Source organism: Cryobacterium inferilacus, assembly GCF_019599185.1.
Lineage (GTDB): Bacteria > Actinomycetota > Actinomycetes > Actinomycetales > Microbacteriaceae > Cryobacterium > Cryobacterium inferilacus.
This window is the reverse complement of record NZ_JAIEUL010000004.1, coordinates 1-55,468: the sequence shown is the minus strand read 5'-3', so window position 1 is coordinate 55,468 and position 55,468 is coordinate 1. Positions and strand designations below refer to the sequence as shown.

60 protein-coding genes (1 of these 60 cut by a window edge) are annotated in these 55,468 nt (G+C 70.1%); 37 read left to right on the top strand and 23 right to left on the bottom strand.

Annotated features, from left to right (window positions below):
- Positions 1-540, bottom strand: partial view of a Fic family protein gene (locus K2F54_RS05170; RefSeq protein WP_220604793.1) — the 5' portion only. The gene continues 741 nt to the left of window position 1, outside the view; 540 of the gene's 1,281 nt are visible here — the first part of the coding sequence; it begins with the start codon at positions 538-540; its stop codon lies off the left edge, out of view.
- Positions 541-682: 142 nt separating this feature from the next.
- Between K2F54_RS05170 and hrpB the strand changes: the two genes are divergently transcribed.
- The 3 genes from hrpB to K2F54_RS05155 all read left to right on the top strand — a co-directional run bounded on the left by hrpB (position 683) and on the right by K2F54_RS05155 (position 4,695).
- Positions 683-3,241 (top strand): ATP-dependent helicase HrpB, encoded by a 2,559-nt coding sequence (gene hrpB, locus K2F54_RS05165; protein ID WP_220604792.1) that lies wholly within the window; start codon positions 683-685, stop codon positions 3,239-3,241.
- 128 nt (positions 3,242-3,369) lie between these two features.
- Complete coding sequence (locus K2F54_RS05160) at positions 3,370-3,831, top strand: SRPBCC domain-containing protein (protein ID WP_220604791.1); 462 nt, start codon at positions 3,370-3,372, stop codon at positions 3,829-3,831.
- 60 nt (positions 3,832-3,891) lie between these two features.
- The gene (locus K2F54_RS05155; RefSeq protein ID WP_220604790.1) at positions 3,892-4,695 is read left to right on the top strand and encodes a methyltransferase domain-containing protein; all 804 of its coding nucleotides are present in this window, start codon (positions 3,892-3,894) and stop codon (positions 4,693-4,695) included.
- Positions 4,696-4,697: 2 nt separating this feature from the next.
- On the opposite strand, the gene K2F54_RS05150 is transcribed toward K2F54_RS05155, so the two are convergent.
- The 3 genes from K2F54_RS05150 to K2F54_RS05140 form a co-directional block, all read right to left on the bottom strand.
- A complete protein-coding gene (locus tag K2F54_RS05150) occupies positions 4,698-5,153 on the bottom strand; it encodes a cytochrome c oxidase subunit 4 (protein WP_220604789.1) in 456 nt (151 codons plus the stop codon).
- A gap of 101 nt (positions 5,154-5,254) precedes the next feature.
- Positions 5,255-6,034 (bottom strand): SDR family oxidoreductase, encoded by a 780-nt coding sequence (locus K2F54_RS05145; RefSeq protein ID WP_220604788.1) that lies wholly within the window; start codon positions 6,032-6,034, stop codon positions 5,255-5,257.
- A 25-nt stretch (positions 6,035-6,059) separates the two neighbouring features.
- Complete coding sequence (locus K2F54_RS05140; protein WP_220604955.1) at positions 6,060-7,259, bottom strand: NAD(P)/FAD-dependent oxidoreductase; 1,200 nt, start codon at positions 7,257-7,259, stop codon at positions 6,060-6,062.
- 233 nt (positions 7,260-7,492) lie between these two features.
- On the opposite strand from K2F54_RS05140, the gene K2F54_RS05135 reads away from it, so the two are divergent.
- The 6 genes from K2F54_RS05135 (at position 7,493) to K2F54_RS05110 (ending at position 13,853) form a co-directional block, all read left to right on the top strand.
- Positions 7,493-8,905 (top strand): ferredoxin reductase family protein, encoded by a 1,413-nt coding sequence (locus tag K2F54_RS05135; RefSeq protein WP_255576725.1) that lies wholly within the window; start codon positions 7,493-7,495, stop codon positions 8,903-8,905.
- Positions 8,902-9,381, top strand: coding sequence for an FMN-binding protein (locus tag K2F54_RS05130; RefSeq protein WP_220604787.1), 480 nt, complete (start codon positions 8,902-8,904; stop codon positions 9,379-9,381). Before K2F54_RS05135 ends, K2F54_RS05130 begins: the two co-directional genes overlap by 4 nt.
- 1 nt (position 9,382) lies before the next feature.
- Positions 9,383-10,147, top strand: coding sequence for an FAD:protein FMN transferase (locus K2F54_RS05125; protein WP_255576724.1), 765 nt, complete (start codon positions 9,383-9,385; stop codon positions 10,145-10,147).
- 44 nt (positions 10,148-10,191) lie between these two features.
- Positions 10,192-10,860: a response regulator transcription factor gene (locus tag K2F54_RS05120; protein ID WP_220604786.1), complete on the top strand. Its 669-nt coding sequence runs from the start codon at positions 10,192-10,194 to the stop codon at positions 10,858-10,860.
- Positions 10,857-12,092, top strand: coding sequence for a sensor histidine kinase (locus K2F54_RS05115; protein WP_220604785.1), 1,236 nt, complete (start codon positions 10,857-10,859; stop codon positions 12,090-12,092). The genes K2F54_RS05120 and K2F54_RS05115 overlap by 4 nt, the downstream gene beginning before the upstream one ends.
- A 570-nt stretch (positions 12,093-12,662) precedes the next feature.
- Positions 12,663-13,853, top strand: a complete 1,191-nt coding sequence (locus K2F54_RS05110; RefSeq protein WP_308287539.1) for an HNH endonuclease signature motif containing protein — start codon at positions 12,663-12,665, stop codon at positions 13,851-13,853.
- Between the two features lie 205 nt (positions 13,854-14,058).
- Here K2F54_RS05110 and K2F54_RS05105 read toward each other — a convergent pair whose 3' ends face one another.
- From K2F54_RS05105 to K2F54_RS05085, 5 genes are all read right to left on the bottom strand, one after another.
- Positions 14,059-14,268 (bottom strand): RNA polymerase sigma factor, encoded by a 210-nt coding sequence (locus K2F54_RS05105; protein WP_220604783.1) that lies wholly within the window; start codon positions 14,266-14,268, stop codon positions 14,059-14,061.
- 276 nt (positions 14,269-14,544) lie between these two features.
- Positions 14,545-15,588, bottom strand: coding sequence for an NAD(P)-dependent alcohol dehydrogenase (locus tag K2F54_RS05100; protein ID WP_220604782.1), 1,044 nt, complete (start codon positions 15,586-15,588; stop codon positions 14,545-14,547).
- A gap of 148 nt (positions 15,589-15,736) precedes the next feature.
- Positions 15,737-16,051 (bottom strand): AzlD domain-containing protein, encoded by a 315-nt coding sequence (locus K2F54_RS05095; protein WP_220604781.1) that lies wholly within the window; start codon positions 16,049-16,051, stop codon positions 15,737-15,739.
- Positions 16,048-16,809 carry an AzlC family ABC transporter permease gene (locus K2F54_RS05090; RefSeq protein ID WP_220604780.1) on the bottom strand — a complete coding sequence of 254 codons (762 nt, stop codon included), beginning with the start codon at positions 16,807-16,809 and terminating at the stop codon, positions 16,048-16,050. Before K2F54_RS05090 ends, K2F54_RS05095 begins: the two co-directional genes overlap by 4 nt.
- Positions 16,806-17,246, bottom strand: a complete 441-nt coding sequence (locus K2F54_RS05085; RefSeq protein WP_220604779.1) for an Lrp/AsnC family transcriptional regulator — start codon at positions 17,244-17,246, stop codon at positions 16,806-16,808. The genes K2F54_RS05090 and K2F54_RS05085 overlap by 4 nt, the downstream gene beginning before the upstream one ends.
- 68 nt (positions 17,247-17,314) lie before the next feature.
- On the opposite strand from K2F54_RS05085, the gene K2F54_RS05080 reads away from it, so the two are divergent.
- The 4 genes from K2F54_RS05080 to K2F54_RS05065 all read left to right on the top strand — a co-directional run bounded on the left by K2F54_RS05080 (position 17,315) and on the right by K2F54_RS05065 (position 21,544).
- Positions 17,315-17,962 carry a LysE family transporter gene (locus tag K2F54_RS05080; RefSeq protein ID WP_220604778.1) on the top strand — a complete coding sequence of 216 codons (648 nt, stop codon included), beginning with the start codon at positions 17,315-17,317 and terminating at the stop codon, positions 17,960-17,962.
- A 103-nt stretch (positions 17,963-18,065) separates the two neighbouring features.
- Positions 18,066-19,265, top strand: coding sequence for an N-acetylglucosamine-6-phosphate deacetylase (nagA, locus tag K2F54_RS05075; RefSeq protein WP_308287522.1), 1,200 nt, complete (start codon positions 18,066-18,068; stop codon positions 19,263-19,265).
- 65 nt (positions 19,266-19,330) lie between these two features.
- Entirely contained in the window at positions 19,331-19,858 is a 528-nt protein-coding gene (locus tag K2F54_RS05070) for a pyridoxine/pyridoxamine 5'-phosphate oxidase (protein ID WP_220604777.1), read from the top strand.
- Between the two features lie 129 nt (positions 19,859-19,987).
- The gene (locus K2F54_RS05065) at positions 19,988-21,544 is read left to right on the top strand and encodes an HNH endonuclease signature motif containing protein (RefSeq protein WP_220604776.1); all 1,557 of its coding nucleotides are present in this window, start codon (positions 19,988-19,990) and stop codon (positions 21,542-21,544) included.
- Here the strand turns inward: K2F54_RS05065 and K2F54_RS05060 are convergent.
- On the bottom strand, positions 21,534-22,157 hold the full coding sequence (locus tag K2F54_RS05060; RefSeq protein ID WP_220604775.1) for a superoxide dismutase: 624 nt from the start codon (positions 22,155-22,157) through the stop codon (positions 21,534-21,536). The two genes, K2F54_RS05065 and K2F54_RS05060, sit on opposite strands and share 11 nt — an antisense overlap.
- 32 nt (positions 22,158-22,189) lie before the next feature.
- On the opposite strand from K2F54_RS05060, the gene soxR reads away from it, so the two are divergent.
- Together soxR and K2F54_RS05050 are read left to right on the top strand one after the other, a co-directional pair.
- Complete coding sequence (soxR, locus tag K2F54_RS05055; RefSeq protein WP_308287538.1) at positions 22,190-22,672, top strand: redox-sensitive transcriptional activator SoxR; 483 nt, start codon at positions 22,190-22,192, stop codon at positions 22,670-22,672.
- Positions 22,673-22,724: 52 nt separating this feature from the next.
- The gene (locus tag K2F54_RS05050; RefSeq protein WP_220604774.1) at positions 22,725-25,013 is read left to right on the top strand and encodes a putative bifunctional diguanylate cyclase/phosphodiesterase; all 2,289 of its coding nucleotides are present in this window, start codon (positions 22,725-22,727) and stop codon (positions 25,011-25,013) included.
- Positions 25,014-25,043: 30 nt separating this feature from the next.
- On the opposite strand, the gene K2F54_RS05045 is transcribed toward K2F54_RS05050, so the two are convergent.
- A complete protein-coding gene (locus K2F54_RS05045) occupies positions 25,044-25,457 on the bottom strand; it encodes an SHOCT domain-containing protein (protein WP_220604773.1) in 414 nt (137 codons plus the stop codon).
- 269 nt (positions 25,458-25,726) lie between these two features.
- Here K2F54_RS05045 and K2F54_RS05040 point away from each other — a divergent pair, with 269 nt between their 5' ends.
- From K2F54_RS05040 to K2F54_RS05020, 5 genes are all read left to right on the top strand, one after another.
- A complete protein-coding gene (locus tag K2F54_RS05040) occupies positions 25,727-27,295 on the top strand; it encodes a tetratricopeptide repeat-containing diguanylate cyclase (RefSeq protein ID WP_220604772.1) in 1,569 nt (522 codons plus the stop codon).
- Between the two features lie 70 nt (positions 27,296-27,365).
- The gene (locus tag K2F54_RS05035; RefSeq protein WP_220604771.1) at positions 27,366-29,120 is read left to right on the top strand and encodes a pyruvate dehydrogenase; all 1,755 of its coding nucleotides are present in this window, start codon (positions 27,366-27,368) and stop codon (positions 29,118-29,120) included.
- A gap of 134 nt (positions 29,121-29,254) precedes the next feature.
- A complete protein-coding gene (locus tag K2F54_RS05030; RefSeq protein WP_308287521.1) occupies positions 29,255-30,460 on the top strand; it encodes an AI-2E family transporter in 1,206 nt (401 codons plus the stop codon).
- Positions 30,461-30,564: 104 nt separating this feature from the next.
- On the top strand, positions 30,565-32,037 hold the full coding sequence (locus K2F54_RS05025) for a dihydrolipoyl dehydrogenase family protein (protein WP_220604769.1): 1,473 nt from the start codon (positions 30,565-30,567) through the stop codon (positions 32,035-32,037).
- A 125-nt stretch (positions 32,038-32,162) separates the two neighbouring features.
- Positions 32,163-32,390, top strand: a complete 228-nt coding sequence (locus K2F54_RS05020) for a three-helix bundle dimerization domain-containing protein (RefSeq protein ID WP_220604768.1) — start codon at positions 32,163-32,165, stop codon at positions 32,388-32,390.
- Between the two features lie 22 nt (positions 32,391-32,412).
- Here K2F54_RS05020 and ppk2 read toward each other — a convergent pair whose 3' ends face one another.
- Entirely contained in the window at positions 32,413-33,261 is an 849-nt protein-coding gene (ppk2, locus tag K2F54_RS05015) for a polyphosphate kinase 2 (protein WP_255576723.1), read from the bottom strand.
- A 141-nt stretch (positions 33,262-33,402) separates the two neighbouring features.
- On the opposite strand from ppk2, the gene K2F54_RS05010 reads away from it, so the two are divergent.
- From K2F54_RS05010 to K2F54_RS04985, 6 genes are all read left to right on the top strand, one after another.
- On the top strand, positions 33,403-33,792 hold the full coding sequence (locus tag K2F54_RS05010) for a DUF6855 family protein (protein WP_220604767.1): 390 nt from the start codon (positions 33,403-33,405) through the stop codon (positions 33,790-33,792).
- Positions 33,793-33,894: 102 nt separating this feature from the next.
- The gene (locus K2F54_RS05005) at positions 33,895-34,254 is read left to right on the top strand and encodes a DUF6412 domain-containing protein (RefSeq protein ID WP_220604766.1); all 360 of its coding nucleotides are present in this window, start codon (positions 33,895-33,897) and stop codon (positions 34,252-34,254) included.
- A gap of 91 nt (positions 34,255-34,345) precedes the next feature.
- Positions 34,346-35,164, top strand: coding sequence for a YidC/Oxa1 family membrane protein insertase (locus K2F54_RS05000; protein WP_220604765.1), 819 nt, complete (start codon positions 34,346-34,348; stop codon positions 35,162-35,164).
- Between the two features lie 102 nt (positions 35,165-35,266).
- The gene (locus tag K2F54_RS04995; protein WP_220604764.1) at positions 35,267-35,752 is read left to right on the top strand and encodes an SRPBCC family protein; all 486 of its coding nucleotides are present in this window, start codon (positions 35,267-35,269) and stop codon (positions 35,750-35,752) included.
- Between the two features lie 62 nt (positions 35,753-35,814).
- Positions 35,815-36,180, top strand: coding sequence for a PadR family transcriptional regulator (locus tag K2F54_RS04990; RefSeq protein WP_308287520.1), 366 nt, complete (start codon positions 35,815-35,817; stop codon positions 36,178-36,180).
- Positions 36,177-37,298: a hypothetical protein gene (locus K2F54_RS04985; protein WP_220604763.1), complete on the top strand. Its 1,122-nt coding sequence runs from the start codon at positions 36,177-36,179 to the stop codon at positions 37,296-37,298. Before K2F54_RS04990 ends, K2F54_RS04985 begins: the two co-directional genes overlap by 4 nt.
- Positions 37,299-37,305: 7 nt before the next feature.
- On the opposite strand, the gene K2F54_RS04980 is transcribed toward K2F54_RS04985, so the two are convergent.
- The 3 genes from K2F54_RS04980 to K2F54_RS04970 all read right to left on the bottom strand — a co-directional run bounded on the left by K2F54_RS04980 (position 37,306) and on the right by K2F54_RS04970 (position 39,642).
- Positions 37,306-38,208, bottom strand: a complete 903-nt coding sequence (locus K2F54_RS04980; RefSeq protein ID WP_220604762.1) for an endo alpha-1,4 polygalactosaminidase — start codon at positions 38,206-38,208, stop codon at positions 37,306-37,308.
- A gap of 25 nt (positions 38,209-38,233) precedes the next feature.
- A complete protein-coding gene (locus tag K2F54_RS04975; RefSeq protein ID WP_220604761.1) occupies positions 38,234-38,734 on the bottom strand; it encodes a CarD family transcriptional regulator in 501 nt (166 codons plus the stop codon).
- A 200-nt stretch (positions 38,735-38,934) separates the two neighbouring features.
- Positions 38,935-39,642: a potassium channel family protein gene (locus K2F54_RS04970; protein ID WP_220604760.1), complete on the bottom strand. Its 708-nt coding sequence runs from the start codon at positions 39,640-39,642 to the stop codon at positions 38,935-38,937.
- A 105-nt stretch (positions 39,643-39,747) separates the two neighbouring features.
- Here K2F54_RS04970 and K2F54_RS04965 point away from each other — a divergent pair, with 105 nt between their 5' ends.
- Positions 39,748-40,662, top strand: coding sequence for a hypothetical protein (locus K2F54_RS04965; protein WP_220604759.1), 915 nt, complete (start codon positions 39,748-39,750; stop codon positions 40,660-40,662).
- On the opposite strand, the gene K2F54_RS04960 is transcribed toward K2F54_RS04965, so the two are convergent.
- Positions 40,659-41,300 (bottom strand): TetR/AcrR family transcriptional regulator, encoded by a 642-nt coding sequence (locus K2F54_RS04960; RefSeq protein ID WP_220604758.1) that lies wholly within the window; start codon positions 41,298-41,300, stop codon positions 40,659-40,661. The genes K2F54_RS04965 and K2F54_RS04960 overlap by 4 nt on opposite strands.
- A gap of 86 nt (positions 41,301-41,386) precedes the next feature.
- On the opposite strand from K2F54_RS04960, the gene K2F54_RS04955 reads away from it, so the two are divergent.
- Genes K2F54_RS04955 through K2F54_RS04940 form a run of 4 tightly spaced genes read left to right on the top strand, consistent with a single transcriptional unit; the run spans position 41,387 to position 44,292 of the window.
- Positions 41,387-42,382 carry an ATP-binding cassette domain-containing protein gene (locus K2F54_RS04955; protein ID WP_220604757.1) on the top strand — a complete coding sequence of 332 codons (996 nt, stop codon included), beginning with the start codon at positions 41,387-41,389 and terminating at the stop codon, positions 42,380-42,382.
- On the top strand, positions 42,379-43,221 hold the full coding sequence (locus K2F54_RS04950) for an ABC transporter permease (protein ID WP_220604756.1): 843 nt from the start codon (positions 42,379-42,381) through the stop codon (positions 43,219-43,221). The genes K2F54_RS04955 and K2F54_RS04950 overlap by 4 nt, the downstream gene beginning before the upstream one ends.
- Before the next feature lie 49 nt (positions 43,222-43,270).
- Positions 43,271-43,657: a VOC family protein gene (locus tag K2F54_RS04945; protein WP_220604755.1), complete on the top strand. Its 387-nt coding sequence runs from the start codon at positions 43,271-43,273 to the stop codon at positions 43,655-43,657.
- A gap of 5 nt (positions 43,658-43,662) precedes the next feature.
- A complete protein-coding gene (locus tag K2F54_RS04940; protein ID WP_220604754.1) occupies positions 43,663-44,292 on the top strand; it encodes a GyrI-like domain-containing protein in 630 nt (209 codons plus the stop codon).
- Between the two features lie 27 nt (positions 44,293-44,319).
- On the opposite strand, the gene K2F54_RS04935 is transcribed toward K2F54_RS04940, so the two are convergent.
- A complete protein-coding gene (locus K2F54_RS04935; RefSeq protein WP_220604753.1) occupies positions 44,320-45,120 on the bottom strand; it encodes a LysR family substrate-binding domain-containing protein in 801 nt (266 codons plus the stop codon).
- 100 nt (positions 45,121-45,220) lie between these two features.
- Here K2F54_RS04935 and K2F54_RS04930 point away from each other — a divergent pair, with 100 nt between their 5' ends.
- Positions 45,221-45,661 (top strand): DUF5997 family protein, encoded by a 441-nt coding sequence (locus K2F54_RS04930; protein ID WP_255576721.1) that lies wholly within the window; start codon positions 45,221-45,223, stop codon positions 45,659-45,661.
- Between the two features lie 9 nt (positions 45,662-45,670).
- Here the strand turns inward: K2F54_RS04930 and K2F54_RS04925 are convergent, their stop codons facing one another.
- Positions 45,671-46,324: an alpha/beta hydrolase gene (locus tag K2F54_RS04925; protein WP_220604752.1), complete on the bottom strand. Its 654-nt coding sequence runs from the start codon at positions 46,322-46,324 to the stop codon at positions 45,671-45,673.
- Between the two features lie 196 nt (positions 46,325-46,520).
- Here K2F54_RS04925 and K2F54_RS04920 point away from each other — a divergent pair, with 196 nt between their 5' ends.
- Positions 46,521-47,108, top strand: coding sequence for an NUDIX hydrolase family protein (locus K2F54_RS04920; protein WP_220604751.1), 588 nt, complete (start codon positions 46,521-46,523; stop codon positions 47,106-47,108).
- Positions 47,109-47,118: 10 nt separating this feature from the next.
- Here the strand turns inward: K2F54_RS04920 and K2F54_RS04915 are convergent, their stop codons facing one another.
- The 5 genes from K2F54_RS04915 to K2F54_RS04895 all read right to left on the bottom strand — a co-directional run bounded on the left by K2F54_RS04915 (position 47,119) and on the right by K2F54_RS04895 (position 52,351).
- Positions 47,119-48,075, bottom strand: coding sequence for a nucleoside hydrolase (locus K2F54_RS04915; protein ID WP_220604750.1), 957 nt, complete (start codon positions 48,073-48,075; stop codon positions 47,119-47,121).
- A gap of 260 nt (positions 48,076-48,335) precedes the next feature.
- Positions 48,336-48,827, bottom strand: a complete 492-nt coding sequence (locus K2F54_RS04910; protein WP_220604749.1) for a GNAT family N-acetyltransferase — start codon at positions 48,825-48,827, stop codon at positions 48,336-48,338.
- A gap of 480 nt (positions 48,828-49,307) precedes the next feature.
- Positions 49,308-50,846 carry a DEAD/DEAH box helicase gene (locus K2F54_RS04905; protein WP_220604748.1) on the bottom strand — a complete coding sequence of 513 codons (1,539 nt, stop codon included), beginning with the start codon at positions 50,844-50,846 and terminating at the stop codon, positions 49,308-49,310.
- A gap of 314 nt (positions 50,847-51,160) precedes the next feature.
- Positions 51,161-51,796 carry a DUF1684 domain-containing protein gene (locus K2F54_RS04900; RefSeq protein WP_220604747.1) on the bottom strand — a complete coding sequence of 212 codons (636 nt, stop codon included), beginning with the start codon at positions 51,794-51,796 and terminating at the stop codon, positions 51,161-51,163.
- Positions 51,797-51,799: 3 nt separating this feature from the next.
- Positions 51,800-52,351, bottom strand: coding sequence for a hypothetical protein (locus K2F54_RS04895; protein ID WP_220604746.1), 552 nt, complete (start codon positions 52,349-52,351; stop codon positions 51,800-51,802).
- Positions 52,352-52,395: 44 nt separating this feature from the next.
- Between K2F54_RS04895 and K2F54_RS04890 the strand changes: the two genes are divergently transcribed.
- The 4 genes from K2F54_RS04890 (at position 52,396) to K2F54_RS04875 (ending at position 55,390) form a co-directional block, all read left to right on the top strand.
- Entirely contained in the window at positions 52,396-52,845 is a 450-nt protein-coding gene (locus K2F54_RS04890) for an EVE domain-containing protein (RefSeq protein WP_308287519.1), read from the top strand.
- Positions 52,846-52,935: 90 nt separating this feature from the next.
- A complete protein-coding gene (locus tag K2F54_RS04885; RefSeq protein WP_220604745.1) occupies positions 52,936-54,219 on the top strand; it encodes a coiled-coil domain-containing protein in 1,284 nt (427 codons plus the stop codon).
- 100 nt (positions 54,220-54,319) lie between these two features.
- A complete protein-coding gene (locus tag K2F54_RS04880) occupies positions 54,320-54,895 on the top strand; it encodes a hypothetical protein (protein WP_220604744.1) in 576 nt (191 codons plus the stop codon).
- Positions 54,896-55,087: 192 nt separating this feature from the next.
- Complete coding sequence (locus tag K2F54_RS04875; protein ID WP_220604743.1) at positions 55,088-55,390, top strand: DUF427 domain-containing protein; 303 nt, start codon at positions 55,088-55,090, stop codon at positions 55,388-55,390.
- Positions 55,391-55,468: the final 78 nt, after the last annotated feature.

Sequence of the window (55,468 nt, the reverse complement as noted above, 5' to 3'; positions counted from 1 at the left end):
CACCTCTGTCTCTGGCGGCGGCACGAAGTCTGCGCGCAAGGGACTCCAGCCCGGTCCGCCGACCCAGTTCTGCGCTGTCCTGATCCCGTAGTCGAGCCCTGGCTCGATGATGTGCTGTAAACGCTCGATGTCAGCTGTGCTCACCGGGCGGCTCCGGTCAGCCAGCTCGGCGATCGCTTCTTCGGTGGCCCGCACGTTGGCCACGACGTCGATCGCTGCACGCGTGCCTCGCTGCAACAGCTCGGCGATGGCCAGCTTCTTCGGGCTGATCGAATTGCCCTCGATCCAGGACGACGAGATGCTCTCAGACCGGATGAGCAGGTGGTTGAGGTAGCCACCGCGCTGCCCGATGCGCTCATCTGCGCGCGCCAACACAGCCAGCGCATCCTCGGATGCTTGCTGGGCTGCCTGGCTGATCTGGGGCAACTGGTCTCCCAGCTCGTCGGGCACGTAGGCACGGTAGCGGCCCGGCGCTCGATCCTTCCTGGTCAGCTGGCCAGCATCCTCTGGATTCCAGAGCAGGTCGACGTAGTGGGCCATGGTCGGTTCCTAACGTCGATGAACGGGCGGCTATATATACTTTATCGTGTATAAAGTATATATACCACCGGGCCGCTGTCGCTTTTCGATGTCCGCCTGTGACGACTGAGCGCGCACCGTCCGAACGCGAGAGACTGGGGAAGTGATCCCTGTGCCGTTCGACCTGTCGAGAGTGGGTCGCGGGCTCGCGTTCGCCTCGGCGATCGATGAGCTGAGTGCTGCGCTGGAGGGGAGCCCGACCGTCGTCGTCAGCGCGCCGCCGGGCACGGGAAAGACCACGCTGGTGCCGCCGGTCCTGGCGGATCGCGTTGCGGGTCGTGTGATCGTCACTCAGCCCCGCCGGGTCGCTGCCCGCGCTGCCGCCAGGCGTCTCGCACAGTTGGACGGATCCCCTCTCGGCTCCCGCGTGGGCTTCACCGTCCGCGGCGAACGCCAGGTGAGTCAATCCACCCTGATCGAGTTCGTCACCGCCGGCGTGCTTCTGCGCCGCCTGGTCAATGACCCTGGTCTGGACGGAGTCGGCGCGGTCATCATCGACGAGGTGCACGAACGTGCTCTGGAGACGGATCTGCTGATCGGGCTGCTCGGCGAGGTCCGCGAGCTGCGCGACGACCTCGTCCTCATCGCGATGTCCGCGACACTCGACGCCGAGAGGTTCGCAACGGTTCTCGGTACGGATGCGTCGCCGGCCCCGATCGTGACCCAGACCGCACCGGCACATCCGCTCGAGGTGCGTTGGGCGCCCTCTCCCACACCTCGCTTGGATGAACGAGGGGTGACCCGGGCCTTCCTCGATCATGTTGCGAGCACCGCGGTTGCCGCACACCGCACCCTCGTGCGCACGGACCCGACCGCCGATGCCCTCGTCTTCGCGCCGGGTGCGCGTGAGGTCTCCGAGATCGCCGGACGCATCCGTGGTCTCGCCGCGGAATTCGACGTGCGCGAACTGCACGGACAGATCCCCGCCGCAGAGCAGGACGCGGTGATCAGTGGCCGGAGCCCCGCTGGCGCCGCACGGATCATCGTCACGACCTCACTCGCCGAGTCCTCCCTGACTGTGCCCGGTGTACGCCTGGTCGTCGACACCTGCCTGTCTCGCGCGCCACAGCGGGATGCTGCGCGCGGGATTAGCGGTCTCGTCACCGGCCCGACGCCCAAGGCCTCCGCCATCCAGCGCTCGGGGCGTGCCACCCGACATGGGCCGGGCGTCGTGGTGCGATGCGTTGACGAGCGCACCTTCGCCACGGCACCGACGCACGCTGCCCCCGAGATTCAGGCGGCGGATCTCACCGACGCAGCCCTGCTCCTCGCCTGCTGGGGCGCCCCTGGCGGTGTGGGGCTGCGGCTGGTCGATCCGCTTCCCTCCGTCAGTCTGGGCGAGGCGCTCGCCGCGCTGCGCGGGCTCGGCGCGATCGACGCCGATGGCCGCGCCACCGACCACGGGCGACAGCTCGCCCGCATCCCCACAGCTCCTCGCCTCGCCCGCGCACTGCGCGCGGGCAGTGATCTGGCCGGCGGGCGCACTGCGGCCGAAGTCGTTGCGCTGCTCAGCGGTGATCTCCGCGTTGTCGACGGAGATGCCCAAGCCACGCTCACCGCGCTGCGCACCGGACGAAGCCCGGATGCCCGCCGATGGGAGCAGGAAGTGCGGCGTCTGGTGCGCTTCACCGAGGACACCGACACGGCGCGAGGAAGCACTGATCAGACCGGACCGCTCATCGCGCTCGCGTTCCCCGAGTGGATCGCCCGCCGCGTCGACCAATCACCGAACGGCGCAACCTTCCTCCTCGCCTCCGGCACCCGCGCCGGCATCACCGGTCCGCTCGCGAGTGCCGACTGGTTGGCGGTCGCCGACGTGACTCGCGCACAGGGGCGAGCGGCCGCGGGAACCGGAGCAATCATCCGCTCTGCCGCCATCATCTCGGAGGACCAAGCGGAGCAGGTGGCGCCCCAGCTCTGCACCGACAGGGTCGAAGCCCAGTTCGTGAACGGGCGCGTTGTCGCGCGCCGTGAACGTCGGATCGGCGCGATCGTTCGCTCGTCAGTGCCGGTGCGCGTGCAGGCGGACGATGGCGGCCGGGAGGCCGTGCGCCGCGCCGTCACAGAGCAGGGGCTCGGAGTGTTCAAATGGTCAGACGCCGCGGACGCTCTGCGGCGTCGCCTCGCGCTGCTGCATCGCGAGCTCGGATCGCCCTGGCCGGATGTCTCAGACACCGTTCTGCTTGACACGCTCGATGCCTGGCTCGGGCCGGAGCTGTCAGAACTCGCCGCCGGCACTCCGGCTGCGAGCATCGACCTCGCCCATGCGCTCCGTCGCATCCTGCCCTGGCCGGCCGCGGCCGACCTCGATGCTCTGGTTCCGGAACGCCTCCAGGTGCCCAGCGGGTCGCACGTGCGTCTCAGCTACCCGCCCGTCGATGATGACGCCGCCCGTCCCGTTGTTGCCGTGAAACTACAGGAATGCTTCGGGTGGGCAGAGACTCCGCACATCATCGGAGGACGAGTGCCGGTGTTGTTCCATTTGCTTTCCCCCGCCGGGCATCCCCTTGCCGTGACCGACGACCTCGCCTCCTTCTGGGCGGGTCCGTACGCGCAGGTACGTGCGCAGATGCGCGGCCGGTATCCGAAGCATCCCTGGCCAGAGGACCCGTGGTCTGCCGTACCTACCCGGCACACCACGCGCCGCGCCGCCCTGGGCTAGGGCCGAGGCGCGCAAGGGTTCTCTGCGCAATCATGGGTACGCTCGATGAGGCGCGTTGGTTGAACCAGCTACGTGCCGCGCGGCGGTCAGTGTTCCGTCGCTCTCAGCCCGAACCTGAAGGAAACACCGTGTCTGATCACGCAAGAATCAAGGGCCACACCGTGACCCGCACCGTGCACATCGAGGCCCCGCGCGCGAGCGTCTGGGAGGCTCTGACCGACCCCGACGTGATGGTCAAGTGGTTCGGCGACGGTGTGGGTTTTGCGGCGCTCGAACCCGGGTCGACCGGCAGCATCGACTGGGAGGGCTACGGCAGCTTCCCGATCGAGATCACCGAGGTGGTGCCCGGCGACGCGTTCGGCTTCCGTTGGTCGGGAATCCCCGCCGACAAGCTCGACGAGTACTCGACGCACGTGCGCTTCACCATCGCCGATGCCGGCACCGGCACGGATGTCACGGTGATCGAATCGGGCTTCGACAAGCTCCCCGGCGGCACCCTCTACCGTCGCGACCGTCTCGAACAGAACCGTGAAGGCTGGGACGTCGAACTCGACGAGCTCGTGATCCTGCTCGAGGACGGCGCCGAGTAGCCCACGGTTACGCACGTCCCAATGCCAACGATTGCGCTAGAACCTCGCTATTTCGAACGTATGGGCTCCTCCCTCGGTGACAAGGCACGGATGGTGCTGCCGCACCTGCGGGGACCACTGGTGCTCGATGTCGGAGCCGGCGGCGGCGAGCTCACCGCCGCGATCGCCGCGGCCGGCTTCCGGGCATCCGCTCTGGATGCCGCGCCGGACGCCATCACCCGGCTGCGGGCGCTCGGCGTGCTGCACGAGGTTCGGCAGGGCTATGCCGAGCAGGTGCCGCAGCTGTTCGGTGAGCCGTTCGACAGCATCGTGGTGAGCGCGTTGCTGCACGAGGTGTACTCCTACGGAACCTCGGCGGAATCCGCTACGCCGTTGCTCGGGTACGACGCGCTGGAACTCACGCTGACCCGGTTTCGACAGAGCCTGGGCGAGCGGGGCCGGCTGATCATTCGCGACGGCATCATGCCGGACCGACCCCTCGAGCCGGCGACCGTCGACGGGCTGTCGCCCGCAGACATCGAGGCGTTCCACGACTACCTGCGGCGCAGCCCCCACCCGCAACTGCGGGCGCTACACCTGCGGGGGAGGAGCCTGACCGGCACGAGACATGCCGTCGCCGAGTTTCTCTGCACGCTCACCTGGGGCATCGAGACGTTCCCGCGGGAGGCCCTGGAGCGGTATCAGCTCTTCACTCTGGCCGGGTACCGCGACTACGCCGGCAGCCTGGGCTTCGATCTGCTGCACAGCGAGGCCGTCACCCAACGGGGGTATGTGGACGCGTTCACTCACCTCACCATCACCAGTGCCGGTCGGCCGTGGTTCCCGGCCACGAACGGCCTGTGGGTGTTCGAGAAGCGGGCCTGAAATCAGCGGGCGAACAGCCCGCGGTAGTACTCGTAGGTCCAGCCGACCAGGGCGATGGTTGCGACTCCCACGCCGATGATGGAGATCCAGAAGCCCACGGCGAGGCCGAGGAAGATGAGCCCGAGCGAGGCGGCCAGGATGATGGGCCACCAACTGTATGGACTGAAGAAACCCATCTCGGGGTCGCCGTCGTCGATGTTGGCACCGACAGTGTCTTCGGGCAGTTCGCCGCCCTGGGCCCGGTGCACCCGGCTGAGGTAGAAGGCGATGAACGCGCTCAGCACGGCGCTCAGGCCGAGCGCGACGGTGCCGACCCACTCGATGGGTGTGCCGGGGCCGGTGACGGACTGGGATGCCAGCTGCTGGGCGTTGAAGATCAGGCTCCAGACCGTGTACGCAATGGTGACGAGTACGAAGAACCCGGTGAGGATCCAGAAGAGGATGACGTTGACGCGCATGGGCGATTCCCTTCGGCTGCGGCACACCATATGCCGTCTGCAGGAAGGAGACACACCCCTTGACACGCCGGATGGGCATCCGCTACCCGGCCGGGGGAGACTTAGCCGATGTTGAAGCCGCCGTTGCTGGAGAGCAGTTGGCCGTTGATCCACGAGCCCGGCTCGGAGAACAGGAACCGCACAAGGTTGGCGGTGTCTGCCGCGGTGCCGGGCCGGCCGGCCGGGGTCGCCCTGGTGGTCCACTCGCGCACCGCGTCGTCCATCCAGCCGGTGTCGATCGGACCAGGGTTGATGACATTCGCGCGCACGCCCCGGTCGGCCAGTTCCACGGCCGCCGCGATGACGATGCGATCCAACGCACCCTTGCTCGCGCCGTAGGGCAGGTTGTGGGCGGTGTGGTCGCTGGTCAGGGCCACGATCCGACCGCCGACCTCGCCGACCGGCACGGCCTTGGGGAGTTGCTCGGCGAAGGCCTTGACCAACAGCCAGGTCGCTCGCGCGTTCACCGCGAAGTGGCGATCCCAGGCGGCGAGCTCGGTCGTGAGGATCGAGCTGTCCACCGACTCGCAGTGCGACAGCACGAGACCGGTGACCGGCCCCAGCGCGCTCGCCGCGTGCAGCAGCTCGGCCGGTACCGCGGGGTCGCTGAGGTCACCGGGGACGAGTTCGACGCGGACACCGAGCGCGCGACACTCGTCGGCGATGGCTTCGGGATCGTCGGCGGTGCGCTCGTAGCCGAGCCGGTCGTCGTAGGGGCGCCAGTAGTTCAGCGCCAGGTCCCAGCCGTCCTCCGCCAGGCCGACCGCGAGCGCCGCCCCGATCGACCGGCGACGGCCGACGCCGGTCACGACTGCCACCTGCGTTTGAACCTGTGTGCTCATGCCCCCAGACTAGGTGCGACCCGACCTACGCCCGGCCCTTCAAGATCAGGTTCCAGTACACCCACGGCAGGATGTGCCGGTCGAACACCCAGGTCAGCCGGCGCTCGCGGGCCAGGCTTTTCCAGAACGGGATCGTCGGTTTCGGGTGATACTGGTCGTCGAATTCGGCGAAGACAACGGTGGACCGCGAGACGGTGAACGGGCAGACGGAGTAGCCGTCGTACGCCTGCGCCGGCTGTTTGCCCTTCAGTACGGCGCTGAGGTTCTTGGCCAGCACCAGGGTCTGAGTGCGGAGGGCGCCGCCGGACTTCGAGTTGGTAGTGGCGGCGGCATCGCCGAGAGCCCAGACGTTCGGGAACCGAGTGTGCCGCAGCGTCTCGGGGTCCACTTCCACGAAACCAGCCGAGTCACCGGCCGCGGGGAGCGCGGTGGCCTTGAGCCAGTCCGGTGCCGACTGCGGTGGCACGGCGTGCAGAACGTCGTACGGCACGGTTTCGCGGGTGCGGTCGTCGATCCGGCCGATGACGGCCGTGCGGTTCACGGCATCCACCTCGATCAGTTGGCTCTCGCGCATCACGTCGATCCCGTACTCGGCCACCTTGCGCTCAAGTTCCTGGTCGATCAGAGGCATCCCGAACATGGCCGCGTCTGGCAGCACCAGGATCACTCGGATGTCGGCGAGCACGCCCGTGGCCTGCCAATAGCTGCAGGCCAGGTACATCGGCTTCTGCGCGGCGCCGGCGCAACTGGCCGGGCCGGCCGGTTGGGTGAAGACGACCGTGCCCTGACGCAGGTCACGCAGGAGCGGGGAGGCCTTGCTCGCCAACTCGAACTCGTAGTTGGACGCACCCCAGGGCGAGGCCATCGCGTCCACCAGCCCCGGTACGCTCTGCCAGTCCTGCTGGATGCCCGGGCAGACCACGAGGTGGTCGTAGCCGAGCTCGCGACCGGAGCCGAGGAGCACCCGATTGGACTCGGGCAGCACATCGACGACACGATCGTGGATCCACCCCACGCCCGTGGGCATCACCGATGCCTGCGGACGGATCGCCTGCCCGGCCCGTGCGGTGCCGCCGGCGACGTGCGAGAAGAGCGGTTGGTAACGATGATGCTCGCGCGGCTCCACCACCACGATGTCGCTGACGCCCTCGCGACGGAGGCGCCCGGCTACGGACAAGCCGGCGTTGCCACCGCCGATGACCACCACCCGATGTCGGTCGGCAATCACCCCGTGACCGCTCACGTGCACTCTGCTGTCGGATTGGTTTCGCTGCGCTCTGGCATAGGGCGACCCTAGACGAGGCCGGTGACACTCGCCACTGTCGCCGCGCAGTCCGCGGTCGCCTGCGCCCCGCGCGGGCGGGCGGCCGGTGTGGCCGGCTAAGAATCCTGGAAGAAATCGGGACGATCCTGGGAATTGTCAGCAGCACCGCACCGCCCCACAGAATCGAGCCCACGATGTCGCTTCGCACGGCACTCCCCGAGGTCGTCCCTCGCCCGACACAGGACCGTGAACGGCGCATCCGCACCCGTCGTCGGATGCGTGCGGCAGACCTCCTGGTTGCACTGAGCTGGTCATCGGTGGCGATGGCCGTCTCGCTGTACCTCGCCGGCGGCGGGCTCGCGCGGGTCACCGACCTGGCCTCCGGAATCACCGCAGCGGGCATCGTGACCGGCCTGGTCGGCACCGATCTCATTCTGGTGATGCTGGTGCTGGCGGCCCGAATCCCGCTGATCGACCGGGTCGTCGGGCAGGACACCGCCATGGCCTTCCACCGTCGGCTCGGGAAGCCGGCTCTGTACCTCCTTCTCGCGCACGGCCTGCTGCTGACCATCGGCTATTCCCTGGCGGATGGTGTCAACGTGGTCGCGGAGACCGTGGCACTGTTCCAGGGTGAAGACATGGCGCTGGCCTATCTGGCGCTCGGGCTGCTCGTGACGGTGGTCGTCAGCTCGTTGGTCGCGGTGCGGCGGCGTTTCCCCTATGAGGTCTGGCACCTGATTCACCTGCTCAGCTACGTCGCTGTTCTTGTGGCGCTGCCGCACCAGCTGAGTGCGGGTGGGGTGCTCGCCGATGGAAGTGTGCAGCAGGTCTACTGGCTCGGCTTGTATGTGCTGGCCTTCGGATCGATCGCACTGTTCCGGTTTGTGTTGCCGACGGTGCGGAGCGCTCGCCACGGCATCCGGGTGGCTGCTGTGGAACCGATCGCCGCCGGCGTGGTCTCGCTGCACCTGACCGGCCGGCACCTCGACCGGCTGCAGACCCAGGGCGGACAGTATGCGATCTGGCGGTTCTGGACCGGTGCCACCTGGTGGCACGCGCACCCGATCTCCTTCTCCGCGATGCCCACGTCGACATCCGCCCGCATCACCGTGCGGGCCCTGGGGCAGGGCAGCAGCGCCCTCGGCCGGGTGCGCCCCGGCACGCGGGTCTCGATCGAGGGGCCGTACGGCATCTTCACCCACTCGCACCGCACCCAGGCACGGGTTGCCGTGGTCGCTGCCGGGATCGGCATCACCCCGGTGCGATCGCTGCTCGAACACGCCGACCTCCAGCCGGGCGAGGCGACGGTTCTGTTGCGCGCCACCGACCCGTCGCAGAGTTACCTCTGGGAGGAGATCGGGTCCCTGCCGGGCATGCGCGGCAACTCCATCTACACGGTGCTGGGGCCGCGTCCGTCCGGCCTGGCGACCTGGCTGTCGGCCGAGGCGCTCGGCCGCGGCGTCACGCTCACGTCGGCCTTCCCCGATCTGCTCGATTCCGACCTGTATGTCTGCGGTCCGCAGGCCTGGACCGACCTGGTGATCCGCGACGCGCGAGCGGCCGGGCTGCCCGAGGTGCAGATCCACGTGGAACGGTTCGACTGGTGAGGCGCCGCGCGATCGGCCTGAGCATTCTGTCGTCTGCGGCGGTACTGGCCGTCGGCTGGCAGCTGGGGTCCGGCACCCAGCCGCTGTCGTCGTCGGTGTCGCAGGCCACGGATGCCGCGGTGCCCGGCACCGTCACACCGGCGGCACCCACGACCGGTGCGGCGACGCCGCCCGCCACGAGTGCGCCGGCGGCTTCCGCATCCGGCACCTTCACCGGCGCATCCGCCCAGACCCGGTTCGGCGCCGTGCAGGTGCAGATCGTGGTCGCGGACGGCACCGTCACCGACGTTGTCGCCCTGCAACTGACCGACGAAGACCAGAAGTCGGTGTCGATCAGCAATCGCGCCGAACCCGTGCTGCGGCAGCAGGTGCTGGCGGCGCAGTCCGCGAACGTGCAGGGCGTCTCCGGTGCCACCTATACAACCGATGGGTACCTCACCTCGCTGCAATCTGCCCTGGATCAGGCCGGTCTGTGACATGACGGTGCACATCTTCGAGACCATGGGAACCACGGTGAGCCTCCGATTCGGCGGGGCACTGCCGAGCGCGGCCACCCTGGCCGCCGTCGAGGCCTGCTTCGACCGGTTCGACGCGCGCTTCAGCCTCTATCGACCGGATAGCGAGATCAGCCGGGTCGCGGCCGCTAACCTCGCGCTCTACCGAGCGAGCGCCGAGCTGCGGGAGAACTACGCCGAGGCGCTGGATTGGCGCGGCCGCACGAGCGGGGCGTTCACCCCGCACCGCCCAGACGGCGTCATCGACCTCAACGGCCTGATCAAGGCGAAGGCAATGGCGGCGTCTGCGGTTGTGCTCGTCGCCGCCGGATCGACCGACTGGTTGCTCAACGTCGGTGGGGACATCCTGAGCAGCGGCAGCGTGGACGGCTCGCCGTGGAGCGTGGGCATCGTCGACCCGCTGGACGCCGCGGGGATGCTCTGCGCTGTTCCGCTCACCCCCGGGCGGCGCGCGATCGCCACCTCGGGCACCGCCGAACGCGGTGAACACGTCTGGCGGCGGGATGTGGCGGGCCAGGGAGATGAGCCCGCCTACAGCCAGGTGTCGGTGCTCGCCGCCGACATCGTCACCGCCGATGTGCTGGCGACGGCGATCCTCGCGGGCGGCCGGGCACAGCTCACCAGCGCGCTGGCCCAGTTCGATATCGAGGTGCTGACGGTGGATGCCAGTGGCGGCCTCACCGCCACGGCCGGACTGCGCTCCGGCCGCGGGCTCGTCCGCGCATGAGCGGCCCCGGCCCGGCCACATCCGCCGCTCCCTATACTTCGACTATGGTCGACCGTCCGAGGGTGCTGCTCGTGGAGGACGACGCACGCCTGGTGGCGATGCTCGACCAACTGCTGACCACCGAGGGTTACGACACGGTGATCGCCCGAGACGGGCAGCGCGCCTTGCACGAGGGCCTCACCCAGAGGTTCGATGTGATCCTGCTCGACCGGGGCCTGCCCGTGCTGGAGGGCCTCGACGTGCTCACCCGGCTGCGGGGCAAGGGCGTGCTCACCCCGGCGCTGGTGCTTTCTGCGCTCGGTAACCCGGCGGACCGGGTGGAGGGGCTCGACCGCGGCGCGGAGGACTATCTGGCCAAGCCGTTCGACATCGACGAACTGCTCGCGCGGATTCGTGCGCTCCTGCGCCGGAACAGCTCGATCGTTCCCGTCATCGCCGTTCCGGGCGGGTCGCTCGACACCGGCAGCCGAACCGTCACGATGGCGGGTGGCGAGGTGCTCGGTCTGTCTGAACGCGAGGCCCAGCTGCTCGAACGCCTGGCCAGACGCCCACAGCAGGTCTTCGAGAGAGCCGATCTGCTCGCGAACGTGTTCCCGGATGCCGACGACCTCGGGGTGGTAGACACCTACGTGCACTACCTGCGCAAGAAGCTCGGTCGTGGCGCCGTGCTCACCGTGCGGGGCATCGGCTACCGGCTCGGCACGCTCTCATGACCGGAACGCGGGGCCGCGGCGGACCCGGTGAAGACCTGCGCGGCGCCGCGCTCCGGCTGACCGTGCAGTTCACAGCGCTGATGCTCATGGTGCTCGTGATCGTCGGCGGTATCGTGTTCGCCATCGTGAGCAGGAGCGTGGCGGAAGCGGCCGAGAACGCCCTCGTCGCCGCGGTCGGCCTGGACTCGCCACAGGATGCACCGGAGAACACCTACCTGACGATCGTGCGCGACGGGCGCGTGCTGTCCTCGCCGGATCTCCCTGATGGCCTCGTCGACACCGCTGCCATCGCGACGGTCACCGCCGGCGGTGCCGAGGTGCGCGACAGCAGGGAGGTCGATGGGCGGGTGTATCTGATGCTCACCACGGTCTCCGCGGGTGATCGCGATGGCACCCACGTGGTGCAGGTCGCCATCGACCAACATGAGGGCGCAGAGGAACTCGGGCGGCTGGCCCTGGCCCTGGTCGCGGCCGGACTCGTCGCCCTCGTGCTGTCTGCCCTGGCAGCGAATTGGATGGCTCGACGCGCGATCAGACCGCTGGCCGATGCCCTTGCGCTGCAACGCAGATTCGTGGCCGATGCGAGCCACGAGCTTCGTACGCCGCTCACCTTGCTCAGCACGCGAGCGCAGCTGCTGCGTCGGCGAGACCAGGCCGGGCTGCCGGCGGATGTCACCGCATCCGTGGATGAGATCGTGACCGATGCACGCGTGCTGACGGGCATTCTTGATGACCTGCTGATCGCGGCCGACCCGCGCAGCATGTCCGAGCCGGTGCCCGTGGACCTCGTGGCCACCGCCGACCAGGCGGTCACCCTGCTCGCAGGCGACGCCTCGGCGCGGGGGATCGCCCTCGTGCGAGGCGGTTCGGCGGAACCCGTGCTGGTGTCTGGCACGCAACCCGCACTGCTCAGGCTCGTCATCGCCCTGGCGACCAACGCGATCGACCACGCCCGAACGAAGGTGGACGTGACCATCGAGGTGGACCGCGACTGGGCCGTGGTGCGGGTCGCCGATGATGGCGCGGGCTTTGCCCCGGAGATCGTCGAGACAGCATTCGAGCGTTTCGCCAGCAGCCGAGCCGCTCCCGCAACCGGCGCCGCCCGCCATTACGGATTGGGCCTTGCAATCGTGGCGGAAATCGCCCGGCGCCATGGCGGCACCGTGGCGATCGAGTCCCCGAAAGATGCCGGCGCGACCGTACTGGTGCGGCTTCCGCAGATGTCTCGGTAGCCCGGGAATTTCGGTCTAAAAAAGTTCTCCACAACCACGATTTTCACAACACAGGACTACGATACTGAGCTATTCTCACTACATGCCCAGCATCGCAGCTGTATCCGCCCCCGACACCACGCGAAATGCCGTGCTGCCTGCGGATTCGGTGCCTGCGGATTCGGTGCTTGCGGAGTCGGCGCTTGCGGAGTCATTGGCCGCAGCGGTTGAGGCGGTCGAGCAGCTCGGGGCGTCTAGTGCCGACTACGACGCCTTGACGGATGCGGAACTCATCGCGGGCCAGAAGAAGCTGGCGACTCTGCGCGGCCTGATCGAGACCCGGGCGGTGTGGCTGGCGAAGACCCTCACCCACCGGTCCCGCCGTGAGTTCGGCCAGCAGGGTCTGGCGGCGAGACAGGGCTTCCTCTCCCCGGCGGAGTTGATCCAGGACTTCACCGGCTGCACCAAGGCTGACGCGCGCAAGCTGATGGATGTGGGCACGATGCTCGACGACACCGAGACTGCGCAGGCCGCGGCCACGGCAGCCGCCGCAGAGGAGGACGCTCGCCGGTTGTCGATGAGGAGGCCGGCCTGGGCGGCCCCGACCTGGATGGACTCGACGGTGTCGACAGTGCCGACGGTGGCGACAGACTCGACGGCCCGGACGATCCCGGCCCGGCGTGCACCGCGGTCTCGCTGCCCTGGTACAGCCCGATCTCGACCGCCGTCGCCACCGGTTCCCTCTCGGTGGCCGCCGCGCACGCGATCCGCGCCGGGCTCGGCACGATCGACACCGTCGTCACCGCGGAGGTCCTCCGCCACGCGGTGCTCGAGCTCTTGGCCGAGGCGAAGACGATGACCGTCGACGCCCTGCTCAAGCGCTCCCGGCGGATGCGCGACACCCTCGATGCCGCCGGCATCGCCACCCGGGAACAGAAAGCCTGGGACGACCGGTACCTGCGGGTGTGGACCAGTGACTCCGGCCAGGTGCACCTCAACGGCCAGTTCCCGCCCGAGCAGGGCGCGTTCCTGCTCTCCGTCTACGACAGTGCCACCGGCCCGCGCCGCGGCGGGGTGCGGTTCGTCGACCCGGAGCGGGCCGCGTGGGCCAAAGCGATCCAGGACGACCCGCGCAGCACCGACCAACTCACCGCCGACACCTTCATCGACCTGCTCAAGGCCGGCAGCACCGTCAACCCCAACCGGATGCTCGGCGGACGAACCCCCGCCGTCCGCGTCCTCACCACCGCCCCCACAACCACTCCGGCCCCGGAGGCGGCACCGGAGATCGACCCGACCGCGGTGCTCGTGGCCATTCCCGACGGCACCGGACACGGGTATATCGAAGGCCACACCGAACCCGTCTCCCAGGAGACCATCGATCGGATCTGCTGCACCGGCGGCACCCTCCAGATCGACTTCGACGACACCGGCCAACCGCTCAACCTGGGCCGGGAACAACGCCTCTACACCGAAGCCCAACGCATCGCCCTCGCCGCACGGGACGGCGGCTGCATCTGGGGCGACTGCGACCGACCACCCTCCCGCACCGAAGCGCACCACCTCGAAGAATGGGTGCGCGACCACGGCACCACCGACATCGCCCTCGGTGTTCTGCTCTGCCCACCACACCACCGATTACTGCACAATCAGGGCTGGCAGATCTTCGAAAACCAGGGCATCTACTGGCTGCGACCACCGGCATCCGTCGACCCCGGTCAGACCTTGATCCGGATGCGCAGCAAGAGCGCCGCCGCGCGTGAGCGACACGACCCGCACTGAGGCGCGCGTGAGCGTCACTCCACCGTAGTCGTCCGCTGATCGAGCGGGTTGCGGCCTGGTGAACGGACAGCATCGGGCCTGCGGCGGCGACGCTAGGTGGTGTACGCGGGCAGGCCGGACCTGCGGCACGGGTCGCCAGGCAGCGATTCGCTGGACCTACGGGCCGGGTCGCTAGGCGCCGAGGCGCGAGGCCTCGCGCGGGATGTTAGGCGGCGATGCGCAGGGCCTCGCGCAGGTGGGTGAGGCCCTCGCTGAGGCGGGTGTCGGCGACGTCGGGGGTGACCCCGAGGAGGTCGGCGACCTGGTTCTTGCTGAAGCCCGCGTAGTACGCGAGGTGGATGGCCTGGCGGTGCTCCGGCGACAGGGTGTCGATGGCTTCCGCGGCGTTGTCGAGGTTATGGGTGGCAGTGAACATGTGAAGCGTACTTTTCGTTGTGACGTGTGAAGGCGGCGCGCAGCATTGCGTGCGCCGAGTTTCGAACAGCGTGAATGATCGACCGGAGTTCCGATCGAGTGGTGCCCGATCGAGGATGAACCCGGTCGAACGGCGTGCGACTCCGGCCATGGATTGGGGCAGCGGAGTGGTCGGATCGTGATAAAGATCGACGCGCAAATACCTACACTAGCACATCCGTTCGATCACCGCTCGCGCGCCCTCGATGACTCGAGGGCGCGCCACGGGCGACGCGGCTCAGGCCAGGGTCGCGATGTCGATCACGAAGCGGTAGCGCACGTCCGATTTCAGCACGCGCTCGTAGGCCTCGTTGATGTAGTCCGCCGCGATGAGCTCGGTCTCCGGCGCGATGCCGTGCTCGGCGCAGAAATCGAGCATCTCCTGAGTTTCGCCGATGCTGCCGATGCCGGATGCCGCGTACGAGCGCCGGTTGCCCATGAGTCCGAAGACCGAGATGGGTAGCGGCTCGGCGGGGGCGCCGACGTTGACCATGGTGCCGTCCAGGCGCAGCAGCGAGAGGTAGGCCTGCAGGTCGACGGGGGCGCTGACTGTGTTGATGATGAGGTCGAACTCGTTCGCGAGGGTGTCGAAGGTCGACGCGTCGCTGGTCGCGTAGTACCGGTCGGCGCCGAAGCGGATGCCGTCGTCCTGCTTGCTCAGGGACTGGGAGAGCACCGTGACCTCGGCGCCCATGGCGTGAGCGATCTTGACGGCCATGTGACCTAGCCCGCCCATCCCGACGACGGCAACCTTCTTGCCAGGTCCCGCGTTCCAGTGTGCGAGCGGCGAGTAGGTGGTGATGCCGGCGCAGAGCAGGGGAGCGGCGGCTTCGAAGGGGATCGACTCGGGCACCTTGAGCACGAAGTCCTCGACCACCACGACGTGGGTGGAGTATCCGCCCTGGGTGATGGTGCCGTCCAGGTCCACCGCGGCATAGGTGCCGGTGTTGCCCTTCAGGCAGTAGTTCTGCATTCCGGCGAGGCAGTTGACGCACTCGCGGCAGGAGTTGACCATGCAGCCGACGCCGACACGGTCGCCCACCTGATGCAGCGACACCTCGGAGCCGACCTCGGTGACGATGCCGACGATTTCGTGGCCGACGACCTGCGGGTAGGCGATGGGCCCCCACTCGCCGCGCACGGTGTGGATGTCGGAGTGGCAGACCCCGGAGTACTTGATCTCGATCAGCACGTCACGGGCGCCGACGTCCCGTCGTTCGATGGTGGTCTTGATGAGGGGCGCGGTCGCGGAGGGCGCCGCGTAGGCGTTGACGGTGAGCATGTTTCTCCCTGAGATTAAAAGCGGAAGTCCCATCCAAGCATCCACGCCCCGGCCGCGGGGCCCTGGAACAGGTACCGTCAGGGCACCCCCAGCCGGGAATAATTCCGGGCACACCATCCACGAGCCGGCAGACCAGCCGTGAGAAGGGCTACGGCAGGCCGAGGAGGCGGAGTCCGGCCGCGGCAGCGGCACCCGCGATGACGACCACGAGGAACGGGGCGCGCAGCCAGAGGGCGACGGCCGCGGCGACGAGGGCGCCGAGCCGGGAGTCCAGGGCGATCGCCTGGCCGCTGGCCACCGCGTTGGCCACGGTGAGGGAGGCCAGCAGACCGATCGTCAGGGTGCCGGCCACGCGGGCCACCCGCGGGTTGGTCAGCCACTTCCGCGGCACCAGGTAGCCCACCAGTTTGGTGAGGAATCCGACGACACAGGCCACGACGACCCAGAACCAGAGGCCGCTCACGGGGCGGCCGTTCGGGTGGAGTCATCCGTGGGTGGATACGGGTCGATGTCGGGCTCCAGGCCCTCGCCCTCCGGGCCGGCGGCGTAACCGAACCAGCCGATCAGGGCGGCGACCACGGCCGCCACCAGGATGGGCACGCCAGGCGGCACGAACGGCACCGCGATCACGGTGGCCAGAGCGCAGGCCACGGCGATGGCGCCCGCCTCCCTGGACCGCAGTCGGGGCCAGAGCAGGGCGAGGAACGCGGCAACGGCCGCGCCGTCCAGACCCCAGCGCTTGGGGTCTCCGAGGGCGTCCCCGGCCAGGGCGCCGACCAGGGTGAACAGGTTCCAGAGCACGAAGATGCCCACGCCGGCCACCCAGAAGCCGCGGCGCTGCTCGACCGGGTCGGTCTGGCCGGTGCTGGTGGCCAGCGATTCGTCGATAGTGACGTGGGCGGCGGCCAGGCGGCGCCAGCCCCGCGGATGCAGCAGCACGTTCATCTGCATGCCGTAAACGGCATTGCGGATGCCCAGCAGCGCCGCCGCACTCGCCGCGGCCACGGGGGTGCCGCCGCCGGCGATCACCCCGATGAACGCGAACTGGGAACCGCCGGAGAACAGCAGCAGGCTCAGCAGCTGCGTCTGCCAGACATCCAGCCCGGAGGCGACGGAGAGCGCGCCGAAGGAGACCCCGTACAAGCCGGTGGCGACGGCGATGGACAACCCGACCCTGGCGCCGGGGGACTGAGCCAACGGGGTGGGCGCGGCCGGGTTCACTCCTGGGCCTCGGCCGGAGCGCGCAGGGCGAGCCGGGTCTGGGTCTGGCCGGCACCGGCCCGGGTCTTCAACCGGTTCAGCAGCGCGTTCAGCCGACCGGTGTCGGCGACCCGCACGTGCAGCAGGTAGTCGTACGGCCCGGTCACGTGCGCGGCGTCCCGCACCTCGGGTTCGGCAGTGGCGGCGCGCATGAATGTCTCGGAATCGGCGTCGGGTCGCAGCCGAACGTCGATGAACGCCTCCAGCCCGCTGGTGTCTGAGGCGAGATCGTCGGCGAGCACGGCACGGTAGCCCACGATCACGCCGGATGCCTCGAGCTTGCGCACCCGGGCCGACGCCGCGTTGGTGCTCAGGCCCACGGCCGCTCCGAGGGCACTGAACGAAATCCGGCCATCCCGGCGCAGGATGTCGAGTATTTCGCTGTCGAGATCGTCCATGCCGGGATTTTAGCCGTATCGCCGCGCGATCACCGGCCCGGGGCGCAGCGGGGGAGCAGGATCGGGCCATGGATGTCACCGTGGGCCCGCTGTTCCTCGGGGGAGTGCTGGCCGGCTGGGCTGTGGCCCTGCCCCTCGGCGCCATCGGGCTGCTCCTCGTGCGGGCGGCCCTGACCGGCGGATTCCGGGCGGGGGCGGTGGCCGCGCTCGCGGTCGCACTAGTCGACGGCCTGTACTGCCTGGCCGCCGTGGCACTCGGCGCCGTCGTGGCTCCCCTGGTCACGTCGTGGGGTGCGCTGCCGGGGGTGGCCGCCGGCCTGGTGCTGATCGGCCTGGGCGGGTTCGAGCTGATGCGCCCGGGGGCCGCGGGGGTGCGACCCGGCGACCCGGCGGGGCAACCGTCGCCCGGCCGCATCTTCGTCACGTTCGTCGGCCTCACGGCGATCAACCCGGCGACGCTGCTCTACTTCGCGGCCTTGACCGCCGCGCTGCCGCGTTCGCTCGGCCTGGACCGGGCCCCTGCGGTGTTCATCGCCGGAGTCGTCGCGGCCTCCCTGACCTGGCAGCTGATCCTGGCCGCGCTCGGCGCCGTCGGCCGTGGCCGCATCGGCGCCCGCGGCCGGGCGGTGCTGAGCGGATGCGGCTCCGGTCTGGTGGTGGCGCTCGGTGTGGCCGCGGTCGTGGCCGCGCTGGCCGCTGCGGCTGCCTCGGCGTAGTCGGCTCGGCCGTGCCGTGCCGGGGCACCTGCTGGTACGGTCCAAGTGCCCGCTGAACCCCGCTGCGACGGCCCAGACCGGGTCCCGATCCGAAAGACCGCCCGTGACCTCGCCATCACCAGACCCCGTGCCGCGCTGGGCCGACGCCGGACCGGGCACCGAGGCTCCACTACTGCTCTCCGCCGACGCCGTCCTGCTTCCGGGCGCAGAGCTCGGCCCCGGTTGGGTCGAGGTGCGCGACGGCCTGATCGTCGCCTGCGGCAGCGGTGAGCCGCCCCGGCCGGCGGATGCGCACCTGGCGGCCGGGGTGCTCGCGCCCGGCTTCATCGACGCGCACGCCCACGGCGGCGGTGGCGCGAGCTTCACCGATCCCGACCCGCGGGCCGCGGCCGAGCGGATCATCCGCACCCACCTCGCCCACGGCACCACCACGATGATGGCCAGCCTGGTCACCGCGCCGCTCGACCAGACCGAGCGGCTGGTCGGCGCGCTCGCCGGGCTGGTGCGAGACGGCCGGCTGGCCGGCATCCACCTGGAGGGCCCGTGGCTGAGCCCGGCGTACCGCGGCGCCCACGCCGAAGAGCTGCTGCGCCTGCCAGATCTCGCCGACCTGGATCTGCTGTTGCGGGCCGGTGCCGGCGCGGTGCGCATGGTCACCCTGGCGCCGGAGCTGCCGGGCGGACTGGCCGCCGTGACCCGCATCGTCGAGCACGGGGCGATCGCGGCCATCGGCCACACCGACGCCGACTACGACCAGACCGTGGCGGCCATCGCGGCCGGCGCGACCGCCGGCACGCACCTGTTCAACGCCATGAGCCCGCTGCACCACCGGCGGCCGGGAGCGACGCTGGCGTTGCTGGAGCATCCGGGTGTGTTCGTGGAAATCGTGGCGGACGGCGTGCACCTGCACCCGGCGGTCGTGCGCCTGCTCACCCAGGGCCAGGCCCGCCCGGTGCTCGTCACCGACGCCATGGCCGCGGCCGGGGCGACGGATGGTGACTACACCCTCGGCGGGCTGCCGGTGCGGGTGTCCGACGGTGCGGCACGGCTGGCCGACGGCACCATCGCCGGCAGCGTGCTCACCCTCGGCGCGGCCGTGCGCTACGCCGTGCTGACCGCGGGGGTGCCGCTGGCGCTCGCCCTGCGCTCGGCCACCGAGAACCCGGCCGATCTGCTCTCGCTCACCGACCGGGGCCGCATCCGCCCCGGCCTCCGCGCCGACCTGGTGCTCCTCGACCAGGGCCTGCACGTCACGGCCACCCTGCACCACGGCACCTGGGTCGACACCGCGTGTGAGCCGTGAGCCCGAGCGTCCCGCAATTCCGGGGCTGAGTCCCGGCTCGCAGGGCGGGTGGGTAGGCTCACGACGTGACCGACACCCTCCGGCGACGACTGCGCGCCCTGCCCGACTTCCCCGCCGACCTGCCGACGTTCGACCCGGCCACGGCCCCGACCGACCCCGCCGAGCTCTTCCTGCTCTGGCTGGACGAGGCGCTCACCGCCGGGGTGCACCAGCCGCACGCCTTCAGCCTGGCCACGGTCGGCGAAACGGGTGTGCCGTCGTCGCGCATGCTGATCCTCAAGGACCTCGACGCGGATGGGTGGCAGTTCGCGTCCGCCCGCACCTCTCGGAAGGGCCGCGAGCTGACCGAGAATCCGCGGGCGGCGATGAACTTCTACTGGCACGCACTGGGCAGGCAGGTGCGGGTGGTCGGCACCGTTGTCGAGCTCTCCGCCGACGCATCCGCCAGGGACTGGGCCGAACGGCCGGCCGCCGACCCCACGCCCAACCCGGCCTGGCAGCTCTACGCGGTGCAGCCCACCGAGGTCGAGTTCTGGCAGGCCAGCGCCGACCGCCGCCACATTCGCCACCGCTACGACAACCTGTTCGGGTAGGCGCCTCTGGCGCCTTGATCGAGACGTGCTGACCCCATCGCCGCTCCTCCATAGGTGGGTTCGTATCGGGTTCTCCACCAGTGATTCATTGGGGACGGGAGTGTCGGTGGTGCGTGGTTCTGTAGGCGTATGGCCACCTCGGATGCCACACCCCAACGCCTCCCCAACGACGCGGTTGACCCGCTCGCGCAGGCGATCAGCGCGGTCATTGACCCGCTGATCGAGAACGAGAAAGCCCTCGCCGGCTGCTACGCCGAACGGGTCCGGCTGCTGGCCGAACTGGACCGGCTCGGCCACGAACCCCGCATCCTCGCGGGGCTGCGGGGCGACCCGGTCGAGTCCGGCCATGGCGACCCGGACACGGCCGCGCACGGCCCGGCTTGGGATGATGGAGAACTCGCCCGGCGCACGATGGCGACGGAGGCGGCGATGGTGTTGCGGGTGCGCTCGAATACCGCCGGGAGCATGATCTTCGACGCCACCAGGCTGGCCGGGTCCCTGCCGGCGTTCCACGAGTCGTTGACGGCGGGCCGGATCACCTGGGGGCACGCCCTGAAGATGCTCGAACTCACGGTGAACCTGCCCGACGAGGTGCTGCCCCGGTTCGAGGCGGCGGTCTTGGGGGCGGCGGAGAAGCGCACCTCGACCCAGTTCGCCAAGGCTGCTCTCCGGATCCGGGAACGGATACACCCGGTCCCGTTGCAGGTCCGCGCCGACGCCGGCTTCGCGGCCCGAAGGGTGGTGCTCCGCCCCGACGCCGACGGGATGGCGTGGCTGAACGCCTACCTGAAGGCGGATGAGGCGCAGGCGGCGTATGACCGGCTCAGCCGTATCGCGGCCGACCTCGACCAGGACGAGAACGCTGCGAACGCCGCACCCGGCGCGGCCGAGGGCGGGGCCGCGGAGCCGGAGCAGACTCGGACGAAGGACCAGCGTCGCGCGGACGCCTACCGGGACCTTCTCCTGGACGGGGTCGGGCCGGGCGGGCTCGGCCACGGCATCCGCGGCACCGTCAACATCACAGTTCCGGCGTTAACGCTATTGGATCGCAGCGACGAACCCGCGATCCTTGAGGGGTACGGACCGATCGACCCGGAGACCGCCCGGCGGATTGCCGGAACGGCGACGAGTTGGACCCGCATCCTCACCCATCCGGAGACGGGGGCACGGCTTTCCGTGGGCAGCGAACAGTACACGCCGCCGGCGGATATGCGCCGGTACCTGCAGATCCGGGATGAGACCTGCCAGGGCGTCGGCTGCAACCGGCGGGCCACGTTGAGCGAGATCGACCACACCCAAGCCTGGAACACGGGCGGTAAGACCCACGTCGACAACCTCGTCTGCCTCTGCAAAGGCTGCCACCGACTCAAACACCAATCCAGCTTCACCACCCAGCAGGGGCCGGGCGGTGCCCTGACCTGGACCAGCCCCGGCGGCAAGAAATACAGCAACACACCCGTCACCCCCGGTGGCAAAGCATCCGAGCCACCGAGCGGCCCGATGCCCAACCCGCCCGTTCAGCTGGCCGACGAACCGCCGCCCTTCTCAGCGACGGCGGCGACGGCTACCGTGATGCGGCCCGCGTCAGCCTCGCGTTCTGTTGGCGGCGAGCCGGTCCGCAAGACGACAAAAGAGGGTGCCCGGCCAATGGCCGGGCACCCTTTCACGTCATGCTTTAGAGCGTGATGAGACCGGAGGTCGTGGTGCGCGCGGTTTCAAAGCGGGCGGACACGTTGGCCCAGTCGGTGACGGTCCAGAACGCCTTGACGTAGTCGGCGCGCACGTTCAGGTAGTCCAGGTAGTAGGCGTGCTCCCACACGTCGAGCATCAGCAGCGGCACAATGCCGGCGGGCAGGTTGCCCTGCTGGTCGTAGAGCTGCACGATGATGGGCTGCTGGCCCAGGGTGTCCCAGGCGAGGATCGACCAGCCGGAGCCCTGCACGCCCATGGCGACGGCGGTGAAGTGGGCCTGGAACTTCTCGAACGAACCGAAGGTGTCGTCGATGGCGGCCGCGAGCTCACCGGTGGGCGCGCCGCCACCGTTCGGGGACATGTTGGTCCAGAAGATGGAGTGGTTGACGTGGCCGCCGAGGTTGAAGGACAGGTCCTTCTGCAGCTTGTTGACGAAGGTGAGGTTGCCGGACTCGCGGGCCTCCGCGAGCTGGTCGAGAGCCGTGTTGGCGCCCGTCACGTAGGCCTGGTGGTGCTTGCTGTGGTGCAGCTCCATGATGCGTCCGCTGATGGCGGGCTCGAGGGCGGCGTAGTCATAGGTCAGCTGGGGAAGCGTGTATGCGGTCATTTGCATAAACTAGCGTCTCAAGTGCACTTGAGATCAAGGAGACACCACTGTCAGAGCACATCTCCAGCAAAGATCTCCTGCCCATCGGGCATATCGCCGCCCGCGCGGGCGTGGCCGTCTCCACCGTGCGGTACTACGAGACGCTGGGCCTGATCCCCGCCGTGCGCTCACACGGCAACGTGCGCCTGTTCCCACGGCACGTGTTGCGGCGCATCGCGTTGATCCAGGTGTCGGTGCGGTTCGGTATCTCCCTCGCCGAGGTGGCGGCCCTCCTGGCCGACCTGCCGGACCACCGACCGCCGAGCCGGGAGGAATGGAGCCGGATCTCCACCACCTGGGGCGAACACCTGGCCAGACAGCAGGCCGTTCTCGCACGGATGCAGGCCGAGCTCACCGGCTGCATCGGCTGCGGCTGCCTGTCGCAGACCCGCTGCGCGGTGGTGAACTCCGACGACCGCCTGCGCACCGACGGTTCGGGGCCCAGGCGGGTGCTCGAGGCGCGGGAGAACGACTGAGGTGCCTGCCGCCGATTGGTAGGCTGGCAGTCAAGACCTGAGGGAGAGTCACGTGCCGGAATCAGTGCGTGACCGAGTGCACATCGCGGGCCCGCGCCTGACGGTATCGAACGGGTTGCTCGTCGTCGTTTTCGCCCTCGTTGCCGCGTACACCGCCGGGTTGCTGCTCAACACCGGCGGGCCCAGCCTGCTGGTGGATGTCTGGCTGGGTGAACTCACCCAGTGGGTACCAGCGGTGGTCTTCTGGCTGGCCGTGGTGCGCACCCGGTTCGCCCGGGCCGACGTGCTGTTCGCCACCCTCGCGGTCACCTTCAATGCGGCCGCTGACACCTACTACGTGACGACGATGGATGCGGCCGGGGAACTGCCCTTCCCCTCCCCGGCCGACATCGGTTACCTGATGTTCTACCCGCTGATGCTCGCCGCGCTGATCGCCCTGCTGCGCCGGCAGATGCGCGGGTTGGCCTGGTCGGTTCTGCTCGACAGTGCGGTCGGCGCCCTCGGCTCCGCCGCCATCCTCGCCGCCCTGCTCGGCCCCGTGCTCGTCTCGGCGGTCAACGAGCCCGAGGTCCTGGCCACGGCCGTCGCGGTGGCCTATCCCGTTTTCGACCTGCTGCTCGTGGCCGCCATCGCCGGTATCGCCGCCTCGCCGGGGCTCACCGTCGGGCCGCGCTGGGCGTTTCTGGTCGGCGGCCTCGTCGTGTTCGCCGCCGCCGATATCGTGTACGCCCTCCTGGAGGTGAGCGGCACCTACATCGTCGGCCTGCCCCTCGACGCCGCCTGGGCGCTCGGCCTGGCGCTGATGGCGGTCTGGGTCGACGCGGCCGGTCGGCCCCGCCGCGGCCCGGTCGTCGCCAGCCGTCGACAGAGCTCGGCCGTGTCCGTGCCGGCCGTCGCGGTGGTGGCCGGACTGGGCGTGCTCATTCTCGGCACGCAGGTGGCGCAACCGCTCGCCGCCGTCATCCTGGCCAGCCTGACCGTGTCGCTGGCCGCCATCCCGCTGGTCTTTCGTCAGCGGTTGCTGCGTCGGCAGGCCCGCACCGACGACCTCACCGGCCTGCCCAATCGGCGCGCCCTGTATACGGATGCGCCGGTGCAGCTCAGCTTCAGCAGCACCACGGCTCGGCAGCAGCACGGCGCGCTGCTGCTGCTCGACCTCGACCGGTTCAAGGAGGTCAACGACAGTCTCGGCCACGACGTCGGCGACCAGCTGCTGGTGCAGGTGAGCGCCAGGTTGCGTGCCGCCCTCCCGCGGCAGGCCACCCTCGCCCGGCTGGGCGGCGACGAGTTCGCGGTGCTCGTCACCGAGTCCGGCGAAGCGGAGGCCACCGCCCTGGCGTTCGCGCTACGCGAGGCGCTGAGCCGACCGTTCCTGCTCACCGGTCTCGCCGTGGAAACCAGCGCCAGCATCGGCATCGCGCTGTTCCCCGAACAAGGCCACAACCTGAGCACGCTCATGCGTCGCGCCGACATGGCGATGTACAAGGCCAAGTCCAGCCGGGTCGGCGCCCACGTCTTCACGACCGAAGACGACAGCCACGGCGAGGCCCGGCTACGCACGCTCCAGGAGCTGCGGCTGGCCCTCAGCGACGACCAGCTCCTCGTCTACTACCAGCCCAAGGTGAGCCTGGACACCGGAGCGGTGACCGGCGTGGAGGCGCTGGTGCGCTGGCAACACCCCGACCGCGGCCTGCTGCTGCCGGAGGACTTCCTCGATCTCGTCGAGGAATCCGGCCTCATCCACGACCTGACCCGGATCGTGCTGACCAAGGCCCTCGATCAGGCCGTGCGGTGGGAGGCCGACGGGCATGCCCTCACCATCGCGGTCAACATGTCGGCGAGCTCACTGGTCAACGTCGAGCTTCCGGACAAGATCGTGCGCATGATCGCCGACCGGGGGCTGCCGGCCTCGGCGCTGATGCTCGAGATCACCGAGGACTACCTGATGAGCGACCGGGAGCGCGCCAGAGCGGTGCTCACCCGGCTGCGCGCCGCGGGCATCCAGATCGCGGTGGATGACTTCGGCACCGGGTACAGCTCGCTGTCCTACCTGCGTGACCTGCCCATCGACGAACTCAAGCTCGACCGCTCGTTCGTGCTGCCGATGAACGACGATGCCAGGGCGGCGTCGCTCGTGGCGTCCACCATCGACCTGGCCCACAGCCTGGGCCTGCGGATGGTGGCCGAGGGCGTCGAGACCGGTTCCGCCTACGACGAACTGGCCCGGTACGGCTGCGACCATGCCCAGGGTTTCTTCATGTCGCAGCCCATCCCCGCTGCCGACCTCAACCTGTGGCTGGCAGCGCGCCGCACGACCGAACCGGACGCGTCACGCCCCTAGGCGCGCGGCATCCGGCCGGCCGGTGACGGATCAGACGACGTCGGACCGCGCCTGGGTGTTGCCCAGGGCCCGGTCCTTGAGTACCGCGTATTCGCCCTCGGTGATCGCGCCGGAGTCCAGAAGTTGCTTGGCCTGCGCGATGTCCTGGGCGGGATTGGCGCCGGCGACCGACCGGATGTATTCGTCGGTGTCACGCTTCTGCGCCATGCCGGCGCTGATCTGGCGCTCCGCCATGGTGCGCCCGCGGGCGATCACGTACACGAGCACCGTCAGGATCGGGACGAAGACCAGGAAGATCAACCAGACGGCCTTGATCCAGCCGTTCATCGAGCGGTCCCGGAAGATGTCACCGATCACCGCGAAGAGGGCGAACAGATAGGACACGAAAACAAATGTCCAGAAGAAGAACCCGATGAAATCCCAAAAGCTCGACCAGAAACTCATGGCGGCACCTTTCTCACTGCATTCCGACCGGGGTCCTGCCGCCGCAGGGGCGACGTGGAACAGTCCTCGGCTGCAGATCACGCTAATCACGCCCCCAGGGTTCTGGATCACCCGGAACGGGTGAGAACGGGTGAGGCGTGCCGGGCGTGGCAGCGCGGCCGTGTACCGGGTGCCGGCCGCCGGTCGGCCCACTAGGCTGAGCCACACGGTGCGTTCGATCCATCGGAGATCCCTCTCCTGGAAGCTCGATTGTCGGTTTACAGGCTGTGATGGGGCGGATTCTGATGGTGGTGGTGGAACACACGTCGAGTGACGCGCGCCTCGCCTGGGTGGAGCGCCAGTTCTGGATCGATCAGGATGTGGCCCTCGCCGCGGCCGAGGACTGGCTGGCCGAACTGGATCCGGCGGATGACGGTGCCCTGCGTCGCCGGCTCGAGGTGCAGCGGGCGTCGATCATGACCCGCCGCGGCGACCCGCGGCAGGGCGCCGCCACCGTGCAACGCATCCTTGACTGGGCCGAGGAACACGGCGACCGCACCCTGCAGTCCCGGTGCCACGAGGTGCTCGGCTCCATCTTCGAACTCGTCGGCGATCGCGCCCTCGCGCTCGAGCACGCCGTGGCCACCAACGATCTGCTGGATGCGGACGAGAGTCCGCTGATGCGCTCCGCCGCCCGGCTCACCCTGGCCGATGCCCTGGGCTCGGCGGGGTCCTTCGACGAGTCCCGCCGGCGGTACGGCGAGGCGCTGCGGCTGGTGATCGACGACCCGGAGACGGGCATCCGCTACACAATTCTCAACAATCTGGCCTACACGGAGTATCTCGCAGACAACCAGGACGCCGCCCTGGCCGCGGTGGAGAACCTGATCGCCCTGTCGACGCTGCACGATCGGCCGATCGGCATGTACGCCCGCGACACCATCGCCAGGGTCTACCTCACCGCCGGCCGGCTCGACGAGGCCGAGGCCACCCTCCTGGCCGCGATGGAAGCCAAGCCGGTCGACTACCTGCCCGACAGCATCGCCGCCGCCCTCGTGACCCTCATCGAGACCTATCGCAGGCAGGGCTGCCTGGTCGAGGCGCAGACCGTCGTCGACCAGTGCCTGGCCCTCACCACCGAACACGGCCTGGTCCGCTGGGCCACCGAGGTGGCCAGGGAACAGGCCGAGATCTTTGCCGCGCTCGAGGACTACAAGGCCGCGTTCGAGGCCTACCGCAGCTACCACGCCCAGTCCGTCGCCCTCACCGCCGGCGAGAACGAATCCCGCGGAAGCATTCTCGAAGCGATGTTCCAGGCCGCCGAATCCCGCCGGGAAAGCGAACGCTACCGCGAGATGGCCCAGCGTGACCCGCTCACCGAGCTGCACAACCGGCGCTTCGCCGACGACCACCTCGGCACCCTGCTCACCGAGCTGCGCGAGGGCGGCCCGCCGGTGGCGATCGCGATGCTCGACGTCGACCACTTCAAGCGCATCAACGACGATCTCACCCACGCGGTGGGCGATCAGGTGCTGCAGGTGCTCGCCCGCATCCTGGCCGACCCGATGAAGCACCTCCCCGGCGGTATCGCCGCGCGTCTGGGCGGCGAGGAGTTCCTGCTGGTGATGCCGGGCGTCACGGCCGACGACGCCTTCGCCCTCTGCGAGAAGGTGCGCGCCGCCGTCGCCGGCTACGACTGGTCGGCCATCAACGCGGGCCTGCGGGTCACGGCGAGCCTCGGTGTGGCCGTCGCGCCGACGGATGCCGACACCGGTGCGGCGCTGTTGCGGGTGGCGGATGTGCGCATGTACGTGGCCAAGCGGGACGGCCGCAACCGTGTGGTCTTCCAGGGCGACTGACCCCGCCGTTCCGCTGTGAGTTCACTGACCGTACACCGATAGCCCCGCGCCGCCGCGGTTTACTGGACCGATGGCTCAGACTGTCGCAGACCAGCTCATCGCCCAACTCGTCGACGCCGGAGTGCGCCGCATCTACGGCATCGTGGGGGACAGCCTCAACCCCGTCGTCGACGCCGTGCGTCGCAGCGGCGGCTCCGCCAAGGGCGGCATCGACTGGGTGCACGTTCGCAACGAGGAGGCCGCGGCGTTCGCGGCGGGGGCCGAAGCCCAGCTCACCGGCCGGCTCGCCGTGTGCGCGGGCAGTTGCGGGCCGGGCAACCTGCACCTCATCAACGGGCTCTACGACGCTCACCGCACCGGGGCGCTCGTCCTGGCGATCGCCAGTCACATCCCCACCGGCCAGATCGGCAGCGGCTACTTCCAGGAGACCCATCCCGACCGGCTCTTCGTGGAGTGCTCGCACTACCGGGAACTGGTCTCCTCCGCCGAGCAGGCGCCGCGGGTGGTCAACGCGGCCATGCGGCACGCGGTCGCACTCGGCGGGGTCTCGGTGGTCACCCTGCCCGGTGACGTGGCCGAACTGCCTGCGGCGGGCACGGTTCCCCGGTTCGTCCTCCCCGGCCGCCCCACCGTGGTCCCCGCCGACGCCGACGTGGCCGCCCTGGCCGAGGCCATCAACGCGGCCGAGACCGTCGCGATCTTCGCCGGAGCCGGTGTCGCCGGCGCGCACGACGCCGTGGTCGACTTCGCCGACCTGGTGGCCGCCCCGGTCGGGCACAGCCTGCGCGGCAAGGAGTGGATCCAGTACGACAACCCGTTCGACGTGGGCATGACCGGCCTGCTCGGCTACGGCGCCGCGCACGCGGGCATCCACGACGCCGACCTGGTGCTGCTGCTCGGCACCGACTTCCCCTACGAACAGTTCCTGCCCGACGGCGACAAGGTCGTCATCGCCCAGGTCGACACCGACCCGTCCCACCTGGGCCGCCGGGTCAGCGTCACCCACCCGGTGCACGGCGACGTGGCGGCCACCCTGGCCGCCCTCACCGGCCTGGTGCGGAAGAAGACCGACCGGTCCTTCCTCGACGCCACCCTGAAGAAACACGAGAAACTGCTCAGCTCGGTGGTGGGCACCTACACGGATGTCGACCAGGGCCGGCCGATCCACCCGGAGTTCGCGGCGTCACTGCTGGACGAGCTCGTCGCCGACGACGCCATCGTCACCGCCGACACCGGCATGGGCAACGTCTGGCAGGCCCGGTATCTCACGCCCAACGGTCGGCGTCGGCTGATCGGCTCGTACCTGCACGGGTCGATGGCCAACGCCGTGCCGCAGGCCATCGGCGCGCAGGCCGCCTACCCCGACCGCCAGGTCGTCACGATCAGCGGCGACGGCGGCCTCGCCATGCTGCTCGGTGAGCTGATCACCATCGCCGCCCAGAACCTGCCGGTCAAGGTGGTGGTGTTCAACAACTCCACCCTGGGCCTGGTCAAGCTGGAGATGTTCGTCGACGGCATCCCGGACTTCGGTGTTGATGTGCCCGCCGTCGACTACGCCGCCGTGGCCACCGCGCTCGGCTTCCACGCCGTGCGGGTCGAGGACCCCCAGTTGTTACGGTCGGCGCTCACCGCGGCCTTCGCGCACGACGGCCCGGCCCTGGTCGACATCGTCACCGACCCGCTCGCGCTGTCGCTGCCGCCGACCGTGACGGCCAAGCAGGTGAAGGGCTTCGCGCTGGCCCTGTCGAAGACCGTGCTGAACGGCGGCGTCGGGGAGGCAGTGCAGATGGCGCGGTCCAACATCCGTCACCTGCCCGGCCTCTAACCGCACCCCGCCACCGCGGCTCACCCGAAACGGGTGACGCCGCGGTCGGGCGGGGCGGAGCACACTGTGCCTGACGCGAACTGATGCGGAGGGACCCCATGTGGCGACGCCGATCCAGGTCCACCCCGGGTGCGGTGAGCCCCTCGGCCGCCCGGGAGGCGCCGGGAGGTGAGCCGGCGATCGTCGCCCCACCCGTGATGTCCCACCGCAACACCTCCATCCTGGTCGGCCTGGGCGGCGCCACGGTCACGGTGTTCGGCCTGGCCGCCATCGCCGGCATCGCGGCGCCGATCCTGCTGGCGCTGGTGCTCACCATCTGCGCGCATCCGGTGCGCCGCGGCCTGGAACGGCGCGGCGTGCCGCGCGGACTGGCCACGGGGTCGGTGGTGGCGACGGTCTTCATCGTGCTGGCGGCATTCGTGGCCGCGTTCGGCCTGGCCCTGGGCCAGTTCGCCGCCCTGCTGCCCCAGTTCGCCAGCCAACTCAGCGACATCGGCACGACGGTCTCCGAGTGGCTCGCGACCCTCGGCTTCGGAACCGCGCAGGTGCAGGCGGTGGAGGACAGTTTCGACCCGAGCAACCTGGTGCCGGTCGTCTCCGGACTGTTCGGCAGCATCACGAACATCACCGTCGCGCTCGTCATCGTGCTCACCATGCTGATCCTGATGGCCGCGGATGCCGGCTACCTGCCCACGCTGCTCAGCCAGCTGCGGCCGACCCGGCCGACCCTGGTCGTGGCGCTCACCGACTTCGCCTCCAGTGTGCGCCGCTACATGGTGGCCACCACCCTTCTCGGCATCGCCCAGGGTGCGCTCAACGCCGTCGCGCTCATCCTGCTCGGGGTGCCAGGCGCCTTCCTCTGGGGGCTGCTGTCGTTCCTCTGCAGCTTCATCCCCAATGTCGGCTACTTCATCGCCATCATCCCGCCGACGGTGTTCGCGTTCCTCACCGGCGGTTGGGAGCTCGCCCTGCCCGTGATCGTGATCTACGCGATCATCAACGCCGTGGTGCAGTCGATCGTGCAGCCCCGGGTGGTGGGCAACGCCGTGGCGCTCAGTCAGTCGCTCACCTTCGCCTCGGTGCTGTTCTGGGCCATCGTGCTCGGCGCCATCGGGGCGATCCTGGCGATTCCGCTCACCCTGCTGATCCGCACCATCCTGGTGGATGCGGACCCTGCGGCCGCCTGGTGGCGGCCCCTGATCGGCGACCTCGACGAGACCCGCACGCTGATGAAGGTCGAGGACGCCCGGCAACGCGCCCTGCGGAAGGCCGGCCGGGCGGCCAAGGCGGATGCGGGGAAGGCCGCCAAGGCGAGCAGGACCGCAAGCCGGCGACCGTAGCCCTCACCGGGGCTCTGACGGTGCACTGACCGGCGCTCTCGTCAGGGGATTTCCCAGCACCCGGTGGCAGGATCAGTGATCCGTTCCGCTGCCAGGAGGTTTTCATGCCCGCTGATCCCGCCGCTTCCCCCGAGCCCCGTGCCCACTATGACGTGCTCGTGATCGGAGCCGGCCCGGCCGGCACCTCAGCGGCCCTCCGCGCGGCCGAGTTGGGCGCCGCGGTCGTCGTCGTCGAGTCCGATCGCACCGGCGGCACCTGCGTGAACACCGGCTGCGTGCCCACCCGGGCGCTCGCCAAGGCAGCCAGGCTGATGCGCGAGGTACGCACCGCCGAGACCTACGGCATCGAGGCCGCCATCACCCGGTTCGACTGGCGCACCACCGCCGCCAGGGTCACCGAGTCCGTCGACCGGGTACGCGCCATCAAGCGGGAGGCCGAGCGGTTCAGCGACGCCGGCATCGACCTGGTCTTGGAGGGCCGCGCCCGGTTCGTGAACCAGCACACGGTCGAACTCGAGAGCGGCCGCCGGATCAGCGCCGACAACATCCTGATCTGTGTCGGCGGCCACTCCCGTCGGCTGCCCATCCCCGGCGCCGAACTGGCCACGGTGCCGGAGCACGTGCTCACCCTGCCCGCCCTGCCCGAGCGCCTCGCGGTGATCGGCGGTGGAAACACCGGCGCCCAGCTCGTCACCATCTTCAGCTCGTTCGGCTCCCGGGTCACCCTTCTCGACGTGGCTCCGCGCATCCTGATGGCCTCGGACGCCGCGGTCTCCGAGGGCGTGACGACGGCGTTCCGTGAGCAGGGCACGACGGTGCAGACCGGCATCGACACGGTCGAATCCCTGGTGAAGCAGCCGGATGGCTCGATCACCCTCACCTGGCAGGTCGCCGGCGAGACCGTCGCCGCACCGTTCGACGCCGTGATCATGGCCACGGGCTGGCCGGCGGATGTCGACGATCTGGGTCTGGGCAACGCCGGCGTCACCACGGTGCGGTCGGCCATCCCGGTCGACCAGTACTTCCGCAGCGAGGTGTCGCACATCTTCGCCGTGGGCGACGCGAACGGCCGCGACATGCTCGTGCAGGCCGCGCAGTTCGAGGGCGAGGCCGCCGCCGAGAACGCCGTGCTGGGCACCAACCGGCGCACCCCTCACCACCTGCTGCCTGCGGGCGGGTTCACCGACCCCGACTACGCCGGGGTGGGGCTTACCGAAGAGCAGGCGCGGGCCCGCGACCCGCTCTGCGTGGTCGCCACGGTGCCGTACGCGAGCCTGGACCGGGCCGTGATCGACGACAGGGAGCGGGGCTTCCTGATGCTGATCTCCGACCGGCGCCGGGAGCTGATCCTGGGCGCGCACGCGGTGGGGGAGAACGCGATCGAGGTGGTGCAGTCGGTCACCACGGCCATCGCCGCGGGGGTGGACGTCGCCACGCTGGCGCACGTGCGGTTCGCCTACCCCACCTACAGCGCCATCATCGGCCTGGCCGCCCGCACCCTGCTCGCCGAGGCGGCCCCCGCCGCGGCCCCGGCCGCCCCGGCGTCGGCGGCATCAAGCCCGGCTGCCCCGCGGTAGCCCACCACACTGCTCAACTGTGCCGTACGGGTAACGGCTGTGGGGCTCTGCACGTGCGTGCAGGCCCCGGCCCCCGGCGGCCATTCGAGTTGACCGGATGCCCCGGGCGGTCGCAGACTGATGCCGTGGACAACGTTGAACGTCAGAACCATGAAGATCAGGCCGTCTCCCACGTCGTGGACCGTCTCGCCGAGAAGTTCCCGGCGCAGCCGCGGTCGGTGATCGAGAACGTCGTCACCGAGGAACGCCACCTGCTCGACGGCAAACCGATCCGCGAGTACGTGCCGGTTCTGATCGAACACGGGGCCAAGGCCCGGCTGCGCGAGTCCGCCGAACCCGCCCCGCTCGGCTGACCCGACTCGCTCGCCCTGCGGGTCAGCCCTTTTTCTTGCCCTTCGCCTCTGCGGCCAGCTCGGCGATACGCGCCGCGTGGTCGGGCACCGGCCGGTTCAGCTCGCGCGGCGGTCGCTCGTAGTCGGAGGCCGGCGGCCGGTGCGGGATGCGCACCAGCGGCGGTTCCATCTGCTCGTAGGGCACCATCGACAGGAAATGGCTGATCATGTTGAGGCGGGCGGCCCGTTTGTCTTCGCTCTCCACCACCCACCAGGGTGCCTCGGCGATGTCGGTGTGCACGAACATCTCGTCCTTCGCCTTCGAGTAGTCCACCCACTTGGTGATCGAGAGCACGTCGGTCTCCGAGAGCTTCCAGCGCCGCATCGGGTCTTTCAGCCGGGAGCGGAAGCGCAGCTCCTGCTCGTGATCAGACACCGAGAACCAGTACTTGAGCAGGATGATGCCGTCCTCGACGAGCATCCGTTCGAACAGGGGCGCCTGGTGCAGGAAACGCCGGTACTCGTCGGGGGTGCAGTAGCCCATCACCTTCTCGACGCCGGCCCGGTTGTACCAGGACCGGTCCATCAGCACGATCTCCCCGGCCGTGGGCAGGTGCTCGATGTAGCGCTGGAAGTACCACTGAGCGCGCTCACGGTCGGTGGGCACCGGCAGCGCCACGATCCGCGCAATGCGCGGGTTGAGGTACTCGGTGACCCGCTTGATCGCCGACCCCTTGCCGGCGGCATCGCGGCCCTCGAAGATCACCACGATCCGGGCACCGGACTCGCGCACCCACTCCTGCATGGTCACGAGGTCGGCCTGCAACCGGCGCAGCTCACCCTCATAGAGCTTCTTGTTCATGCGGGGTGTGGCGGCTGCCTTCTTGGCCATGGCGCGGTCCTTCCCGTGGTTCACGTGCGCTCAGCGTACCCGGTGCTGCTGGCGCCGACGTCGAGCCGCCCGGAGGATTTCGACCGGGCCTACACTGACCGATACCGGCCGGCATCCACTGGCCGAGGAGCGGGAGAGACCATGACCGAAGGAACCGCGGCCGAGCCGTGGCAGCTCACGACGCCGCCCGGCACCGCCAGCTACACGATGCACAGGGAGGGTGATGAGCTCGTCTGCCGGGTCGGCTCCACCACTTTGAAGTACCAGGCCAGGGCCATCGATGACCTACATGCCTGGCTCGTGGAACAGGGCGATTGGGTGCCGCTCGGCGCCAGCGACGAGAACAAGCCCGCCGTGGAGGGCAGCGTCGAGGCCTGGGGTCGGTCGGAGGACAACCCGGTTGGCGGCTGGTACGGCCTACGGAAGGGATATCGCGGCCGATTCGGCATGTACCTCCCCCCACTGTTGGAGCACCTCGGCCTGGTCGAACTGACCCACGACAAGCGCAATAACTCGGTGCGGGCCCTCTGACCCGAACCGCCACCCATCCCGTACAACTCCTGCCGCTGCACCTGGCCTGCACGCCCGGCCCCCAGCTAAACTGACGGGATTGACTGACCGAAAGGGGGTCGGATGCGCGCGCTGATGGTGACACTGCGTCTGGCGTCCCCGACCGCCCGATTGTCGGTGGCCCTGGGCCTCAGCCTCGGGGTCGGCCTCGGCGCGTTCTCCCTCGGCGCCCTCTCGCTCGACGGCCGCGGCTTCGGCGAACTTCTCGCCCTGGCCGCCATCGTCAGCCTGTGCGCCTCGGCCACGGCCGTCACCGGCGCCGCCCAGCAGGTGCTGGCGGTGCTGGTCATGGTGCTCACCGGCGCCCCGCGGCCCGGTGCCAGGCCCCACCCCGAGCTGGCCTCCCAGGTTGGCCAGAGCGTTCCGGATGCGCCGGGCAAGCCCCAGCCGCGCGCGCCGGGCCGCGCCCTCCCGGTCGCCTAGGGACCCTTCTCGCGCTGCACCCGCCGGGTGCGCGCTCCCTCTCGCGACCATACGGTTCCCCATTTTCCGTATTCCGACCGGGAGTCTTTCAATGAACATCTACGCCTTCGGCCCCATCGCGGCCGTGCTCGACCTGGCTTACGCCGTGCTGCACAACCTCACCCTGTTCCTCACCCCCGTCGCCGCCACGGATGCCGGTGCCCTCGCGATCGTGCTCGTCACCCTCGCCCTCCGGCTGCTGCTCGTCCCGGTGGGGGTGTCCCAGGCCCGCGCGCAGCGGGTGCGGCAACGTCTGGCCCCGCGCCTGGCCGAGCTGCGCCGCCGCCACGGCGCCTCACCCGAACGGCTGCAGCGCGAAACCGCCGCCCTGTACGCCGCCGAGAACGCCTCGCCCCTGGCCGGATGCCTGCCCCTGCTCGTGCAGGCCCCGATCGTCTCGATCGTCTACGGACTGTTCGTGCTGGGCGAGATCAACGGGCACGGCAACGCGCTGCTCGACGGCACGCTGCTGGGCAGCCCGCTGGGCACCAGCATCCTCACCGGGGTCACCGGCTGGGGTGCCGCCGCCGGCCCGGCGGTGCTGCTGGTCGGCGGGGGAGTGCTCGCCGTGCTGCTGGTCGCTCAGCTGCTCAGCCGCCGGGTGATGCTCGCGCAGTCCGCCACCGGTGCGCCGGCTCCGCAGGCTCCGACCTCGCAGGCTCCGGCTCCCGGCACACCGGCACTCACCCCGGGGGCGCAGGCCGCCCTGACCGGGGCGCTCAGCTGGTTGCCGCTGATCAGCGTGCTGTTCGCGGCGTTCGTGCCCCTGGCCGCGGCGCTGTACCTCACCGTGAGCGCGGTCTGGGGGGTGTGCGAACGTGCCCTGCTTTGGCGGCTGATGCGCCCGGCCGGCACCGCGTCGACACCTTGACCGCCGCCCGATCAGCGCGCATATTGACGGTGTCGAGTACCGCCGGGCAGCCCGGCCGCACTTGCCGGCCGCAGGCACCGGCTTCGAGAAAGGACCCCGAGCATGTTGGATACGACCACCGCCACCGGCAACCTGGTGCTCGAACGCGACTTCGCGGCCGGGCCAGACCGGGTGTACGCGGCCTTCACCGACCCCGACCTGCTGGCCCAGTGGTTCGGCCCGGCCGGCTTCCACGTTCCCCGCTCGACGGTGCGCATCAACCCCGTGCCCGGCGGGTCCTGGCGCCTGGTGATGGTGAACAACGACAATCCGGCCATCACCTCACCGGTCCACTCGGTGTTCACCGAGGTGCGCCCGAACGAGCGCCTGGTCGGCTACGAAGACGCGCGGGGCATGCCCGGGGTGCCGGACGGCACCCGACTCGTGCTCACGATCGATCTCGTGGCCGCCGGCAGCGGCACCCGGCTGCACCTGGAGCAGGGCCCGCTCCCGCGGGATCTGGCCGAGATGGGTGCCGTGGGCTGGCGGGAGTCCTTCGCCAAACTGGATGCGTTGCTCACGACGCTCGGTGCGTCGCGCGCGAGCTGAGCCCGGCCGGCCCCGGTCGCAACCGATTGACGCGCTATCTCTATATAGCTAGAGTTGCGCTCGTGACCCCGCTCTCGCGCCTGACCCCCGCTACCATCGACGTGCTCCGCGTCCTCCTCGACGATGGCGCCGCCGTCTGGGGGATGCTCGTGATCAAGCGCACCGGCCGCCCCGCAGGCAGCGTCTACCCCATTCTCGAGCGTCTCGAAAACGCCGGCTGGGCGACCTCGTCGTGGGAGCCGGACACCGACCGCTCCGGTCCCCGGCGCCGGCTGTACGCGCTCACCAGCGACGGCGGCGAGGCGGCGCGGAGCGCCGTGGCCCGGTTCGAGACCCGGGCAGAGCCGGCGACCCGGGCGAGCCGCGCGACGCGGCCGGGCCGGCCCGCGCGAGTGGCCCGGTTCACACCGGCGGGGGCCCGCGCATGATCGTCGACCTGCTGCTGCGCCTCCTGGCTCGGCTGCTGCCGCCGCTGGCGCGCATCCGGTATCTCGAAGAGTGGCGAGCGGATGCCGCCGGCGCGGCCGAGGCCGGCCTCTCCCGGCGCGATGTGCTGCTCGGTGCAGCCGCGCTCAGCCTCACCCTCGACCGCGACCTGCCCGCCCACTCCGGCGAAGCACGCGGCACACTGCCGCGCCGGCTGGCCCGCCGCGGTTTCGCCCTGGCCGCCGCCGCCGTGGTCATCCTGTTCGGCAGCTACTTCACCGGCGGCGGCATCGTGCCGCAGGGTGAGGCGGCCACGGCCGGTGTGGTCGCTGCGCTGCAGACCGCCGGATGGCTCGTGCTGCGTCTGGCGGTTCTGCTCGCGGTGATCGCGGCCCTCTATCTGGCCGGCGCCGCCCGGGTGGCCGCGACCCGTACCGCCAGCGTCACCCTGCTCGCGGCGATCCTGGGCCCAGCGCTCGTGCTCGCCGCGGCGCTGGTGCCCGGGCTGCCGGCCTGGCTCTCGGCCGTCGGTTTCCTCGTCATCGTCGCGGCCCTCGCCGGCGGGATCGTGGTGCTCGGCGGCTCGATGCCAATCGGGCTGAAGGACCGCACCGCGGTACGCCGGCGGCGGGTTCCCGTCGCCGTGCTCGGCGCGGCCGCGGTGATCGCGGTCGTCGTGGTCGGCGCCATCGACCTGTTGGTCTGGAACCCGGAGGCGAAGGTGCCCGGCACCGACCTGGCCACCATCTACGCCCTGATGGCGTCGCGGGACGGTTTCAGCCTCACCACCACCGCCGTGCTGATCGGTATCTGGGCCCTGTTCTGGTCGCTGGCGGCCCTCATCGTGCTGGCCGCGGCCGCCCATCCCCGCGCCGCAGCCCTCACCCCGCGCCGGCTCGCGATCGTGCTCCTCGGCCTGGTCGGCGGTGCGATCTTCTTCAGGTTCTTCGCCGGCTTCGGCATCGGCATGTCCATCGCCGACAGCTTCATGACCAGCGGGGGCGACGTATCGGTGGTCTCGGCCGTGCTGCCGTACGTGGGCCAGCTCGCCCTGGCCGGCGCGGCCGTGGCGTTCGGCTGGGCGCCGCGACTCGCTCCCCGCCAGCCGGCACCCGCCTGAGCGCCGGTCAGCAGCTCCGGTAGCGGTAGCCGGCGGTGCCGGGCGTCACGAGGTCCCGGTCGCGCAGAATCATCGAGCGCGGCCGGTCGGGCACGGCGCAGGCCGCGGCGAAGTCCTCCCGCAGGTCGTCGGCGTACTCGATCGCCAGCACGTGGTCGCCGTAGGCGGCGGTGTACAGCCCGCACTCCTGCCACCGGTCGCACTCCTCGGTGACGGCGAAGTCGAAGTCCCCGGCCAGCTCGGCCGCGAGGTCGGCGGTGTTCTTCTGGCCGATCGCCAGGCCCGCCTCGTGGGCAGTGGCCACGAACAGACGCGCCAGAGCGATGTTGTCGGCCGCGTCGAGCAGGCCGGCCGAGCGGGTGTACGAATCGAGGTTGTCGATCTCCACGGCGTCGAACCCGGCGGCGGCGCAGCCCTCGATCTGCGGTCGCAGCAGGGCCTCGATGCCCGCCCGCGAGTCGGCGCTGCCGGTGTCGAAGAGATACTCGTCCGGCCAGTTCTCGTCCTGCACCGGCTCGGTGCCGGCGGTGAGGATCAGTTCGGGGGAGTCCGCCCACAGCCGCTCGGACTCCGCCGGCTGGGTCTGGAATCCATTGAGGTAACAGATCGAGTAGAGGCCCGCGACCGCATCCGCGGTGCTGTCGCGCACGACGGTACGGATGCCGGCCGGCGGGTCGTATGCCCCGCCGAGCTGGTAGTCGAACCCGGCCCCGGCTGGTGGCAGGGTGACCGCGCCGGCGAGCGGCGCATCCGTGCTCGGCGCAGCCGTGGTCGTGCAGCCGGTCAGCGCGCCGGCCACCAGCAGAACCGGCAGCAGCGCCGCCACCAGCGCGCGCCTGTGGAACCGGTCACCGGGACGCGGCCGGCCTAACGCAGAAACGCGCCGCCGGGTGATCAACGGGGTGATCATCCGACGGCGCGCTGTAAGGCTGGGGCTAAGCGACTTCGGCGACGCTGGCGTTCAGCACGTCGTCGAGGGTGACGAAGGCTTCCTCTTCGGTGGACTTCTGCGCGAGCGCGAGCTCGGAGACGAGAACCTGACGGGCCTTGATGAGCATCCGCTTCTCGCCGGCGGAGACGCCGGAGATGCGGTCGCGGCGCCACAGGTCGCGAACGACCTCGCTGACGCGGTAGACGCTGCCGCTGCCCATCTTCTCGGTGTTGGCCTTGTACCGGCGCGACCAGTTGCTGGGCTCTTCTTCGACGTCGCTGCGGAGCACGTCGAAGACGGCCTCGACACCGGCGGCGTCGATGACGTCGCGCACACCGACGAGCTCGGCGTTATCGATGGGCAGGTTGATGGCCAGGTCGCTCTGGTGCACAGTGAGCGTGATGTAGCGCTTCTCGACACCCTTGATCGTGCGGGTGTCGACCGACGTGATCGTCGCTGCGCCGTGGTGGGGGTAGACGACGGTCTCGCCGACTTCGAAAATCATCTGATGCAGCCTCGTTATTCGTTAAGCGTGGTTGACGTATCACCCGGACGTCTGCGCGGGGCGCTGACGTGCTCCTCCACAGTGTCGACCAGCCGATTCGAGGTACCCGGGGCAGATCACCGGATACAACACGCGACTGAAAATGGCACAGCGGTTCGTTAAGGGTATTCAGAGAGTGTATCATTCCCGCCTCGTTGGCCCTATTCGGGTTTGGGGCCCTCGGTCGGCCGGTGGCGATCCGCCTCCAGGGCGCTCACCCGCTGCACGATCCACGACGACAACGTGGCCGTCAGCACACCCAGCACGGCCACCCCGCCGAGCATCAGGCCGGTGGCGATGCCCCGGCCGCGCAGGGTGACCGGCGTGAAATCGCCGTAGCCGACCGTGGTGATGGTCACCGCGGCCCACCACAGCGAATCGCCGAACGAGACGATGTTGGCGTTCGGCGCCGCCCGTTCGGCGTCGAACACCGCCAGCGCGGCGATATAGGTGACCAGGATCGCGGCCCCGGCGAGGTAGACCAGCACCCGGGCGCGAAAGGCCGTGCCGGCGGAGTGCTGGAACACCCGGCTGTGCGCCACGACCCGCAGCAGGCGCAGCGGCCGCAGTAGCGGCAGCAGTACGAAGAGCAGGTTCACCGGATGCCGCACCAGCCACTGCCACGGGCGGCGGGCCAGCACGATCTCCACCAGGTAACTCACCGGGAACAGCGCCCAACTGAGCACGATCACGACCCGCAGCACGTCGGCGGTGGCGACGTCGACATCGGCGATCACGGTGATCGAATAAGCGATCAGGAACAGGAGGGCCGCGATCGTCAGCGGCCAGTCCACGGCCCGCTGCCAGCGGGCCTGGCGTGGTCCGCCCCACGGATCCGCCCGGCTGTCGGTCGTGTCGGTCGCCGTCATGCGGGCATCCTGCCACCGGCGCCGGGGCCGGCCAATGGCGGGCGGCCGGGCGGGCGTGCCGTGCCGACGCACCGCCGGGCGGTCCGTGACGGTCCGTGGCAGGATGTGCGCATCAACGACGGGAGTGTCGTGGCCGACAGCCGGGAGAAGGAGCTGCAGGAGAGCAGCCGGGAGCAGGAGCTGCAGGAGAGACTGCGGGCCCTGCAGCGGCGGGCCTTCTCCGCCGAGGGGGATGCCGCGGGGGATGCCGCGGTGGCCGCGGCCATCCGGGCGGTGCAGGCCGAGATCGCGGCGGGCGGCCTCGCGGCGGGCAACCTCGCGGCGGGCGACCCGGCGACGGGCACGGCGGTGGGCGACCCGGCGACGGGCGGCAACCCACCCGGCCCGGTCGGAACGGATGCCGCCGGTCCCGACGGCCCCGCGCTCGTGGCCGGGCCGGCGGAGGCAGCCGCCCGGCCGCGCCGGCTCGGCTGGGGCCTGGCCGTCGCGGCGCTGCTGGGCGCGCTGGTGGGCACCGGCGCCACCCTGGCCATCCGCCCCGGCGCCGAGGGCGGTGTGCCCGGCGACTCCGCCACGGTGGCCGACGGTGTGGCCGACACCGAGGCGGCTGGCAGTAACGACCCCGTTCTGGTCGGCCAGGTTTTCGAGCGGCTGCAGACCGGCAGGGACATTCCCCGGGTGGAGATGCCGGAGGCGTTCCGGCCCGAGTCGTTCCGCTACCTGGGCTCGGCCGGCTGGACCGACGCCGACGACGACGGTGTGACGGATTCGCCGTACTACGCCGCGCGGGGGCCGTCGGATGTCGTCTGTCTCGTCGTGGTGCCGGAGGGCAGCGGCTACCTCTCCACCTGCGCCCCCGAGTCCGCCTACCCGCGTGCCGGGTTGCGTCTGGCCTGGCAGAGCACCGACCTGCACCCGGCCGTGCCGGACGGCACGAGCACGGTGCTGGACATCAGCGTGGCCTGGCTGCGCAACGCCATGGTGGAGACGCGCGGGGCCGGCCGTCCCGCCGAGCCCTAGAGCCCCTTCTCCACCATGTCGATCACCCGCACGATGAGCGTCTGCTTCACCGCATCCGGCAGGGCGCGCAGTGGCCCGTCGATGAACAGCTCGGCGAGCCCGTGCACCGACGACCAGGCCAGGAATTCCGCCGCCGGGCGACGCTCCGGTGGCAGCAGGCGTACGGTGACGAGGTCGTCGAGGGCCTGGCTGAGCAGTTGGAACGGGGTGAGCCCGCTGGCCCCCGCGCGGGCCGAGCTCGTGGCGCTCTCCATGTCGGAGGAGGCGGAGAATGCGGTTTGGAACTGGCCGGGTTGTTCGAGGGCGAAGCGCAGGTAGCCGGTGCCGACCGCCCGGAACCGCAACCGGGCCGCCTCTACCGGATCCGTCGTCGTGACCTGCGCCTGATCGGCCTCGATGGAGTACGCGACGAGCGCCTGGCAGCTCGAGCAGACGGCATCCAGCAGCGCCTGGCGGTCGGCGAAGTGCCGGTAGGCGGCGTTGGGCGTCACGCCGGCGCGGCGGGTCGCCTCCCGGAGCACTACGGCGGCCGGACCGCCCTCGCGCGCGAGGTCGACCCCGGCCTCGATCAGGGCCCGGCGCAGGTCACCGTGCCGGTACGAAGTTCGTACCGTCGAATTCGCGTTACCCGTTGCCACGCTGCCTCCGGTTGGTTACGATAAAAGCTCACATGTGGACATCGTCTACATATCAGCATACCCACCCGATTCGGCAGGGGCATGACATGGCGATAATCGAAGCCTCCGGGCTCACCAAGACCTACAAATCCAAGACCGGACCGGTGCACGCACTGTCCGGGCTCGACCTCTCCGTTCCGGCCGGCACGGTCAAGGCCATCCTCGGCCCGAACGGAGCCGGCAAGACCACGGTGGTCAAGATCCTGACCACCCTCATCCGCCCGGATGCCGGCACCGCGATCGTCGACGGCATCAACGTGCTCGACGACCCGAAGGCCGTGCGCAGCATCATCGGCGTGTCCGGGCAATACGCGGCGGTCGACGAGAACCTCACCGGCTTCGAGAACCTCGAGATGGTCGGGCGGCTCTACCACCTGGGCGGAGCGGCGTCGAGGCGGCGGGCACAGGAACTCATCGACCTGTTCGAACTCACCGCGGCGGGCAACCGGCCGGTGAAGGGGTTCTCCGGCGGCATGCGCCGCCGAATCGACCTGGCCGGCGCCCTGGTGTTCAACCCCAAGATCCTCTTTCTCGACGAACCGACCACCGGGCTCGACCCGCGCAGCCGGATGGCGCTGTGGGGCGTGATCAACAGGCTCGTCGACAACGGCACCACGGTGCTGCTCACCACCCAGTACCTCGAGGAGGCCGACCAGCTCGCCGACAGCATCGCGGTGATCGACGATGGCAAGGTCATCGCCGAGGGCACCTCGGACGAACTGAAGGCCCAGATCGGTGGTCACCGGGTGGTCATCGCCCTGGTCGACGCGGCCGACGGCGCTGCCGCCAGGGAGGTCCTGGCCCGGTACGGAGCGGGGGAGCCGCAGGTTTCCAGCGACGGGCGCGGCCTCGACGTGGCCGTCACCGACGGACCGCCCGCCCTGCAGCACGTGCTCGCCGACCTGCGAAGCGCCGGCATCGAGTTGCACGACGCTGGAATGCGCCGACCCACCCTCGACGACGTCTTCCTCAAGCTCACCGGGCACAAGGCCGATCTGGCGGCGGACGAGAACGAAGACGAGAAGCAGGAGCTGGTGAAATGACCACGACAGTCGAACGCCCCGTCCTCGCCCCGCCCAACTGGAACCCACTGTCGCTCTGGTTCTCGGACGGCTGGACGACGACCAAGCGCAACCTCATCAAGATCAAGCGCACCCCGGACATGCTGGTGTTCGCAGTCATCCAGCCGATCATGTTCGTGTTGCTGTTCAGCCAGGTCTACGCCGGCGCCATCGCGGTGCAGGGCACCGATTACGTGCAGTTCCTGATGGCCGGCATCTTCGCCCAGACCGTGGTGTTCGGCTCCACCTTCTCCGGCTCGGCCATGGCGCAAGACCTCAAGGACGGCATCATCGACAGGTTCCGCAGCCTGCCGATGAGTTCATCCGCCGTGCTGGTCGGCCGCACCAACGGCGACCTGGTGCTCAACACCATCTCGATGATCATCATGATGGCCACCGGGTTCCTGGTGGGCTGGCGGGTGAACTCGTCGATGGGTGAGTTCTTCGCCGGCCTCGCCCTGCTGCTGCTGTTCAGCTACGCGTTCAGCTGGGTGATGGCCCTGCTCGGCATGAGCGTGCGCTCGCCGGAGGTGATCAACAACGCGTCGTTCATCATCCTGTTCCCGATCACCTTCATCTCCAACGCGTTCGTGCCGATCGAGACGCTGCCGGAGCCGCTGAAGACCTTCGCCGAATACAACCCGGTGTCCGCACTCGTGCAGGCCGCCCGCGAACTGTTCGGCAACGAGGGCAGCGCGCCGGTACCGGATGTCTGGACGCTGCAGAACCCGGTCGCGACGGTGCTCATCGGAGTGGTGGTGCTGCTCGTGGTGTTCGTGCCACTATGCATCCGTAAGTTCGCCCAGATCAGCTCGCGCTGACCGGGGCAGCCCGGGACAAGCCCGGTCTCACCGAAGAGGGGAGTGGATCATGGTTACAACCGAACTGACCTATCTGCGTGGCTTCAGCGGATTCGCCGTGCCCGACCTGGACGCCGCCCGCGACTTCTATCGGGAGGTGGTCGGCCTGGATGTGGCGGACAACCCGATGGGTATGCTGGAGATCACCCTCCCCGGTGGCGGCATGGTGATCGTCTACCCCAAGGAGGACCACGAACCGGCGGTGTTCACCATCCTCAATCTGGCCGTCGCCGACATCGAGCAGGCCGTGGATGTGCTCACCGAGCGGGGCGTGGAATTTCTGCGCTACGACGGCTTCGAGCAGGACGAGCGGGGAATCGTTCGCGGTGGTGGCATGCCGACCGGAGGCTGGTTCGCCGATCCGGCCGGTAACGTCATCGCGGTGATGGAACTCTGAGCGTCGTGACCGAGGTTCACGCCGCGCCGTACGACGTGAAGCGGGAGCTCCGCGCCCTGTACGCCCCGAAGAACCGGGACTGGGAGCTGCTCGAGGTGCCGCCGCAACGATTCCTCGCGGTGGACGGCTCCGGCGACCCGAACACGGCGCCGGCCTACGCCGAGGCAGTCGAAGCGCTCTACGCGGTGGCGTACACGCTGAAGTTCGCGAGCAAGCGTGCCGGGCACGACCTGGTGGTGGGGCCGCTGGAGGGGCTCTGGTACGCCGACGACGCATCCGTCTTCACCGCCAGGGACAAGACCGCCTGGAGCTGGACCATGCTGATCGGCCAACCCGACTGGGTCAGCGATGCGCAGATCCAGGAGGCCGTCGCGGTGGCACGGGCGAAGAAGAACCTGCCCGGCATCGACCGAGTGCGCATCGAACGCCTCGACGAGGGCCGGTGCGCGCAGCTGTTGCACGTGGGCTCGTACGACGACGAGACGCCGGCGCTGGCCCGGCTGCACGGCGAGGTGCTGCCGGGGCTGGGCCTTAGGGAACGGGGCCGGCACCACGAGGTGTACCTGGGCGACCCGCGCCGCACGGCCCCGGAGAAGCTCAAGACCGTGCTGCGGCAGCCGGTGGCGCCCGCCTAGCTCGGCCGCGCGGCAAGGCAGCGTCGGTCAGCGACCGCCGCGGCGCTTGCCGGCCTGGGGGCTGGGGGAGTTGCGCGTGCGGCCGGGGCCGCCCTGCGTCTTGCGCGGGGTGGCCGGCTTCGCGGCGGCGGCCGCGGCGCGCACGGCCTTCGCGGCGGCCTTGGCCTTCGCGGTCTTCTTCTCCTTCTTCACCGGTTCGTCGCCGGCGGCCACCGCGTTGGTGCGGGAGCTGTCCCTGGTGCGGCCGCGCACGATGCCGATGAAGTCCTCCACGTCCGGGGTGGTGTCCACGGTGCGCCAGGCCAGGGCGATGCGGCTCTCGGCGGTGTCCTCGATCGGCTTGGCGACAACATCCTTGCGGCTGTGCAGCCGGGCCACGGAATGCGGCACGATGACGATGCCCACCCCGGCGGCGACCAGTTCCATGGTCTCGTCCATGTCGCGCATCGGCGGCAGGGCGCGGCGGCTGCCGTCGCGCACCTCCACCGCGGCGTCGCGCCACTCCGGCACCTCGTCCGGGTCCTGCAGCAGGTGCTCGTCCACGAGGTCGGCGACGACCACGCTGTCGGCATCCGCCACGAAGTGGTCCTTGGCCACGACCACGACAGGAATCTCGTTGTAGAGGGCGATCAGGCTCAGACCCTCTTCGTTGATCGGCAGGCGCACCAGGCTCACATCGGCGCGCCCGTCGCGCAGCACGCTCTCCTGGTCGGAGATGCTCGTGCGGAAGACCTCGAGTTCGACGTCCGGGCGGCGGGACTCCCAGATTCGGGTCCACTTGGTGGGGGTGACTCCGGCGACGAAGGCAATGGAAAAGGTCACCGGCATCCTCTCGTTGGGTGGTTTCTGGTGTCTGAAAGGCGCTGTCTGCGGGCCGGCGGGCACAGGACACCGAAACCTTAGTGCTCTCAGGCTATACGCTGGAAGTATGAGCGAGAAGAAGCCCCAGACCATGAAGCCGGCCACGGCTGCCCAGAAGCTTGGGATTCTGCTCGAAGCAGCACCCGAAGAGTTCCAGTCCGCCCCGGTGTCCCGCACCGAGCTGGCCGCCCTCGAGGCCAACCCGCCCGAGTGGCTCACCGAACTGCGCGCCAACGGCCCGCACCCCAAGCAGGTTGTCGCCGCCAAGCTCGGCGTCTCCATCTCGGGTCTGGTTCGCGGTGACGTCACCGAACCCCTCACCACCGCCGAGATTCAGGCGCTGCTGCAGCAGCCGCCGGCCTGGCTCGTCACCGAGCGCGCCACCCAGTTCGAGGTCCGCGCCGAGCAGATCCGGGTGAAGGACCGCGACGCCGAGAAGGCCCGCAAGAAGGCGCACATCGAGCGTCAGATCGCCCAGAACGAAGAAGCCGGCCGCAAGCTGCTCTAGTTCGAACCCTTAGGCCGCCGGCGTGGCGTACTGTTCGCGCAGGAACGTGGCGATCTCGCCGAGCTCCGCCTGCGAGATGGAGTGGCCGAGCCCCTCGTAGATGCCCTCGGTGAGGGTGGAGTGGCCCGGTAGCCAGGCCTGCGTGCGGGCCACCGCCGCCTCGGGGATGACCGGGTCGAGGGTGCCGCGGCCCCAGAACACCGGTGGCTTCACTTCGGCCAGGCGGGCGTCGCCCGGATGCGTGCCGCTGGCGATGAACCCGGACAACTGCACCGCGAACGCGAACCGCTCCGGCGCGTGCCGCATCAGCTGCAGGGTCATGGCGCCGCCCTGGGAGAAGCCGAGTAGGCCGATCGAGGTGGGCTGCTCCGGCAGGGCGTCGAGCCAGGCCAGGATGCCCAGCGCGGCGGCGTCGAGGGCGTCGCCCACCGGGTTGCCCGGCACACCGATCGGGAACCAGGACCAGCCCTGCCCCACCGGCAGCGGCGCCCGCAGCGCGGCGATGGTCGGCTCCAACGGCAGGTGAGGGGCCAGGGCGAAGAGGTCGCCCTCGTGCGAGCCGTAGCCGTGCAGCACGAGCAACAGCGGGCGGCCCACCCGGTCGGGCTCGGCCGCCGACCACAGCACCGCGGCCGCGTCAATACCTTCGGGACGAACAGCCATCAGTATTTCCTTCGCTCACCGGCGCGTCCGAATGTGGCGCCCCGTCCCCCAATCCTTCCACCCGGCTCGCCTCGCGTCACGCGAACCGAGAGGTGAGCGTCGAAATACGGCCCGAATCGGGGCTTTCGGTACGACTCACTGAGAATGTGTCGCGGCGGAGGGATGCATCCGCGGGCTTGGTGGGACACAATGAGGTATGAGCGTGCGCACCCCTGACCCCGATCCGGACTGGACGCCTGGCGGGGATGACGCGCCGCCGCCGAGCAGCAATCCCGGCTGGCTGAGCGATGTCGAGCTCGCCGAGATCCGTCAGCGGCTGCCGCTGCTGTACGTCGAGGCCGTGCCCGTGCGGGTGGACGGGCTGGGCCAGGTCGTCGAGGTCGGCGTGCTGCTGCGCGCCACCCCGGAGGGCAAGATGACCCGCACCCTGGTCTCCGGCCGGGTGCTCTACGGCGAAACCCTGCGCGATGCGCTCTTCCGGCACCTGGAGAAGGACCTCGGCCCGATGGCGTTCCCGCAGCTGCCGCCGAGCCCGGTGCCGTACTCCGTCGCCGAGTACTTCCCCATGCCCGGCATCACCGCGTTCACGGATGACCGCCAGCACGCCGTCTCACTGGCCTACGTCGTGCCCGTCACCGGCACCTGCGACCCCCGCCAGGACGCCCTCGAGCTCACCTGGATGACCCCGGAGGAAGCCGCGACCGACGCCGTCTCTGCCGAGATGGAGGGCGGCCGCGGCGGCCTGCTGCGCATGGCCCTGGCCTCGGTCGGCGCCCTGCGCTGACCTCGTCGGCCTAGCCGAGGCCCAGGGTGTCGAGGAACAGGCGGGTGAAGCGCGGCGCGTCCACGTCCAGGGCCACCTCCGCCACCTCCCAGCCGCCGACCGTGCCGTGCAGGCTGTCCTCGCCCCGGCCACGCCGCTGGTCCACGATGGTCTGGCCGCGGCCGTAACCGGTCAGCTCCACCCGCACGGGCAACAGCCGGGTGGTGAGGGCATCCGGGGCCACGAGCGCGCAGATCGCGCCGGCGTCGCCGATCAGGCCGCTGTACTCGGCCACGCTGGTCTCGCTGCGGGCCACCCGGTTGGCGAGCAGCGCGCCCACCACCCGGCCGTACGCCGAGTCACCGGCCTCGAGCGCGGCGGCCACCGACCTCTCCACGCTCACCTGGTTGAAGACATCCAGCCCGTACATGAACGTGGGGATGCCCGCATCCAGCACGATCGCCGCCGCCTCGGGGTCGTGCCAGACGTTGAACTCGGCCACGGCGGTGGCGTTGCCCACGCTGGCCGAGCCGCCCATGAACACGATCCGGTCGATGTTCTCGGCCAGGTCGGGGTACTGGCGCAGCAGCAGCGCCAGGTTGGTCTGCGGGGCCAGCGCCACGATGGTCACCGGGCGGGGGCTGTCGGTGATCAGCCGGCGCATCAGCTCGACGGCGTTCACCGGCTCCGGGGTGCGCTCGCCCGGCGGCAGGTGCACGGTGCCGAGGCCGCCCTCACCGTGCACGTGCGAGGCGCTGCGGGCCGGTGAGATCAGCGGGCGGCGGGCGCCGGCGGCCACGGGGATCTGGGGTGCGTCGGCGACGTCGAGGATGCGCAGGGTGTTCTCCACCACGCGTTCGAGCGAGGCGTTGCCGGCGACGCAGCTGATGCCAAGCACCTCGATGTCGGGGTGGGCGACGGCGAACAGGATGGCGAGGGCGTCATCAACGCCGGTGTCGACGTCGAGAATGACAGGAATCGTGGGCATCCCTCGATTTTAGGGGACCGGCCGTTGGCCCGTTTCAGGGCACCGGATGCGCCGGTGCAGCCTGCCGAGAACGGGTGCGGCGGCGCCCAGCCGGCCGCGAGCTGTGCGGCACCCCAGCCCGCGAGCCGTGAGCGGCGCCGGCCCGACCGGCCGCGACCGCGTGCAGCACAGCCCGACCGGCCGCGACCGCGTGCAGCACAGCCCGACCCCGCCGGGCGGAATCGGGCTGCGGCCGGCTCGGGCCGCGGGGACGGGTGCGGTCAGCGCTCCAGCCGCACCTCGCGGAACGGCTCGCCGAGCACCTCTTCGGTGCGCTCCTGGCCGTCGGGCAGGTAGCCGTTGCGGGCGTAGAACCGGTGCGCGCGCGGGTTGTCGGCCGCGACCCAGAGGTAGGTGGGGCCCGGGTCGACGACCGCGTCGAAGAGGGCCTGGCCGATGCCGCTGCCCTGGTGGTCGGCGAGCAGGTAGATGAAGTACAGCTCGTGCTCGGTCGGGGCGCCGGCATCGCGCCCGGGGCCGCTGCCGGCGAAGCCGACGATCTCGCCGTCGAGCTCGGCCACGACGTGGCGGTAGCCGGGGCCCTGCACCGAGAAACGGCGCCACATTTGGGCGAGACGCTCCGGATGCAGCTGCGACAGCGCAGCCCGGCTCAGGATGTGGTCATAGGATTCGTGCCAGCAAGCCGCGTGCACGCGGCCCAGGCTGTCGGCATCCGTCTCGGTGACGGGCCGAACAACAACGGTGGTGTTCATACTTCGACCCTACGCGAGGCCACCGACCCCGCCGAACCACCCCCGCGCCTCGGGCCGATGCGGCCTCCCTCGGCGTCGCTGAGCATAACTCCTGCAATCTCTGCGGATCCGCCGATCCGCCCCCGGAATTATGCGGCGGCCCCGAGGCAGCGGGAAATCTAGCAGGAGTTGTGCTCGCCGCCGCCGATTGACTGCGGCACGCGGCGGCGGCAAACGAGCCCGAGGTCGGACCAAGGATCAGGGGGCGAGCGACCAGCAAACGGGCGAGCGACCTACCCGGTGCCTGATCGTCGGCGTGCATAACTCCTGCAATTTTCACGGATGCGCCGGTACGGCCCCGGAATCATGCGGCGGACCTGAGGCGGCGGGAAATCCAGCAGGAGTTATGCCTCCCGAACCGGGTTAACCGGCGAACGGGCCGACTCCAGGAAGAGCCGGCCCGTTCGCGGGTGGTGCAGAGAGCGGATGCTGCGGGGCTGACTAGCCCTGCGCGCGGCGCGGAGCCGAACGGCGGGCGCCGCCACCGGTGGAGCCGCCGCCGCGAACCAGTCCGCCGACCTGCAGGCCGCCGGAGCGACCCGAGCCGCCGGTGCCGGAGCCCGAGGTGCGGGGCGCGTTGCCACGACCGCCGGAGGCCGGGCGTTCGGAGCGCTCGCGACGGGCGCCGCCGGCGGCAACGGCGTCGCCGCTGCGTCCGCCACGTCCGCCGGAGTCGCGCGAGCCGCGGCCGCCGTTGTCACGGTCGTCACGGTTGACGCGCTTGCGCTGGGCGTTGGCGCCCTGCGAGCGGCCGCCCTGCGACTGGCCCTGCGGCTGCTCGACACGGGGAACGGGCTTGACGTACGCGGCCACGTCACCGGTGAGGGCGACGACGGCGGGGGAGCCGGCGTTGACGCGCTGCGGGGTCACCGTGATGGCGGCCTTGCGCAGCAGCTGGTCGGTGTCGCGCTTCTGGGCGGGCAGCACGATGGTGACGACGTCACCGGCGCTGCCGGCGCGGGCGGTGCGGCCCGAGCGGTGCAGGTACGCCTTGTGCTCTGCGGGCGGGTCCACGTGGATGACGAGTTCGATGTCGTCCACGTGCACGCCACGGGCGGCGACGTCGGTGGCGACGAGAACCTTCACGTCGCCGGCGCTGAACGCGGCGAGGTTGCGGTCACGGGCCACCTGCGAGAGGTTGCCGTGCAGGTCGACGGAGGGGATACCCGCATCCGTCAGCGCCTTGGCCAGCTTCTTGGCGTGGTGCTTGGTGCGCATGAACAGAATGCGGCGGCCGCTGCCCGAAGCGAGCTTCTCGATGAGCTCCTTCTTGCTGTCGGCGCCGTCGACCTCGAACACGTGGTGGGTCATCGCGGAGACGTGGCTGGTGGCCTCGTCGACCGAGTGCAGAACCTCGTTGTGCAGGAAGCGACGCACGATCTTGTCCACGCCGTTGTCGAGCGTGGCCGAGAACAGCAGGCGCTGGCCGCTGGACGGGGTCTTGTCCAGGATGCGCGTGACGACGGGCAGGAAGCCCAGGTCGGCCATGTGGTCGGCCTCGTCGAGCACGGTGATCTCGACGGAGTCGAGGTTGACGAAGCCCTGCTTCATGAGGTCTTCGAGGCGGCCGGGGCAGGCCACGACGATGTCGACGCCGGCCTTGAGCGCGGCGACCTGACGGTTCTGCGAGACGCCACCGAAGATGGTGGTGGTGTTGAGGCCGTAGGCCTCGGCGAGCGGGGTGAGCGCCGCGGTGATCTGGGTGGCGAGCTCACGGGTCGGCGCGAGGATCAGGCCGAGCGGGCGACCGGGGCGACGCTTGCCGCCGGCGAGCTTGCCGCCGAGGCGGGACACCATCGGGATGGAGAACGCGAGGGTCTTGCCGGAGCCGGTCTTACCGCGGCCCAGGACGTCGCGGCCCTTGAGGGTGTCGGGCAGGGTGTCGACCTGAATCGGGAACGGGCTGTCGATGCCCTGCGAGGTGAGCACGGCAACGAGGGGAGCGGGCACGCCAAGCGCGCCAAAGGAAGTTTCAGACAAAGTGGTGCCTTTCGGGGCATCAGTCTCCTCGCTCGAACCGGTTGACGCACGAAGCGTGCGGCCGGAGCCAGGAGGATTCACATGGCGAAGGTGCCGATGGGCACATCCGTTCGCCGTAAGAAGGTTTCATTCGGAAATCGAGCGGGCCGCCAGCAACGAGTCATACTCGGGCGAGACGGCCATCAATAAGAAGAGGGCGTTCTACGACGCAGTGAGCGCAACTACGAACTCACAAGTAGGTCCACTCTAGCGGATGCTGTCAAGCCAACCACCCGAAACCAACCGGAATGCCGCTCTGACCGGGGCTTCGGACTCTAGTCCCTGGGTGTGTAGAGCTCGCCGACCGGGATCTCGACCGAAACGATGTTGCCGGCCTGCGGCAGCGGGCAGGCCCACATCGGGTCGTACGCGCAGGACGGGTTGTAGGCGAAGTTGAAGTCGAGGATCAGGCTGTCGTCACCGACGCCCGGGCCGAGGTCGGCGCCCTTGATGGTGTCCAACAGGTACCGGCCGCCGCCGTAGGTGCCGCCGGACTTGCCGGCCAGGCCGTCTTTCAGCGGCAGGAACAGGCCGCCGCCGTAGCTGGCCAGTCGCCAGACGTCGAGCGAGCCGATGTAGGGCAGCCGCACGGTGCCGATCAGGTCGAACGGCACGACGCCGTCGGTGCCGGTCTCCACCTTGATGCGGTGCGGCTCCGGCGCGCGGTGCACCTCCACCTCGAACCGCCAGTCCGGGTCGTAGGCCGACACGGTGAGCCCGGTGAACGCGGCCCGGTCGTCCGGCAGCAGCGGGGAGGCCGGATGCCCGGCGAACAGTTCGTCCCGCCCGGAGCGCCACAGTTCGTGGCCGGCCGAGGGTGTGCGCACGCTCAGCTGCCGCACCCCGCCGTACAGTCCGAACACGCGGCGGCGCCAGTCGGCGATCTGCAGGGCTCCGATGGTTGTGCTCATGGTTCAGGCTATCCCGTTGACCTCTCCGGAGCCCTCAGCCGCACCGGCGGCGACGAAGGCGGGATCGTCCGCGCCCAGGTCGTACCGCCAGGAGGGGGCCAGGGCCTTCAGCCGCAGCATCCGCAGTTGCCAGAACGCCCACAGGCCCGGCCAGACGGCGAGGGTCGCCGGTCCCGCGGAGAAGATCAGCTGGTCGCGGTACAGGGTCTTGCCGGTGCCGGCCGGGTCGGGCGAGATGGCCATCCGGTGGTCCCAGTGCGTGATCGCCTTCATCGCCCCTGAGACGCCGTTGCCGGTGTCGTGCACGATGCGCACGCCCTTCTTGGTGGTGCCCATCTCCAGCCGGATCATCTGCTCGCCCAGCGGCACCACCCCCAGCCCGCTCATGCTGACGGGGTGCTCGCCCGGCGTCCAGGTGGTGGGGAACCCGGTGGCTTCCAGCGACTGCACGCTCATCAGCGGGCCGCTCACCTCACGGAACACGGCGGGGCTGGCCAACGCCCGCCACGCGGCATCCGGCGGGCAATCGAGGATCTCTTTCAGCAGTACGCGCATGCACTCAGTCTGTGCTGTCGGGGCGATGCAGTACAACTAGTACCGTGGCGATTCGGTACTGGCTCGGGGTGGTGCAGCAGGAGTATGTGCTGCGTAGCGTCGCCATGGGCCTGGCGCAGATGAACTTCGCCGCCCGCGAGCTGCTCGAAGACATGAATGAGTCCGACGGCCTGGTGTACTACTCGCCGCGCACGGAGTTCGAGGGCGATCGGCTGCGCGAGTTCACCGCGATCGGCTACGTCAGCGACAACGTGGTGGTGCAGGTGGGCGCCTCCGGCAGCGAGTACCGGCCGTGGCGTCGGCGCGTGCAGTACGACACGGATGCCGAGCCCGCCTCGATCCGCCCGCTGCTCAAGGTGCTCGACCTCACCAGGGACGACCCGAACTGGGGCCGGCAGCTGCGCCGCGGTCTGCTGGAGATCAGCCGGCACGACTTCGACCTGATCCGCGCGCAGATGCGCCGCCCCAGCGCGGACGACCGCCGCCGCGCCTGACCCGCCCGGCCCCGCCGGATGCCTTCCGGACACGCCCCGAGACTGCCCGCCACCGGCCATTCCGCCAGCTTCGCTGAATAGGATGGCCGCATGACTGATGCTCTGTGGTGGCTCCCGTCCGTCATCGTCCTCGGCGTGGTTGTGGGAGTGATCTGGCTGTTCGTGGCGGCGTCCCGGCGCAAGGGTCGCCGCATCCGTGCCGCCGAACACGCCGAGCTGACCGACCGCGCGCGCACCGCCGCGATCAGCCTGGTGCGGGCGGATGACCTGATCGAGGCCGCCACCGACGAGCTCGGTTTCGCGATCGCCCAGTTCGGTGAGCGGGCCACGGCCGACTTCGCCGCTGCGGTCGAGGTGTCCAGGCGGCAGTTGCGGGAGGCGTTCGCGCTCAAGCAGAAGCTTGACGACGCGCAACCGGACACCGCGGCCGAGACCCGGCAGTGGACCGAGCAGATCACCCGCCTCGCCGACGAGGCCACCGCCAGGCTCAACGCGCAGACCCGCGAGTTCGACAGCAAGCGGGTGCTCGAGCAGAACGCGCCGCTGCAGCTCGACCAGGTGCGCCGCCGCCTCGATCGGGCCGCCGACAGGCTCGCCGGCGGCACGGCCACCCTCACCCGGCTGGCCCGCAGCTACTCGACCGCGGCGCTGGCCCCGTTCAGCGGCAACGTCGAGCGCGCCCGCACCGCCATCGAGGCCGGCCGCCGGGCCGCGGATGCTGCCGCCGTGCGCCTGGCCGACGGCGCCACCGAACCCGTCGGCGACCAGATCAGCGCCGCCGAGCAGGCCCTGTTCACCGCCACCACCCTGCTGGACGCCATCGAGATCGGCGAAGACGAGCTGCACGTGGGCTTCGCCAGTCTGGGCGCCGCCCTGGCCGGGGCCGAGACCGAACTCGCCGAGGCCCGTGCCCTGCGCGACCGGCACGATGAGTCCGACGCCAGCGCCGACCTCAACCGGGTGATCGCCACCGCGGATGCCGTCGTGGCCGAGCTGCGCCGGCCCGACCGGGTGAGCGACCCGGCCGTCGACCTCGCCCGGCTGCGCAAGGCGATGGACGGCCTCGACATCACCCGCTCCGATGCCCGCAACCGACAGTTACGCCGCGACAACGCCCGCGAGGCCTACGTGGGCGCCCGCCTGGCCGCCCGCAGCCAGATCGGCCTCACCCGCGACTTCATCACCGCCAACCGGGGCCGGGTGGGCGCCGACGCCCGCACCCGCCTGGCCGAGGCCGAACGCCAGCTTGCCCTGGCCGAGGCCGAGGCCGACCCGGTCATCGCCCTCGACACCGCCCGCCGGGCGATGACCCACGCCACGGATGCCGAGGCCCTGGCCCACTACGACGCCCCCTCGGCGCCGCCCGCGCTCTGAGTCGTTCGCACCGGGGCAACTCGAGCGAGGGCGACCGTCGCGTGTCGCCCCGTGACGAGAATTTCGGCCGCGAGCGTGCCCCGGCCGGTATTCTGAACGGGTGAGCGACGCCCAGCCCCAGAGCAAATACCAGGTCCGATTCGACTGGGGCCTGGCTGGTTTCCAAGCCCTCGCCGCCGAGGCCGACGTCATCGTGCTGGCCGACGAGTTGCCGCCAGTGGATGCTGCACACGGCTTCGCCACCACGCTCGGCGCCCACACCGTGATCGTCGCCACCGTCGCCACGAGCGCCCTCGTGGCCGACTGGGCGCTCGCCCGCCAGACCGAGAAGGGCGACAGGTTCTCGGTCGCGGTCGTCGCGGTCGGGGAGCGACGCGCCGACGGCAGCATCCGGTTCGCGATGGAAGACCAGCTCACCGCCGGCGCTGTGATCGACGCCCTCGCCGACCGCGGGATCGACCACTGCTCGCCGGAGGCCGCCGCAGCGGCCGCCAGCTTCGTGGGCCTGAAACGCGCGGTGAAGCACCTGGTTGCGGCGTCGGAGACGGGCCAGGCCCTGGCCGGGGTCGCCGTCGCCCCGGGTCCGACACAGACCCCGAGCGCCGCACCGCAGACGCCGGCAGTGGATCCCGGCACCGGTGTCACCGTCCTGACCAGCTTCGACTTTCCCGCCTGACCGGCCGGCCCCGGTGCGGTCGCCGGCCCGGTCGCCGGACGCTCGACCGTCGTGGGACGTCACCACGCCGGGAATGCGCACCGTGCGGCCACTGTTGCACCGCGGTACCGGAGGAGAGTTGGGCACGGAGCCCGTCGACGCCGCTGTAGCTGGTAGACCGCCTCAATGCACCGCCCAACGAAGGAATCTGACATGAAAGCAGTACTCAACGGCACCGTCGTGGCCGAAGCGCCCGAGAACGACCTGATCAAGATCGAGGGCAACTGGTACTTCCCGCCGTCGAGCATCAAGGATGAATTCTTCGCCCCCACCGACACGGCATACACCTGCTCCTGGAAGGGCGCGTGCCAGTACTTCACCGTCACGGACGGCGTCTCGTCGGTGGTCGATGGCGCCTTCAGCTACCCCACCCCCACACCGAGCTCCTTCGACCGGGTCGGCAAGGACTACAGCGGTTACGTGGCGTTCTGGAAAGACCTCAAGGTCATCGACTAGCTGTACTGAGCCGACAGGTTGGTGACAGTCGGGGTTGAAAAAAGGGAGAACCTCCGGTTCTAGTGGAGATGTCTAAGT

Coding starts and splice junctions, on each gene's coding strand:
- K2F54_RS04910 (WP_220604749.1), bottom strand. CDS start 48,827: ATGAACACCACCGTTGTTGTTCGGCCCGTCACCGAGACGGATGCCGAC.
- K2F54_RS04895 (WP_220604746.1), bottom strand. CDS start 52,351: ATGCGCGTACTGCTGAAAGAGATCCTCGATTGCCCGCCGGATGCCGCG.
- K2F54_RS04995 (WP_220604764.1), top strand. CDS start 35,267: ATGTTGGATACGACCACCGCCACCGGCAACCTGGTGCTCGAACGCGAC.
- K2F54_RS05155 (WP_220604790.1), top strand. CDS start 3,892: ATGGGCTCCTCCCTCGGTGACAAGGCACGGATGGTGCTGCCGCACCTG.
- K2F54_RS05150 (WP_220604789.1), bottom strand. CDS start 5,153: ATGCGCGTCAACGTCATCCTCTTCTGGATCCTCACCGGGTTCTTCGTA.
- K2F54_RS05115 (WP_220604785.1), top strand. CDS start 10,857: ATGACCGGAACGCGGGGCCGCGGCGGACCCGGTGAAGACCTGCGCGGC.
- K2F54_RS05005 (WP_220604766.1), top strand. CDS start 33,895: ATGCGCGCGCTGATGGTGACACTGCGTCTGGCGTCCCCGACCGCCCGA.
- K2F54_RS04915 (WP_220604750.1), bottom strand. CDS start 48,075: ATGCCCACGATTCCTGTCATTCTCGACGTCGACACCGGCGTTGATGAC.
- K2F54_RS04970 (WP_220604760.1), bottom strand. CDS start 39,642: ATGACGGCGACCGACACGACCGACAGCCGGGCGGATCCGTGGGGCGGA.
- K2F54_RS05080 (WP_220604778.1), top strand. CDS start 17,315: ATGGATGTCACCGTGGGCCCGCTGTTCCTCGGGGGAGTGCTGGCCGGC.
- K2F54_RS04975 (WP_220604761.1), bottom strand. CDS start 38,734: ATGATTTTCGAAGTCGGCGAGACCGTCGTCTACCCCCACCACGGCGCA.
- K2F54_RS05025 (WP_220604769.1), top strand. CDS start 30,565: ATGCCCGCTGATCCCGCCGCTTCCCCCGAGCCCCGTGCCCACTATGAC.
- K2F54_RS05085 (WP_220604779.1), bottom strand. CDS start 17,246: ATGGACGATCTCGACAGCGAAATACTCGACATCCTGCGCCGGGATGGC.
- K2F54_RS05000 (WP_220604765.1), top strand. CDS start 34,346: ATGAACATCTACGCCTTCGGCCCCATCGCGGCCGTGCTCGACCTGGCT.
- K2F54_RS05045 (WP_220604773.1), bottom strand. CDS start 25,457: ATGAGTTTCTGGTCGAGCTTTTGGGATTTCATCGGGTTCTTCTTCTGG.
- K2F54_RS05035 (WP_220604771.1), top strand. CDS start 27,366: ATGGCTCAGACTGTCGCAGACCAGCTCATCGCCCAACTCGTCGACGCC.
- K2F54_RS04945 (WP_220604755.1), top strand. CDS start 43,271: ATGGTTACAACCGAACTGACCTATCTGCGTGGCTTCAGCGGATTCGCC.
- K2F54_RS04925 (WP_220604752.1), bottom strand. CDS start 46,324: ATGGCTGTTCGTCCCGAAGGTATTGACGCGGCCGCGGTGCTGTGGTCG.
- K2F54_RS05065 (WP_220604776.1), top strand. CDS start 19,988: ATGGCCACCTCGGATGCCACACCCCAACGCCTCCCCAACGACGCGGTT.
- K2F54_RS05100 (WP_220604782.1), bottom strand. CDS start 15,588: ATGCTCACCGTCAACGCCTACGCGGCGCCCTCCGCGACCGCGCCCCTC.
- K2F54_RS05010 (WP_220604767.1), top strand. CDS start 33,403: ATGACCGAAGGAACCGCGGCCGAGCCGTGGCAGCTCACGACGCCGCCC.
- K2F54_RS04980 (WP_220604762.1), bottom strand. CDS start 38,208: ATGATCACCCCGTTGATCACCCGGCGGCGCGTTTCTGCGTTAGGCCGG.
- K2F54_RS05120 (WP_220604786.1), top strand. CDS start 10,192: ATGGTCGACCGTCCGAGGGTGCTGCTCGTGGAGGACGACGCACGCCTG.
- K2F54_RS04955 (WP_220604757.1), top strand. CDS start 41,387: ATGGCGATAATCGAAGCCTCCGGGCTCACCAAGACCTACAAATCCAAG.
- K2F54_RS04920 (WP_220604751.1), top strand. CDS start 46,521: ATGAGCGTGCGCACCCCTGACCCCGATCCGGACTGGACGCCTGGCGGG.
- K2F54_RS05135 (WP_255576725.1), top strand. CDS start 7,493: ATGTCGCTTCGCACGGCACTCCCCGAGGTCGTCCCTCGCCCGACACAG.
- ppk2 (WP_255576723.1), bottom strand. CDS start 33,261: ATGGCCAAGAAGGCAGCCGCCACACCCCGCATGAACAAGAAGCTCTAT.
- K2F54_RS05125 (WP_255576724.1), top strand. CDS start 9,383: ATGACGGTGCACATCTTCGAGACCATGGGAACCACGGTGAGCCTCCGA.
- K2F54_RS04985 (WP_220604763.1), top strand. CDS start 36,177: ATGATCGTCGACCTGCTGCTGCGCCTCCTGGCTCGGCTGCTGCCGCCG.
- K2F54_RS04900 (WP_220604747.1), bottom strand. CDS start 51,796: ATGAGCACAACCATCGGAGCCCTGCAGATCGCCGACTGGCGCCGCCGC.
- K2F54_RS04885 (WP_220604745.1), top strand. CDS start 52,936: ATGACTGATGCTCTGTGGTGGCTCCCGTCCGTCATCGTCCTCGGCGTG.
- K2F54_RS04930 (WP_255576721.1), top strand. CDS start 45,221: ATGAGCGAGAAGAAGCCCCAGACCATGAAGCCGGCCACGGCTGCCCAG.
- K2F54_RS04875 (WP_220604743.1), top strand. CDS start 55,088: ATGAAAGCAGTACTCAACGGCACCGTCGTGGCCGAAGCGCCCGAGAAC.
- K2F54_RS04935 (WP_220604753.1), bottom strand. CDS start 45,120: ATGCCGGTGACCTTTTCCATTGCCTTCGTCGCCGGAGTCACCCCCACC.
- K2F54_RS05040 (WP_220604772.1), top strand. CDS start 25,727: ATGGGGCGGATTCTGATGGTGGTGGTGGAACACACGTCGAGTGACGCG.
- K2F54_RS04950 (WP_220604756.1), top strand. CDS start 42,379: ATGACCACGACAGTCGAACGCCCCGTCCTCGCCCCGCCCAACTGGAAC.
- K2F54_RS05145 (WP_220604788.1), bottom strand. CDS start 6,034: ATGAGCACACAGGTTCAAACGCAGGTGGCAGTCGTGACCGGCGTCGGC.
- K2F54_RS05105 (WP_220604783.1), bottom strand. CDS start 14,268: ATGTTCACTGCCACCCATAACCTCGACAACGCCGCGGAAGCCATCGAC.
- K2F54_RS05060 (WP_220604775.1), bottom strand. CDS start 22,157: ATGACCGCATACACGCTTCCCCAGCTGACCTATGACTACGCCGCCCTC.